Origin of the sequence: Micromonospora sp. NPDC049662, assembly GCF_040675055.1 — a bacterium.
In the GTDB taxonomy this organism is placed as follows: domain Bacteria; phylum Actinomycetota; class Actinomycetes; order Mycobacteriales; family Micromonosporaceae; genus Micromonospora.
Genome location: NZ_JBFAOC010000009.1, coordinates 57,672 through 113,792, shown reverse-complemented (window position 1 = coordinate 113,792; position 56,121 = coordinate 57,672). Strand labels below are relative to the sequence as shown.

Annotated in this window: 55 protein-coding genes, 1 tRNA gene and 1 pseudogene (1 of these 57 cut by a window edge); 21 read left to right on the top strand and 36 right to left on the bottom strand. The window is 68.2% G+C overall.

The genetic code is table 11. The features are described 5' to 3' along the window. The 4 genes in view from AB0J36_RS10000 to AB0J36_RS09985 are tightly spaced (at most 46 nt apart) and all read right to left on the bottom strand, a layout consistent with a single transcriptional unit that may run on beyond the window. Positions 1-227, bottom strand: the 5' end (the start) of a protein-coding gene (locus tag AB0J36_RS10000) for a ParA family protein (protein WP_357131996.1). Its footprint begins 574 nt before the window's first position; the window shows 227 of its 801 coding nt (coding positions 1-227); the start codon lies at positions 225-227; its stop codon lies beyond the left edge, outside the window. Positions 228-229: 2 nt separating this feature from the next. Then, positions 230-889 (bottom strand): SAF domain-containing protein, encoded by a 660-nt coding sequence (locus AB0J36_RS09995; protein ID WP_355048367.1) that lies wholly within the window; start codon positions 887-889, stop codon positions 230-232. Between the two features lie 46 nt (positions 890-935). Further along, positions 936-1,814: a hypothetical protein gene (locus AB0J36_RS09990; protein ID WP_357171823.1), complete on the bottom strand. Its 879-nt coding sequence runs from the start codon at positions 1,812-1,814 to the stop codon at positions 936-938. 32 nt (positions 1,815-1,846) lie between these two features. Then, a complete protein-coding gene (locus AB0J36_RS09985) occupies positions 1,847-2,413 on the bottom strand; it encodes a hypothetical protein (protein WP_363660402.1) in 567 nt (188 codons plus the stop codon). A 632-nt stretch (positions 2,414-3,045) separates the two neighbouring features. Between AB0J36_RS09985 and AB0J36_RS09980 the strand changes: the two genes are divergently transcribed. After that, positions 3,046-3,795 carry an A24 family peptidase gene (locus AB0J36_RS09980; protein ID WP_357132249.1) on the top strand — a complete coding sequence of 250 codons (750 nt, stop codon included), beginning with the start codon at positions 3,046-3,048 and terminating at the stop codon, positions 3,793-3,795. 3 nt (positions 3,796-3,798) lie between these two features. On the opposite strand, the gene AB0J36_RS09975 is transcribed toward AB0J36_RS09980, so the two are convergent. Both AB0J36_RS09975 and AB0J36_RS09970 read right to left on the bottom strand, forming a co-directional pair. Further along, positions 3,799-4,425, bottom strand: coding sequence for a phosphatase PAP2 family protein (locus AB0J36_RS09975; protein ID WP_357131993.1), 627 nt, complete (start codon positions 4,423-4,425; stop codon positions 3,799-3,801). Positions 4,426-4,526: 101 nt separating this feature from the next. Continuing rightward, complete coding sequence (locus AB0J36_RS09970) at positions 4,527-5,021, bottom strand: hypothetical protein (protein WP_357392551.1); 495 nt, start codon at positions 5,019-5,021, stop codon at positions 4,527-4,529. 143 nt (positions 5,022-5,164) lie between these two features. On the opposite strand from AB0J36_RS09970, the gene AB0J36_RS09965 reads away from it, so the two are divergent. Together AB0J36_RS09965 and AB0J36_RS09960 are read left to right on the top strand one after the other, a co-directional pair. Continuing rightward, complete coding sequence (locus AB0J36_RS09965; protein WP_363660401.1) at positions 5,165-5,962, top strand: SAM-dependent methyltransferase; 798 nt, start codon at positions 5,165-5,167, stop codon at positions 5,960-5,962. A gap of 191 nt (positions 5,963-6,153) precedes the next feature. Beyond that, positions 6,154-7,053, top strand: a complete 900-nt coding sequence (locus tag AB0J36_RS09960) for a CDP-diacylglycerol diphosphatase (RefSeq protein WP_363660400.1) — start codon at positions 6,154-6,156, stop codon at positions 7,051-7,053. Positions 7,054-7,063: 10 nt separating this feature from the next. Here the strand turns inward: AB0J36_RS09960 and AB0J36_RS09955 are convergent, their stop codons facing one another. The 5 genes from AB0J36_RS09955 to AB0J36_RS09935 form a co-directional block, all read right to left on the bottom strand. Further along, positions 7,064-8,980 (bottom strand): ABC transporter permease subunit, encoded by a 1,917-nt coding sequence (locus AB0J36_RS09955; protein ID WP_357131981.1) that lies wholly within the window; start codon positions 8,978-8,980, stop codon positions 7,064-7,066. 101 nt (positions 8,981-9,081) lie between these two features. Next, the gene (locus AB0J36_RS09950) at positions 9,082-10,512 is read right to left on the bottom strand and encodes an extracellular solute-binding protein (protein WP_357171639.1); all 1,431 of its coding nucleotides are present in this window, start codon (positions 10,510-10,512) and stop codon (positions 9,082-9,084) included. A 441-nt stretch (positions 10,513-10,953) separates the two neighbouring features. After that, positions 10,954-11,724, bottom strand: a complete 771-nt coding sequence (locus tag AB0J36_RS09945) for an IclR family transcriptional regulator (RefSeq protein ID WP_357131975.1) — start codon at positions 11,722-11,724, stop codon at positions 10,954-10,956. Between the two features lie 176 nt (positions 11,725-11,900). Next, complete coding sequence (locus AB0J36_RS09940) at positions 11,901-12,203, bottom strand: hypothetical protein (protein WP_357171637.1); 303 nt, start codon at positions 12,201-12,203, stop codon at positions 11,901-11,903. Positions 12,204-12,227: 24 nt separating this feature from the next. Further along, the gene (locus AB0J36_RS09935; RefSeq protein ID WP_357131969.1) at positions 12,228-12,965 is read right to left on the bottom strand and encodes an SDR family oxidoreductase; all 738 of its coding nucleotides are present in this window, start codon (positions 12,963-12,965) and stop codon (positions 12,228-12,230) included. A gap of 240 nt (positions 12,966-13,205) precedes the next feature. Here AB0J36_RS09935 and AB0J36_RS09930 point away from each other — a divergent pair, with 240 nt between their 5' ends. Genes AB0J36_RS09930 through AB0J36_RS09905 form a run of 6 tightly spaced genes read left to right on the top strand, consistent with a single transcriptional unit; the run spans position 13,206 to position 18,137 of the window. Continuing rightward, positions 13,206-14,030 (top strand): helix-turn-helix transcriptional regulator, encoded by an 825-nt coding sequence (locus AB0J36_RS09930; RefSeq protein ID WP_363660399.1) that lies wholly within the window; start codon positions 13,206-13,208, stop codon positions 14,028-14,030. A gap of 55 nt (positions 14,031-14,085) precedes the next feature. Further along, a complete protein-coding gene (locus AB0J36_RS09925) occupies positions 14,086-14,637 on the top strand; it encodes a sigma-70 family RNA polymerase sigma factor (RefSeq protein ID WP_363660398.1) in 552 nt (183 codons plus the stop codon). Next, a complete protein-coding gene (locus AB0J36_RS09920) occupies positions 14,634-15,440 on the top strand; it encodes a zf-HC2 domain-containing protein (protein WP_357131960.1) in 807 nt (268 codons plus the stop codon). The genes AB0J36_RS09925 and AB0J36_RS09920 overlap by 4 nt, the downstream gene beginning before the upstream one ends. Positions 15,441-15,451: 11 nt before the next feature. Then, positions 15,452-16,249 (top strand): ATP-binding cassette domain-containing protein, encoded by a 798-nt coding sequence (locus AB0J36_RS09915; RefSeq protein WP_357131957.1) that lies wholly within the window; start codon positions 15,452-15,454, stop codon positions 16,247-16,249. Then, positions 16,246-17,568 carry a hypothetical protein gene (locus tag AB0J36_RS09910; RefSeq protein WP_357131954.1) on the top strand — a complete coding sequence of 441 codons (1,323 nt, stop codon included), beginning with the start codon at positions 16,246-16,248 and terminating at the stop codon, positions 17,566-17,568. The genes AB0J36_RS09915 and AB0J36_RS09910 overlap by 4 nt, the downstream gene beginning before the upstream one ends. Next, positions 17,568-18,137: a hypothetical protein gene (locus AB0J36_RS09905; protein WP_363660397.1), complete on the top strand. Its 570-nt coding sequence runs from the start codon at positions 17,568-17,570 to the stop codon at positions 18,135-18,137. Before AB0J36_RS09910 ends, AB0J36_RS09905 begins: the two co-directional genes overlap by 1 nt. Before the next feature lie 39 nt (positions 18,138-18,176). On the opposite strand, the gene AB0J36_RS09900 is transcribed toward AB0J36_RS09905, so the two are convergent. Next, positions 18,177-18,341 carry a hypothetical protein gene (locus AB0J36_RS09900; RefSeq protein WP_357171633.1) on the bottom strand — a complete coding sequence of 55 codons (165 nt, stop codon included), beginning with the start codon at positions 18,339-18,341 and terminating at the stop codon, positions 18,177-18,179. Positions 18,342-18,563: 222 nt separating this feature from the next. On the opposite strand from AB0J36_RS09900, the gene AB0J36_RS09895 reads away from it, so the two are divergent. Further along, positions 18,564-19,070 (top strand): DUF4760 domain-containing protein, encoded by a 507-nt coding sequence (locus tag AB0J36_RS09895; protein WP_357131945.1) that lies wholly within the window; start codon positions 18,564-18,566, stop codon positions 19,068-19,070. A gap of 187 nt (positions 19,071-19,257) precedes the next feature. Here the strand turns inward: AB0J36_RS09895 and AB0J36_RS09890 are convergent, their stop codons facing one another. Continuing rightward, positions 19,258-19,725: a hypothetical protein gene (locus tag AB0J36_RS09890; RefSeq protein ID WP_357131942.1), complete on the bottom strand. Its 468-nt coding sequence runs from the start codon at positions 19,723-19,725 to the stop codon at positions 19,258-19,260. 671 nt (positions 19,726-20,396) lie between these two features. Between AB0J36_RS09890 and AB0J36_RS09885 the strand changes: the two genes are divergently transcribed. Beyond that, complete coding sequence (locus AB0J36_RS09885) at positions 20,397-20,861, top strand: DIP1984 family protein (RefSeq protein ID WP_357392545.1); 465 nt, start codon at positions 20,397-20,399, stop codon at positions 20,859-20,861. A gap of 344 nt (positions 20,862-21,205) precedes the next feature. On the opposite strand, the gene AB0J36_RS09880 is transcribed toward AB0J36_RS09885, so the two are convergent. The 10 genes and pseudogenes from AB0J36_RS09880 to AB0J36_RS09835 form a co-directional block, all read right to left on the bottom strand. Further along, a complete protein-coding gene (locus AB0J36_RS09880) occupies positions 21,206-22,321 on the bottom strand; it encodes a hypothetical protein (protein ID WP_357392544.1) in 1,116 nt (371 codons plus the stop codon). A 176-nt stretch (positions 22,322-22,497) separates the two neighbouring features. Further along, positions 22,498-22,664, bottom strand: a pseudogene (locus tag AB0J36_RS09875) (tryptophan--tRNA ligase); the annotation flags it as partial. Positions 22,665-22,675: 11 nt separating this feature from the next. After that, a complete protein-coding gene (locus tag AB0J36_RS09870) occupies positions 22,676-23,734 on the bottom strand; it encodes a UvrD-helicase domain-containing protein (protein WP_357392543.1) in 1,059 nt (352 codons plus the stop codon). Continuing rightward, on the bottom strand, positions 23,718-25,310 hold the full coding sequence (locus tag AB0J36_RS09865; RefSeq protein ID WP_357392542.1) for an AAA family ATPase: 1,593 nt from the start codon (positions 25,308-25,310) through the stop codon (positions 23,718-23,720). Before AB0J36_RS09865 ends, AB0J36_RS09870 begins: the two co-directional genes overlap by 17 nt. Before the next feature lie 245 nt (positions 25,311-25,555). Further along, on the bottom strand, positions 25,556-26,299 hold the full coding sequence (locus AB0J36_RS09860) for a serine/threonine-protein kinase (protein ID WP_357392541.1): 744 nt from the start codon (positions 26,297-26,299) through the stop codon (positions 25,556-25,558). A gap of 10 nt (positions 26,300-26,309) precedes the next feature. After that, on the bottom strand, positions 26,310-27,569 hold the full coding sequence (locus tag AB0J36_RS09855) for an NUDIX domain-containing protein (protein ID WP_357392540.1): 1,260 nt from the start codon (positions 27,567-27,569) through the stop codon (positions 26,310-26,312). 144 nt (positions 27,570-27,713) lie between these two features. Then, the gene (locus AB0J36_RS09850; protein WP_357392539.1) at positions 27,714-28,163 is read right to left on the bottom strand and encodes a SitI3 family protein; all 450 of its coding nucleotides are present in this window, start codon (positions 28,161-28,163) and stop codon (positions 27,714-27,716) included. Positions 28,164-28,178: 15 nt separating this feature from the next. Next, positions 28,179-28,577, bottom strand: coding sequence for a hypothetical protein (locus tag AB0J36_RS09845; protein ID WP_357392538.1), 399 nt, complete (start codon positions 28,575-28,577; stop codon positions 28,179-28,181). A 194-nt stretch (positions 28,578-28,771) separates the two neighbouring features. After that, positions 28,772-29,299 (bottom strand): DUF6244 family protein, encoded by a 528-nt coding sequence (locus tag AB0J36_RS09840; protein WP_357392537.1) that lies wholly within the window; start codon positions 29,297-29,299, stop codon positions 28,772-28,774. Between the two features lie 210 nt (positions 29,300-29,509). Continuing rightward, complete coding sequence (locus tag AB0J36_RS09835; RefSeq protein ID WP_357392536.1) at positions 29,510-30,313, bottom strand: class I SAM-dependent methyltransferase; 804 nt, start codon at positions 30,311-30,313, stop codon at positions 29,510-29,512. Positions 30,314-30,456: 143 nt separating this feature from the next. Here AB0J36_RS09835 and AB0J36_RS09830 point away from each other — a divergent pair, with 143 nt between their 5' ends. Beyond that, a complete protein-coding gene (locus AB0J36_RS09830; protein ID WP_357392535.1) occupies positions 30,457-31,446 on the top strand; it encodes an aminoglycoside phosphotransferase family protein in 990 nt (329 codons plus the stop codon). On the opposite strand, the gene AB0J36_RS09825 is transcribed toward AB0J36_RS09830, so the two are convergent. From AB0J36_RS09825 to AB0J36_RS09785, 9 genes are all read right to left on the bottom strand, one after another. Further along, positions 31,439-32,266: a methyltransferase domain-containing protein gene (locus tag AB0J36_RS09825; RefSeq protein ID WP_363660396.1), complete on the bottom strand. Its 828-nt coding sequence runs from the start codon at positions 32,264-32,266 to the stop codon at positions 31,439-31,441. The genes AB0J36_RS09830 and AB0J36_RS09825 overlap by 8 nt on opposite strands. Before the next feature lie 2 nt (positions 32,267-32,268). Beyond that, the gene (locus AB0J36_RS09820; RefSeq protein ID WP_357392533.1) at positions 32,269-33,576 is read right to left on the bottom strand and encodes an ATP-grasp domain-containing protein; all 1,308 of its coding nucleotides are present in this window, start codon (positions 33,574-33,576) and stop codon (positions 32,269-32,271) included. Beyond that, positions 33,573-34,718 carry a glycine amidinotransferase gene (locus tag AB0J36_RS09815; RefSeq protein ID WP_363660395.1) on the bottom strand — a complete coding sequence of 382 codons (1,146 nt, stop codon included), beginning with the start codon at positions 34,716-34,718 and terminating at the stop codon, positions 33,573-33,575. Before AB0J36_RS09815 ends, AB0J36_RS09820 begins: the two co-directional genes overlap by 4 nt. Positions 34,719-34,774: 56 nt before the next feature. Then, the gene (locus tag AB0J36_RS09810) at positions 34,775-35,737 is read right to left on the bottom strand and encodes an aspartyl/asparaginyl beta-hydroxylase domain-containing protein (RefSeq protein ID WP_357392531.1); all 963 of its coding nucleotides are present in this window, start codon (positions 35,735-35,737) and stop codon (positions 34,775-34,777) included. Positions 35,738-35,813: 76 nt separating this feature from the next. Next, on the bottom strand, positions 35,814-37,157 hold the full coding sequence (locus AB0J36_RS09805) for a hypothetical protein (protein ID WP_357392530.1): 1,344 nt from the start codon (positions 37,155-37,157) through the stop codon (positions 35,814-35,816). Between the two features lie 91 nt (positions 37,158-37,248). Next, positions 37,249-38,412, bottom strand: coding sequence for a cytochrome P450 (locus AB0J36_RS09800; protein ID WP_357392529.1), 1,164 nt, complete (start codon positions 38,410-38,412; stop codon positions 37,249-37,251). A 278-nt stretch (positions 38,413-38,690) separates the two neighbouring features. Further along, positions 38,691-39,125 carry an NUDIX domain-containing protein gene (locus AB0J36_RS09795; RefSeq protein WP_357392528.1) on the bottom strand — a complete coding sequence of 145 codons (435 nt, stop codon included), beginning with the start codon at positions 39,123-39,125 and terminating at the stop codon, positions 38,691-38,693. 275 nt (positions 39,126-39,400) lie between these two features. Then, complete coding sequence (locus tag AB0J36_RS09790) at positions 39,401-40,117, bottom strand: creatininase family protein (RefSeq protein ID WP_357392527.1); 717 nt, start codon at positions 40,115-40,117, stop codon at positions 39,401-39,403. Positions 40,118-40,120: 3 nt separating this feature from the next. Continuing rightward, entirely contained in the window at positions 40,121-41,353 is a 1,233-nt protein-coding gene (locus AB0J36_RS09785) for a helix-turn-helix transcriptional regulator (RefSeq protein ID WP_357392526.1), read from the bottom strand. A gap of 279 nt (positions 41,354-41,632) precedes the next feature. On the opposite strand from AB0J36_RS09785, the gene AB0J36_RS09780 reads away from it, so the two are divergent. From AB0J36_RS09780 to AB0J36_RS09740, 9 genes are all read left to right on the top strand, one after another. Continuing rightward, positions 41,633-43,039, top strand: coding sequence for an APC family permease (locus tag AB0J36_RS09780; RefSeq protein ID WP_357392525.1), 1,407 nt, complete (start codon positions 41,633-41,635; stop codon positions 43,037-43,039). Beyond that, positions 43,036-44,049 carry an acetamidase/formamidase family protein gene (locus AB0J36_RS09775; protein WP_357392524.1) on the top strand — a complete coding sequence of 338 codons (1,014 nt, stop codon included), beginning with the start codon at positions 43,036-43,038 and terminating at the stop codon, positions 44,047-44,049. The genes AB0J36_RS09780 and AB0J36_RS09775 overlap by 4 nt, the downstream gene beginning before the upstream one ends. Positions 44,050-44,059: 10 nt before the next feature. Next, the gene (locus tag AB0J36_RS09770; RefSeq protein WP_357392523.1) at positions 44,060-44,737 is read left to right on the top strand and encodes a GPP34 family phosphoprotein; all 678 of its coding nucleotides are present in this window, start codon (positions 44,060-44,062) and stop codon (positions 44,735-44,737) included. Positions 44,738-45,088: 351 nt separating this feature from the next. Beyond that, the gene (locus tag AB0J36_RS09765; RefSeq protein WP_357392522.1) at positions 45,089-45,736 is read left to right on the top strand and encodes a hypothetical protein; all 648 of its coding nucleotides are present in this window, start codon (positions 45,089-45,091) and stop codon (positions 45,734-45,736) included. A 36-nt stretch (positions 45,737-45,772) separates the two neighbouring features. Continuing rightward, positions 45,773-46,399, top strand: a complete 627-nt coding sequence (locus AB0J36_RS09760) for an N-acetyltransferase (RefSeq protein WP_357392521.1) — start codon at positions 45,773-45,775, stop codon at positions 46,397-46,399. Positions 46,400-46,472: 73 nt separating this feature from the next. Beyond that, positions 46,473-46,547, top strand: a tRNA-Lys gene (locus tag AB0J36_RS09755). 816 nt (positions 46,548-47,363) lie between these two features. Continuing rightward, positions 47,364-47,576 (top strand): hypothetical protein, encoded by a 213-nt coding sequence (locus AB0J36_RS09750; RefSeq protein WP_357392520.1) that lies wholly within the window; start codon positions 47,364-47,366, stop codon positions 47,574-47,576. A gap of 133 nt (positions 47,577-47,709) precedes the next feature. Next, positions 47,710-49,290: an N-6 DNA methylase gene (locus tag AB0J36_RS09745; RefSeq protein ID WP_363660394.1), complete on the top strand. Its 1,581-nt coding sequence runs from the start codon at positions 47,710-47,712 to the stop codon at positions 49,288-49,290. Then, positions 49,278-49,922 carry a restriction endonuclease subunit S gene (locus tag AB0J36_RS09740; RefSeq protein WP_357392518.1) on the top strand — a complete coding sequence of 215 codons (645 nt, stop codon included), beginning with the start codon at positions 49,278-49,280 and terminating at the stop codon, positions 49,920-49,922. The genes AB0J36_RS09745 and AB0J36_RS09740 overlap by 13 nt, the downstream gene beginning before the upstream one ends. Before the next feature lie 116 nt (positions 49,923-50,038). Here AB0J36_RS09740 and AB0J36_RS09735 read toward each other — a convergent pair whose 3' ends face one another. The 4 genes from AB0J36_RS09735 to AB0J36_RS09720 form a co-directional block, all read right to left on the bottom strand. After that, complete coding sequence (locus AB0J36_RS09735; RefSeq protein ID WP_357392517.1) at positions 50,039-51,355, bottom strand: hypothetical protein; 1,317 nt, start codon at positions 51,353-51,355, stop codon at positions 50,039-50,041. A gap of 572 nt (positions 51,356-51,927) precedes the next feature. Then, complete coding sequence (locus AB0J36_RS09730) at positions 51,928-52,773, bottom strand: hypothetical protein (protein WP_357392516.1); 846 nt, start codon at positions 52,771-52,773, stop codon at positions 51,928-51,930. A 195-nt stretch (positions 52,774-52,968) separates the two neighbouring features. Continuing rightward, complete coding sequence (locus AB0J36_RS09725) at positions 52,969-54,447, bottom strand: site-specific integrase (protein WP_357392515.1); 1,479 nt, start codon at positions 54,445-54,447, stop codon at positions 52,969-52,971. Positions 54,448-54,449: 2 nt separating this feature from the next. After that, positions 54,450-54,845: a DNA-binding protein gene (locus AB0J36_RS09720; protein WP_357392514.1), complete on the bottom strand. Its 396-nt coding sequence runs from the start codon at positions 54,843-54,845 to the stop codon at positions 54,450-54,452. Positions 54,846-56,121 lie beyond the last annotated feature (1,276 nt).

The window sequence follows — 56,121 nt, the reverse complement described above, 5'->3', positions numbered from 1 at the left end:
GACCAGAACGCGGTCTCCAGGTTGCCGTCGCGCAGCTCGCCGACGGCCAGCTCCCCGATGCCGCGCGGACCGTCCAACTGGCCGCCCAGATAGCCGGCGAGGATCGACCCGCCCGCCGGGTCGCACTCGGCGAGGACCAGCCGGCGGTGCCAGGTCAGGGCGCAGGCCAACGCCGAGGTGGTCACGCCGGGCGAACCCTTCGCGGACACCAACGCGATGATCGCCATGGTCAGGCCGCCTCGATCAGCACGACGGCGACCCGCTCCTGGGCGGCGAGCGCCACCACGGCGGGTACGTCCCGGATGAGGAGCGCCAGGTACAGCACCTTCTCGTCGTCCGTCGGGCTGACCATGTCGATGACGGTGGCCGTGAACCGGGTGCCCGCCGTGGCGGCCGCCCCGGTGGCGTCGTCGTCCGGGGTGCTGACCAGCAGCACCTTGTCGCCGGGGTGCAGCGCGCGGGCGGGCACCTGGGCGGTCTTCAGGCCGAGCGCGATCTGCTGCTGCCCCGGGCCGAGCAGCGGGTCGTCGGTCACCTGCCCGAGGGTGAGCAGGGTGCCTGGCACCAGCGCCACGGCGGCCCGCTTGCCGACCACCTCGTCCAGCCGGCCCGCCGGCACGGGGCGTAGCCCCTGGCCGCCGGCGACCTGCACGGTGATCAGGTCGGCGGCGGTGACCTCCCGGCCCACCTCCACCGGTCGGGCCACCGCGAGGTAGCTGCCGGTGGCCCGGACCGAGGTGACCGCGAACGCGGCCCCCAGCCCACCGAGGGCGATCAGGAGTACGGCGAGACCCAGCAAGCCTGGACGGACGCGGCGCTGCCGGACCACCTTGGGCGGGCTGACCGGCGCGTCCACCGGTCCGGTCGCGTTACGCGTCGCCACACTCACCGTTCGATCTCCATTCGTGGCTGGGGTGCTCGCAGAACCGGGTCGCTCACCTGGTCACCACCTGGAGCTCCCTGATCTGTACCGGCACGGTGCCGCTGGTCCGGGTCTGCGCGATCGGGTCGCCCTCCACGCCGTTGTCGGTCCACCAGCGGACCGTCCAGTACGTGGTGGCACCCACCCGGTAGGTGCCCGCCTTCGGGTAGCCGTGGTCGTAGCCGCAGTCCGGCGAGGTGCGGCCGGCGCGCTTGCCCTTCGGGTCGTACGGGGTGCCCGGCTTGGTGCAGGTGACCGTGTCGCCGTTGCCCATGCTCCAGACGATCCGGTTGACCTTCGCCTCGATCGAGACGGTCAGCCCACGGTCGGTCGCGGAGGCGTTCAGCGGCCCGAAGTAGCTGGCGCTCGGGGTGGCCCACATCCAGACCGGCAGGCCGACCAGGCCGGGGCCGATGTCCTTGCGGGGGGCGACCTTGAGCCGCGCCGGCAGCAGCTTGATCGACGCGAGCGCCCGGCGGGCCAGCTCCTCCGGGTCCGGCGGAGCGCCGAAGCCGGCCGGCGGCCCGTCGAGCGGCAAGGTCCGCTGCGCGCCGAGGTCGCCGCCGTTGCAGGTCTGGACGTACCACTGCTGGCCCTCGGGTGCCGACGGTTGCGGCACGGCGAGCTTGTAGTAGCAGCCGTCGCCGTTGTTGAACCAACCCAGCAGGTCGTCGTAGCAGGGGATCGTCCGGCCGCCCCACTGGCAGACGCCGCCACCCCCGCCGCCGCCGGAGTCTCCGCCGCCGTTGTCCCCGCCGCCCCCCGGGTCGCCGGGGTGGCCCGGCTCGTCGTCCCAGACGTTGCAGTCCGGTTGGCCGGGCGGGCACTCCACCCCCGGGCCCGCACGGCGGGCGGCGGAGGCCGGCAGGGTCGTGCCGACCACCAGCAGCATCGCCACACCGACCCCGGCGAGGAGCCGGCGGCTCAGCACGGCTGGTCCTGGTGCGCGACGCCGGAGCTGATCAGCCAGCGGCCGTCCGGATAGCGGGTGGCGGTGGCGGTCGCCAGGTGCTTGCCGCCGCCGCTGCCCGGCACCACCCGTTGGTCCTTCGTGTAGACGAGCCGGTAGCCGGTCGCGTCCAGGCAGTCCTGGATCTCCACGGTGGCCGGGTCCGAGTCGAGGTCGACGGCGATCACGGTGGGATCGGATCGCAAGGTCCCGGTACGCATCGCGCCGTGCTCCTTAGCGTCGCGAATGGACAATTGCACCCGGGTCAGCAGTGGATCAGCGAGAAATCTGGACAGTTCCGGCGCGTGCGGATCGCCGCGCCCACTCGCCGTGCGCGAGGCCGCGAGATATCCGGAGTACGCCTCGAGCGCCGCCTTTTCGGCGGCCCCGCGTTCGACATCCGAATCTGCCCGTACCCCGTCGGCACGCTCCGACGTCGGGTCGTCGACCGCCTCCGGCCCGCTGCCGCAGGCGGTGGCCGCCGCCGTCGCCACGATCGCCAGCAGGCAGGTTGTCGCTCGCCTGAACTGCCGTCCGACCACCGCCGAACCCTCCTCGTGACAGCCCGACGTGGCGACGAAGCGCCGGTGTCGAGCATGCGAAAGCGCGCCCGGATCACTTCATCCGGCCGTTCATTGGCGCTTCTGCATTCACCGTTGCGGATCTTCTACAAATGCGAGGTCCTGTGTTGTCCGATCATCGATGTGAGGCTTGCGTCACACTCAAGGGGCGAGCATAAGCTCACGCTCGCCGATGCAACAGAGGCAATTCATGCGAACACTCTGAGTGATGATGGGTGGTGGTGGCAGGTGTCCGTGCGGCGCTTCGGATGGCTGTCGGTCGAGGGGTCGCCAATGGCCCGGCCTCGTTGGCGCGGGCCGATCCGTCCTGACCCCTACGCCCCTTACGAGAATGGGACATCGCAACCGGAAGCCGGCATGTGGCCAGCGTCGCGGCTCGGCGGCGACCGCACATCGTGCGGGCCGATCCGGGGCGGACGGAGTCGGTGGGGGACGTCGCTTTCCGCGCCATCCGCTACACCCGAGCGAACGTTCAGTCACGATCCGTGTTCACCTTTCGGGGTGGTCGCGCGACGTTCGGCGGGGTCGACGTGGCGCTGACGGCCGAACCGACCGACCAACCGTCCGCCTCCGGCGGTCCTACGGTCACCGAGGTGGGGCCGGTGCCGGGTACCCGTCGTCTCCGGCTCGCACCCGTGCTGGCAGCCCTGCTCGTCACCCCGCTGGCGCGGTTGGCCGTCGTGCGTCACGCCGTACCCTCGGACGCCGCCAGCCGGACCGGGTGCGACGCCTGCGGGGCCGCGATCAGCCTGACCGGGCCGTGGCCCGCGCTCGGTCCGGCGGCCCGGTGTGGTCGGTGCCGCGCCCGGGTCGGGCCGCCGCCCGGCACGATCGAGGTGGCGGCCCTGGCCGCCGTGGCGCTGCTCGTGCTCGTCGGCCCGCCGCTGGGCGCGTTGCCGGCCGTGGCCTGGTGGCTGGGCTGGACGCTACCGGCGGTCTTCGTCGACCTGGCCGTGCACCGGCTACCCGACCGGCTCACCCTGCCCGCCGCTGGCGGAACCTGGCTGCTGCTCGGCGTGGCGGCGCTGGCCGACGCCGGGGCGGGTCCGTGGGTGCGGGCCGTCGCCGCCGGTACGGGTCTGGCCCTGTTCTTCGCCGCCAGCACGTTGCTGCTCGGTCGCCGCGGCTTCGGGCTGGGCGACGCCAAGTTGGCGCTCGGCGTGGGCGCGCTGCTCGGCTGGTACGGGTGGCCCGTCCTCGTGCTCGGGCTGCTGCTCACGTTCGGGCTGTCCGCGCTGGTGAGCCTGGGGCTGCTGGTGGCCCGACGGGTCCGCTGGACCACCCACCTGCCGTTCGGCCCGTTCCTGCTCCTCGGCACGGCGGGCGCCCTCCTGGCGACCTGAGGGTTACGGGCGGGGTCGGCCGGCCAGGTCGGGTATTCGACGGCGGGCGTCGGTGCGGCGACGTAGCGCCTCGGCGGCCGGGCGGGCCAGCAGCGGGGTCGCGACGAGGGCGACCAGGGCGCCGAGCAGCAGGCCCGCGGCCACGTCGTGCGGGTAGTGCACGCCCACGAAGACCCGGGAGAACGCGGCCAGCAGGGCCAGTGGCAGGGCGAGCAGCCCGAGCCGCCGGGAGAGCAGCAGCGTGGTGACCGCCAGCGCGCCGGCGAGGGTGGCGTGGTTGCTCGGGAACGAGTAGTCACCCGGCGGTGGGCAGGTGCCGGCGATGATGGCCCGGCCCACCGTCCGGCACGGCCGGTCCTCGTCCACCACGGTCTTGAGCAATTCGCTGCCCGCGTACGCCAGGAGAGTTGGCAGCGGCGCGACGAGGGCGAGTGCCCGGTCGTGCGGGCCACCGGCCAGGCGGCGCAGCGCGGCCACCACCAGGAGCGCGCCGAGGAGCAGGATCACCCCCTCGGTGGCGTGCCCGACGAACCACTGCACCGGGTGCGGGGTGCCGGCGGCGGCATCGACGATGTCGCGGTACCACTCGGCGCTGATCTCTGGGACGTCCGTACTGCCGTTGTCGGCCATGAATCACCTCTCCACACGTTCATACCGCGTTCACCTTGGAGACATCTTGGAAACGCGAACGTGGGGCAGGTCGGTCCAGCACGCGATGGGCTGGCCGGGGCTCAGGTCGACGCGGCTCCCTCGGCCGCGCGCTGGGTCGGGCCGGGGCCGCCGGCCATGCGCTCCCGGACGGCCTCCAGCGCCTCGAAGGCGTACGCCCAGTTGTGGCACTTGAAGCTGCGCAGGCCCTCGATGACGGTGTGGCAGTCGGCGCAGTGCACCCCCGCGATGGCGTCCGGGACCTCGGTGTTGACGTACTTGTGGTCGCCGAGGATGACCTCGGCGATCATGCCCTTGTCGTGCAGTCCGGTGACCGCCGAGGAGACGATGTCGTACCAGGTGATCCGCCGGCCACACTTCGGGCAGTCCGGCTCGTCGCCGCTGACCCAGAGCGGCGCGCCGATGGTGCGCGTCGGCATACCCAGCAGCTTCTCCAGACGCCGGACATCCGACTCCGGCGTGGTCCACCGGTGTCGGCCGGGCAGTGACGCGGGCGAGTCGTACACGGCGCGGAACAGGTCTTTCTCGACCCGTACGGTCTCCCGTTGACTGGTCATCGGCGTCCCTCCTCGTGAGTGGGTGCCCCCACCGTGGTCGGCGCTGACCAGGGGTGCAGCCGGATCAACGACACGAGGGGGCGGCGGGTCGTCGGCTCAGCTGCTACACATCGAGATCCGACCGTGCGTCGAAGGGATCCCTCGTGACCGAGCAGCCGGCACCCGACACCACCGACGTCACCGCCCGCCCCAACGTCGCCCGGATGTACGACTACTTCCTGGGTGGCAGCAACAACTTCGCCGCCGATCGGGCCGCCGCCCAGCGGGTGCTGGAGATCTTCCCGGACACCGCGGCGGCCGCCCAGATGAACAGGCAGTTCCTGCGCCGGGCCGTCCGGTACGCCGTCGGGCAGGGCGTACACCAGTTCCTGGACATCGGCGCGGGGCTCCCCACCCAGGGCACGGTGCACGAGGTGGTGCGTGCGGTGACGCCGGACGCCCGGGTGGTCTACGTGGACTACGACGAGGTGGCCGTCGCGTACGCCAGGCGGTTGTTGACGGACGTGCCCGGCACCGCCGTCGTGCAGGGTGACCTGCGACGGCCCGACGACCTGCTGGCCGACCCGGGCGTGCGGGGCACGCTCGACCTGGACCGCCCGGTGGCCGTGCTGCTGCTCGCGGTGCTGCACTTCGTTCCGGACGGGGACAACCCGTGGGGGGCCGTCGCCCGGCTGCGCGACGCGACCGTGCCCGGCAGCCACCTGGCGTTGTCGCACCTGACGCTGGACGGCATCCCGGCAGAGTTGGCCGAGCGCGGTCAGGCCGTTTACCGCAACAGCAGCGCGCCGCTGGTGCCGCGCACGCACGCCGAGACGCTGCGCTTCTTCGCCGGGTACGACCTGGTGGAGCCCGGTCTGGTGGAGACCACCCGGTGGCGGCCGGACGGGGAGTCCGAGGTCGTGGAATCGCACGGGTACGCCGGGGTCGGCGTCCGCCGCTGACCCGCTCTCGCCTTCGGCGGCCGGCCCCGGGGGGAGTGGTCAGGACACGATCAGGGGACTCCGCCGTCGGCGACCCTCTGAGGTGTGAATGTTTGTCCTAATCTCGGCACGTTCCAACCTTCCCGTCCGAACCCTGACCAGGGACTTCGGGTCGGGCAGCGTCCTCGGACCGGCCTGGGTGGAGAGTGGCGATGAGCGGCAGCAGACGGATCGATCAGATGGCCCGACGGCAGTTCGTCAAGTTGTCCGGGGCCGTCAGCGCGGGCGGGCTTCTCACCCTGGCCGGGGCGGACGGCGGAATGGCCGACGGTGGTGACGGCACACCCCAACCCCCGCCACCGCCGGACCCGGGCGGCACCGCCTGCCCGACACCGTCGGCCCTGTGCGGCTATCCCACCGACACCGGCGGCCGGTTCGACCTCTGGGACCGGGTCCAGGTCTGCCTGGGTACACGGACCTCACCGCCGACCAACTGCCTGCGCACCACGTCCACCTACGTGGTGCTCAACGGCGCGCCGCCGAACACCCACAACTATCTGCTCGTGCCGACCTGCCGCGTGAAGGGCATCGAGTGCCCGTTCATCGCCACCGCCGCCGCGCCGAACTACTGGTTGGACGCCTGGATCAACGCGCAGCCCGGGCAGCCCTCGCACGTGGTGTACCCGCACATCGGGCTCGGGATCAACTCGGCCGACGCCCGCCAGCAGGACCAACTGCACATCCACCTGGCCGGCATCCACAGTGGAATTCAAACTCAGCTCAACTCGTACGACAACGTGATCAGCAACAACCCGGCGAACTGGCGGAACCAGATCGTCCCGATCTGGGGCCTGACGAGCGGGGGCGCCCCGGCCCCCCGCTCCTACCGCGTGCTGCACGTGTCGAATCTGAACGACAACCTGTTCACGCTGCTGCGCGACTTCGTCGTACGCCCGACCGGGGCGAACATGGCCAACCAGGCGATGGCGGTCACCCCTCGCCTGGTCGGCAACGGCGGGTTCTACGTCATCAACAGCGAGCCCGCACTCCAGACCCCGCAGGGCCAGCCCGGCGGTACGGGCACCGTCGACTTCCTGCTCGCGTACACCTGATTTCCGCCGGTCAGCCCTTCACCGCCCCGGCGGTGAGCCCTTCGGTCAGGAAGCGCTGCCCGAGCGCGTACATGATCACCACGGGGATGCTGACGAGCAGCGAGGCCGCGGCGAGCTGTCCCTGCGGTACGACATCTCCGGCGATCATCGACTGCATCCCCACCGGCAACGTCTTGTACTCGTCCTTCGTGATGAACACGAAGGCGAAGAGGAACTCGTTCCAGGCGTTGGTCAGGGTGAAGAGGGCGACCGCCAGCAGTCCGGGCTTGGCCAGCGGCAACACCACCCGGCCGAACGCCTGTAGGCGGGTGCAGCCGTCGACGAGCGCGGCCTCCTCCAGCTCCACGGGGATCGAGGAGAAGTAGCCGACCAGCAGCCACGTGGCGAACGGAAGTGTGAACGTCGGGTACGTCACGACCAGCGACCACAACGAGTCGGTGAGTCGCACGCCGATGAGCATCTGGTAGAGCGGGATGAACAGCAGCGCGCCCGGCATCACGTAGGTGAGCAGCACGGTGACGGTGAACCCCTGCGCGCCACGGAACCGCAGCCGGGCCAGCGCGTAACCCGCGAGAGCGGCGCAGACCAGCGCCACCGCCGTGGACGCCGCGGACACCAGCAGGGTGTTGAGGTACCAGCGACCGAACGGCTGGTTGGCGAAGAGCCCGGTGAACTGCTCCGTGGTCCACGGCGTCGGCCACAGGTCGTCCGTACGCATGACGACCTGGCCCTCGGACTTGAAGGCCGTGACGCCGATCCAGTACAGCGGACCGAGCACGAAGAAGAGCAGCCCGGCGAGCGCGACCCAGGAGCCGAAGCCCGACACCGCCGAGGATGCCCGGCGACCGCCGCGCGACTGGAGGGTCGACACCACCCGGCCCACCGCCGCCGCGATCAGCAGGATCACCCCGAGGATCACCGCCGCCTTCCAGAAGATCTCCGGCGACGCCCAGATCAGCAGCCCGGTGACCACCGCGGTGATCACCCACGGCAGGGCCTTGCGCGCCCGCGTACCGACCCGCAGCGTCGCGCGTCGTGCCCGGGGCAGTTTCGCCCCCGAATCCTGGCGCAGCAGCCGGACCAGGAAGAACACCAGCCCGCCGATGACCGGCAGCATGACGAGCGTGACCGCCGCGCCCGCGCCGTACTGCAACTGCAGGATCGCCTTCGAGTACGCGACGAGCACGTACGGCGCGGTCACGTCACCCGGACCACCTTGGGTGAGCAGCCAGACCAGGTCGAAGTTGTTGAACGTCCAGATCGACGACAGGGTCACCGTCACGGTGATCACGTGGCGCAGGCCGGGCAGCGTCACGTTGGCGAACCGCTGCCACGCCGACGCGCCGTCGATGGTCGCCGCCTCGTACAGGTCGGCCGGGATGGCCTTCAGGCCGGCGAGGAAGCACACGGTGAAGAAGGGCACCCCCTTCCAGACGTTCACCATGATGACCGACGGCATCGCCAGCGACGGGTCGGACAGCCAGCCCGCCGGCCAGCTGTCCACCAGGTGCAGGTCGACCAGCAGCGGCCCGATTCCGGTGGCGGTGAGCAGGTTGTTGACGCTGCCGAAGATCGGGTCGAGCAGCGCGCGCCAGCTGAACGCGGTCACCACGGTCGGCACCACCCACGGCACCAGGAGCAACCCCGCCAGCACCGCCCGCCCGCGGCGTCGGTGGTGCAGCAGCAGGGCCGCGGCCAGCCCGAGCACGACCTTGAAGATCTCGGCGTACGCGGTGAAGACGAACGAGTTCACCACGCCCGTGTGGAACTGGTCGTCGCCGACGAGGTGCAGATAGTTGTCCAGGCCGACGAACACGGACTCCTGCCCGTGCCGTTCGGTGGTGCTGGTGACGATCGATCGGGCGATCGGTACGAGCACAAGGCCGCCGACCAGCACGGCCATCGGCGTCAGGAATAGCGCCGCCATTCGCCAGTCACGACCCAGCCGGCGCTGGGTCGGCGTGAGGGAGCCGGATCCCGGCGGCGAGGAAGCCCTCGCCGCCGGGACCCGCGCGGGACGGAGCGTCCTCACTGCGGCAGCCCCTGCTGGTTGAAGATCTGCACCATCTTCGTGTGGGCCGCCTTGACGGCCTGCGCGGGCGCGGTGCCCTGCACGACCTGCTGCATCATGTCGGTGAGAACGTAGGCCGAGCCGACGGCCTGCTGGCCGGCGCTGGCCTTCTGCGGGAAGGTCAGGCCGTTCTTCGTGTTCAACGGCAGCTGCAACTGGGTGATCTTGCGCAGCATGGGGAACGCCGGGTCGCCGCTGGTGAAGAACGGGTCCGCGTCCCAGACCTTCTCCCAGGCGGGCATCACCAGACCGGGTGCCTCCTTCGCCACTCCGAGCAGCGCGGGCGCGCTGACCAGGTACTGCGCCAGGAGCTTGGCGAGCGCGGGGTTCTTGGCGCCCTTGAAGATGACGAAGCCCTGTGACTGGCCGAGCAGCAGGGGGTTGTTGGTGGCCGGTCCGATGCAGTCGGAGAACACGTGGGTGTTGGCGTGCACCGGGTTCTTCTTGGTCCGCGAGTCCGCGTAGACGCTGAACTGGTTGCGGGTGTAGCCGAGGATGCCGGCGAGCCAGTTCTCGTTGTTGCTGGTGTCGGTCCAGCTCGCGATTCCCGGCGGCAGCATCGGCTTGTACTTGGAGTTCGTGTAGATGTCGCCGAGGAAGGTCACCGCCTGCACCGTCTCCGGCGACTCGAATGTGACCTTGCGGCCGTCGTTGGAGGCGATCGACCCGCCGTACGCGTTGATCAGCGCCTCGATCATGCCGTTGGCGTCGCCGGACCGGTTGATCGTCATGCCCCAGCCGAACCTGCGCTTGCCGGGATCGGAGATCTCCAGGCAGACGTCCCGCAGCTCCTCCCAGCTGTAGATGTCCTTGGGCGTGATGCCCTTGTCCTGCATCCAGTCCTTGCGCAGGAACGACCCGATCCCGATGAAGTGGTACGGGATCGCGAACCACTTGCCGTCGAAGACGCAGTAGTTCTTGGCCTCCGCGCACGGCTCGCCGTACTTGGCGGTCAGCGCCTGGACGACGTCCGTGACGTCCTCCAGGTCGCCCAGCGCCTGGAACTGCGCGACGAACCGGGAGTCGGTCATGAACGCCAGGTCACGAGCCACCCCGCCCTTGACCTCGGCATCGATCTTGGCGACCACGTCGCCCGCGTCGGCCTGCACAAGGCTGTTCTCGATCTTGGTGCCGGTGGTGTCGGCGAACTTCTTGATCGAGCTGTCGAGGGCGTCGTTCGCCGCCGTCGAGTACAGCTTCTGCGACAACATCCCCATCGAGGAGCCCTTCATCGACGCGGCGGCGTCGATCAGCTCCTGCGGAACCTCGGCCTGCACCTTGGTCGGCGATTCGGAGGTGCCCCCACACGCGGCCAGACCCGCCGCGCCGAGCACTCCCACCCCCATCCCCAGCACGCCGCGTCGAGACCAACCCGATTTGTCCTCCATGGACACCCGCCTCCTTCATCTCGCCGCGCACGGCCGCACGCCGAAGGCGTACCCGGCGAACGCCGCGATCGTCGTGTTTCCAGTTGGGCTTCTGTGGTGGCGACCACGGAGGGTCGCCTGTCGAGATCAGTTCGCTCGTCGGTCGCCGTCACGGCGAGCGGGCCAGCCGGCCGCCGCGGGACGTCCGCTCACGCGTGCTCCGTCCGAGCCACCCGAGATCTGTCGGGTGCCGCACCTCGGATGGCGCGACGTGGTCGAGGCGGTCGGCGACAGGGTCGAGACAGGGGCGCTGACGTTCCGGTTCGGTCGTGTCACGAGACCACCGCCGTTCGAGATTTCGAACTAGGTTCGATATACCGCATCGAGTGGTGCGACGCTAGAGCAGCCCGGTCACCGATGTCAATGTTTCGATGCTGTTTCGAACCGAAAGCGGGAGGTTTGCTACCGGGACTGGGCCCGATAGCCCATGCGCGTCGACAGCGCTGCCGCGCCCTCGCGAACCAACCCGGTCCACTCCACCTGCACCTGCGGCGTCCACCGGATGATCGGCGCGGACAGGCTCATCGCGGCGATGACGGCCCCGGAGTGATCCCGGATCGCCGCCGCGACGCAGCGCATCGCGCTGTCCGACTCGCCGACGTCGACCGCGACGCCCTCCGCCCGGACCTGGTCGAGATGCGCCCGCAGGAGGTCCGGGTCGGTGATGCTGTCCGACGTCATGCCCGGCAGGGGATCCTTCAACAGGACCGCGTCCAAGTCCTCCGGATCGAGGGCCGACAGCAGCACCTTGCCGACCGCCGTGCAGTGGGCGGGCAGCCGCAACCCGACTCCGGACACCATCCGAACGGGGTGGATGCTGTCGAACTTGACGAGGTAGACGACATCCGCGCCGTCCAGCACCGCCACGTGAACCGCCTCGTCACAGGCGGCGGCCACGTCCCGCGCGACACCCTGCGCCTCGCGTACCAGATCGAGCCGACCCGCGAACGCCGCGCCCAGCTGGAACAGCGGCATCCCGAGCCGATACTGCACCGGTTGACCCGGCACGGAGATCAGGTACGAGCGAGCCTCGAGCGTCACGAGCAGCTCGTGGACGGTCGTGCGCGGCAGGTCGAGCCGCTCCATCACCTGGCGGGCCGACAGTTGGGGGCAGTCCAGGAACAGTTCGAGGACGTCGAGTGCGCGGATAACTGCCGGTACCACACGGGCCATGTCGCTAGTCCCTTCGAAATGCCGGACCCGCGTCAACGATCTCCACACGGACCAGCACCTGAAGAGGATAGCCACGTGAGCCGTCCGCGCCAGGCTCCGGACCAGGCGGGGACGGCAGGCACCACCTTCCGGGCGCGCCGCGGCGCACTTCCGGAAGGTGGCGTCAGGTGTCGATGTCAGCTGGTGTGTTGCAGCACCGGGACGATCCGGAAGTCGACCGTGGCCTGGTCGATGGTGGCGTGCACCGGGGAGCCGGCCATCTCGGTCATGATCTCCGAGGCGCTGCGCCGGCCGTCGGCGGCCGAGTCCCACGCGACGATGTCGGTGATGGTGCCGTCGTCGGCCTGCATGATCCGACGCCACCGGAAGCCGGGCTGCCGTCGCAGGTACTCGTTGATGTCCTCGTTGGCGTCGACGAAGTCGGCGCCGGTGAGGCCGGCGACGAGCCGGAACGTGGTCATCTCGAGCGCTTCGCTCATGGGTGCCCTCCTCGTGGTGTGCGCTCAGCCCTGCACGGTGGATCGCATGGTGATGTCGTTGACGTCGACGCTGTCCGGCTGGGCGATCGCGTAGGCGATGGCGTCGGCGACCGCCGAGGCCGGCATCCCCAGTTCCTGGGCCGCCGCGTGGACGGCGGCGCGCACCTCGGGGGAGCCGCCGTGCTCGGTGAGCTCCGAGTGGGTGTAGCCGGGGCTCACCAGCGTCACCCGGACGTCCCGGCTCTCCTGGCGTAGCCCCTCGGTGAGGGCCCGGACCGCGTACTTGGTGGCGCAGTAGACGGCCGCCGTCGCGTCGACGCGGTACGCCGCTGTCGAACCGATGTTGATGATGTGTCCCGTACCGCGCGCCCGCATCAGTGGCAACGCGGCGGCGATGCCGTAGAGGGTGCCGAGCAGGTTCACCTCGACCATCTGCTCCCACTCGTGCACCCGCAGCGCGTCGAGGGTGGAGAGGGCCATCACGCCGGCGTTGTTGATCAGTACGTCGACGCGGCCGTGCCGATCGTGAGCGGCCTTGACGAAGGAGAGCATGCTGTCCCGGCTCGTCACGTCCAGCTCGTGGTGGTCGGCTGCGCCACCGGCAGCGCGCAGCTCGTCGACGAGCGCGGCGAGCCGGTCCACCCGCCGGGCGCCCAGCACGACGTGATGGCCGTCGGCGGCCAGTCGGCGAGCCGTCGCCGCGCCGATGCCGCTGCTGGCCCCGGTGATGAGAATGATCTTCGAGTCGGTGCTGTCTGCCATTGCTTCCCCCGTCGTCCTTCGGACCTGCGGCCGAGCGCCGCTGCTCAACGATGCGGCCCGTGCACGACCCCCGGAAGGGTGTGGCTTCCTGGGTGCGCGACACCTCGGCGGCGCATACGTCCTCGTCCAACTTCGGTCCGCTCGGTCCCGTACGCCCTCGGCCGGAAGCTGTACAGCGCGGCGACCGGCCCCGCGAAGCCGGCGGCTGGCCCGGTGTCGCCGGGTTCTAGGCTGGTCGACATGTCCGATTCAAACCGGCTTGGGGAATTCCTTCGGGCCAACCGCGCCCGAGTGGACCCGAAAGGGGTCGGGCTGCTCGGGAGTAGCGACCGCCGGGTACCGGGACTGCGCCGCGAGGAGATCGCGGTCCTGGCCGGGGTGAGCGCCGACTACTACGCCCGCCTGGAGCAGGGCCGGGAGCGCAATCCCTCCGCACAGGTGCTCGACGCGATCGGCCGGGCCCTACGCCTCGACCAGGAGGCGCGCGGTCACCTCTTCCGGCTCGCCGGGCTCCATCCGCGCCCCGGCCCGGAAAATGCTCGGGCGTCCGTCCACCCCGCCCTACTGCGGCTGTTGGACGCCTTCCCCACCTCCGCCGCGTACGTGCTCAGTCCCGCGTTCGACGTGCTGGCCACCAACGGCGTGGCGGCGGCCCTGCTGTCCCCGTTCACCGGCCCGACCAACATGGTCCGGGTGCTGTTCCGGCATCCGCAGGCCCGTACCGTCTTTCCCGACTGGCCGACCCTAACCGAGAACGTCGTACACGCCCTGCGACTCAACGCCGGTCTCTTCCCGAGCGACCCCCGGATCGAGGCGCTCGTCACCGACCTGCGACGGGACTCGCCAGAGTTTCGCGCCCTCTGGGCGGACCAGACAGCGCAGGGCCTGACCCGCATGTTCAAGGTCATCCAACACCCCGAGGTGGGGCGGATCGAGCTGACCTACCAGACCTTCGACGTCCGGGACGCTCCCGGTCAGCAACTGCTGGTCGGCACGCCCGAACCGGGCAGCCGCAGCGCCAAGGCGCTGGCCACACTGCCGGCATCAGATAGCCGAGCAGAGTGACGACGGTCACAGGAGTGGGGGACCCGATCGCGCGGGGACGGTCGTCTTACCTCACGTGAGACGAAGCCTGGACGCGACGGACGAGCAGGAGCTCGTCCGTCGCGTGGCCCGCGGTGACCGGCGGGCCTTCGACGAGCTGTACCGGCGTACCGCGCCCTGGTTGGAGGTGCGCCTGCGCCGCCGGTGCGCGGACCCGGACGTGGTCGCCGACGTCCTCCAGGAGACCTACCTGACGGTGTGGCGGGCAGCCGGCAGCTTCGCCGGCGACCAGGTCAGCGGCAGCGCCGTCGGTTGGCTGTGGACCATCGCCGCGCACCGCCTGGTGGACGCGTTCCGGCGTCGTTCGCGGCAGGCCCGGGTGCCGCAGGTGCATCCGGTCGAGACGGTCGTGCCCGCCGCCGAGGACGAGGCGCTCGCCGGCCGGGTCGGGCAGGAACTCGAACAGGCCCTCGCCGTGCTGCCGCCCGAGGTCCGCGCGGTGCTCCGCGCCACTGTCCTGGACGGCTTCACCGTCCGCGAAACGTCCGTGCTGCTGGGCGTACCCGAGAACACCGTCAAGTCCCGGATCCGCCGCGCCCGGATCGTCCTGCGGGAGGCCCTGTCGTGACCACGCATCCCACCCTGAACGACATCGACCGCTACGCCGACGGCGATCCCGGTCTCGACGAGGCGACCGTCTGGTCGATCGAAGTGCACCTGGAGAGCTGCGCCGACTGCCGCGCCCGCCTCGCCGGCAGCACCACCATCGAGTCGCGCGCCCTGGTCGCCGAGGTCGCGGCAGCCGTCGACCGCGCGATCGCCGCCGGCCCCACCCCACGATCAAGGGCCTTCCTCCGTACGCCGCTGCGGCAGCGCTGGTTCGTGGCGGCGCTGCTGCCCTGGGTCGCCATGACCGCCGGCGTGCTCGGCACCGCGGCCGTGCTCACGTACTTCCTGTCCGAGCTGCCGTCGATCGTGCTGCTGCTCGCGCCCCTCGCGCCGCTGCCCGGGGTCGCCGCGGCCTGGAGCAGACGCGGCGACCCGGCCTGGGAACTCGTCGTCGGCACCCCCTCGGCCGGTCTGACGATGCTCCTGCGCCGTACCGCCGGGGTGCTCGTCCTCGTCATCCCGGTGCTCGCCGTGCTCGCCGCCTACGGGGCCAGCCGGGTGAACCCCGCGCTGATGCTGCTGCCGTGCCTCGCCTTCACCGCCGCCACGCTGCTGCTCGGCTCCCTCGTCGGGGTCCGCCGCGCCGCAGTCGGGCTGATGGCCGCCTGGGCCGCCGCCGTGATCGCACCCAGCCTCGCCACCGCCGAGTTGCCGGTGCTCCTGGAACCGGCGGCCATCGGTGGGTGGGCCGTCGTCACGGTCGTGCTGGCCGCCCTGACCCTCCTGCGCGCCAACAGCTTCCGGCGCCTCACCTCGTTCTGAAGGGAACCACCATGCGAGCGGTGAGCCTGGCCGAGACGGCCACCACCATCCACCCCTGGGCCATCCACGCCGAGGCGCTGAAGGTGCGGGCCGGCCGACACCTGGCCGTCGACGGGCTCGACCTGAGCCTCGGCACCGGCGTCCACGGCCTGCTGGGGCGCAACGGCGCGGGCAAGACGACGTTGATGCGTGCCCTGGCCACCGTGCTCAAGCCGTCCGGCGGCCGGCTCACCCTGCTCGGCAGTTCGGTGGACGGCCGCGCCGACCTGCGCCAGGCCCGGCGTTCGCTGGGTTACCTGCCGCAGCACTTCGGCTACTACCCGCGCTTCACTGTGCGCGAGTTCGTGTCGTACCTGGCCTGGTTGAAGGAGATGCCGAAGTCCGACATCCCAGCGGCCACGCAGCGCGCGATCGACCGCGTCGGGCTCAGCGCCAAAGCCGACGCCCGGCTCCGCACACTCTCCGGCGGGATGCTCCGCCGGGCCGGCGTCGCCCAGGCCATCGTCAACGATCCGCGGGTGCTGCTGCTGGACGAGCCGACCGTCGGCCTCGACCCCGAGCAGCGCCTCGACCTGCGCGAGCTGCTGCGCGACCTGGGTACGGACGCCTGCGTGCTGGTCTCCACCCACCTCGTCGAGGACGTGGTCGCCGCCTGTACCGAGGTGGTGCTGATCAACGAGGGTCGGTTGGTGTGGCAGGGCACGCCCGCCGGTCTGGCCGCCGAGGGCGACGAGCGCCATCCGGGTGACAGCCCCGCCGAGCGCGGCTACTCGGCGCTGCTCCGTCGCCACGAGGCGGCCAGCCGATGAGCGTCCTGCGGATCGAACTCCGGCGCTCCGCCGCAGCCGGCGCCGCGCTCCTCGTGGTGGCGGTCGGCGTCGCCGCCCTCTACCTCGCCCCGGGCCGCTGGTCGGAGGGGTGGATGTCCCTCACGCTCGCCGTCAAGGAGTACCTGCTCCTGCTCTGGCCGATCGCCCTCGCCGCCGGAGCGTGGCAGGGCCGCCGCGAACACCGGGCCAAGGTCGGGGAACTGTTCGCCACCACACCCCGATCCCGCGCCCGCCGGATGCTTCCGGTCCTCGTCGCGATGGGGGCCGCGCTCGGGCTCGCCTTCCTGCTGGTGGTCGGCGCGGGCGGCATGCGGATCGCGTCCACCGCCGCGTACTTCCCGCCGGACGTCGTCGCCATCACGCTGGTCGGCGCGTTCTCCCTGGTCGCGGCGGCCTGGCTCGGCCTGGGCATCGGGCGGCTGCTACCCGCCCTGGTGACCGCGCCCGTGCTCGCCGTGGCCGGTGTGCTGCTGGTCTTCTTCACCGCGATCATGCGGCCGGACTGGATGGGCGCGATCCTGTCTCCCGCGTACGGCAGCAGCACGTTCTACCCGTTCCAGACCATCGACCCCCGGGTCACCGCCGTGCTCGCCATCTTCCTGGGCGGGCTGGCGCTGACCGGCGTACTCCTGCTGGTCGCGCAAGGTCCCCGTACGTCGGTGGCCGCCGTGCTGCCGGTGTTGCTCGGCTTCGGTGTCGCGGCGGCGCTCGTCCCCCGTGACGAGGCAACCCTCGTCGCGCCGATCGATCCCGTGGCCCGCGAACTCGTCTGCACCGACGACGCCCCGAAGGTCTGCGTCACCCGGGTCAACGCCAACGTGCTGGACACGCTGACCCCGCTCGCCCGCCAGGGCCTGGCCGCCCTCGCCAAGATGCCGGACGCCCCCACCCAGGCGCACGAGGACACGCGGGCCTACCTCATCGGGGACGTGCCCCTCCGCGACGCCGACACCGTCACGATCGACGTTCGGATCGACGACCACGGCGGCCTGGCTCATCCCGACGCCGTGGTCCCCGAGATGGTGTTCGGCCTGGGCACCGGATACGGCGGCCCGGACTGCGAGCGCAACGGCGCGGTCGAACGAGCCGCCGCATACCACCTGCTCGGCCGCGAGCCGGTCTCCGACGTCGGCGTCATCCCCGAAATGATCGAGGAGGATCCGCAGCTCAACGCCGAGGCGGTCACCCTGTGGCGGGACCTCCAGAAGCTGCCCGCACCGGAGGCGCTCTCCCGCGTGACGGCGGTACGCGACGCCATCCTGGCCTGCCAGGACCCCACCGGACTGCTGTCGCGATGATGCTGCACCTACGCGCACGACGCGTACCCGTGGCACTGGCCGCGTCCGTCAGCGCCGCCGCCCTGATCTGGGCGCTGTGGCTGACGCTGTCCACCGAGCGCGACGTCATCCTCCTGCTCGTCGTCCTGACGGTCACGCTGATGGTGGCGACCCTGTCGACCACCCTGGCCGCCCCCGACGAGGACCTGGAACGCACCGCCGCACTGCGCTGGCCGTGGCGGCGAGCCGTGCACCTGCTGGCCGCGCTGGCGCTCGTACTCGTCGTGCTGCTCGCCACCCAACCCACCGGCGCCCGTTTCGGCCCCACCGCGCTGCTGGTCCGCGACTCCGCCGGCCTGCTGGGCCTGACCGCGCTCTGCGCGACGGTCGCGGGCGCGGCCCGCGCCTGGTTCCTCCCCGTGGGCTGGGCGATCGCCGCCGCCATGTTCCCCCAACCGGGCACGTGGGGCGCGCTCGCCACCTGGCCGGGCCAACCCCTTGACAGCCGGCCGGCGGCCGTGGTCGCGGCCGTCCTGGCGGTCGCGGGCGTGGTGGCGTACGCGCTGCACGGAGCCGCCCGACGCGAGTGACGGAAGCGCCGACCCGCGCCGCAGTGGTCTCGCGGTCACTCAGCGATCGGCGATGCGTCGCCACCACCACTGGCCGTCTTGTGGCCAGCTCGGATCGTGCAGGGTGCGGGCGCGGTACCGCTCAGCAAGGGGATCCACGATCGCCTGGATCTCGCGCCTGCCGGTCGGAGGGACCGCCCTGGCGATCGTGTGCAGGGTGTCCATCGCCTGACGCGGGTCACAGCAGGGGCAGTCGGCGTCCTGATCGAGCGTCAACACCGCGCCGGATCGCCGGAGAAACCGGGCTCGTTGATCCGTCAGGTTATGCGTGACGGGGTTCGGCGCTCGGGTGGCGGCTCGGGCGGCGGCTCGGGCGGCGGCTCAGCGGCCTGCATGTCGAGTTGAGCGCACTCGATCTATTGCCGGGTATGAGCAATGATCGGCGGCGTGAACACTGTCATCGCCATCTCCCAGGTCGTCTCCACTTTGATCGTCGCCCTGGCGTTGCTGGTCGGAGCTCGCCAGGCCCGGCACGCTGGGCGGCAGGTCGAGGCGGCATACCGTTCACAAGAGGTCCAAGGCACGATGGAAGTGGTCAAATTGATCACCTCGCCCGAAATGCGGTCCGCCGCCCGGGTGCTGCCGTCGGTCCTCGAAGTTCCTTACAGTCAGTGGACCGAGGAGCAGAAGACAGCAGTCATGGTCCGTTGTAACGGCTTCGATGTGGCGGGCATGTTCGTTCGTGCCAATATGGCCGACGAGAACTTCATCGTCGACAACTGGGGAGCGTCCATCCTGGAGATCCGCGAGATAGCGAGCCCGCTTATCGCCGAGCTGCGGCACAGATACCGGGTCGAAAGCTACTGGGGGAACCTGGTGTGGCTGGCAGGTCGTTGGGAGTCCCGGCGGGCAGTACGGTCAACGCGTGAGCCGGCCGCCGCCGATGCAGCTTGATCTTCCTTTCGAGTTTTAGCGAGCATCATTTCGGCCAGCCGGACCTGTCATCCACGGATGTGGCTGTCACCCTTGCTGTCGACAGTCGTCGTCGGCGGCGGCTCGATTCCGTGGATGGCTGTCCCGAGGCGTCGGCAGCCGGGTACGTCCCCGATGAGGAGCCCGAGGTTCGTCGTGGCCTAACCGCTTAGTCCACGGCCGTCCGAGCGGCGTCGAGGAAGGCTAGCCGATGATCTTCCAAATAGTCCCTTACGCTTTGCCCGTCGGGTAGCACTTCCCATACAGCCCGGTTGAGGTCAAGGAAGTAGGCCCGAGCCGCGGTATGAACCGGAAGTGGAAACGTCAGGCGGATCATCCGCTCAGCCACCCATACACGGTTCATGATCGCTTGCGTTTGGACTTGCCACTCATCGCCGTCCTGCCAGCTGAATGGACGCGTGAATGCGCATCGCTCAGCCTCGGCCGTGACCTCGATGAAACTCTGCAACTGGGCCAGCCGCTCCGTTCGGCGGCTCTCGCCAAGAGCCATGGCCTGCCGTCGTTCCTCTGCTCGCTCAGCCGACCGTTGAGTCATGCGTTGGACCCAGAACGACAAGCCCCCGCCCAGTGCCACCCCGCCCAGCGAGGTCAACGACACCCAGACGTCGCTCGGCATGGCCCCATCATGGCACCGACCCTCGTGGGCTGTCGATCAAGCGTGACCTCGACAAACGTCGTCGCCAAGGGTCGTCCCTGGTCGCTGCTGTTCGGCGCCCGACGGCCTGGCGCACATCGGGCCGTTGAAAGAGCGGTTGGGCGGACCGCATGACCAAGGGTGAAGCGACACGGCAGCTCGCGGCCAGGACCGCCATCGAAGTCGGCACGGTTGGCATCTGCCGTACCGGCCCGACGCACGGCAACAGCGGCCTCTAAGTGTCGCTGACCTGCGCGAGAGTGGGCCGCCAGGGACTCGAACCCTGAACCTATGGATTAAAAGTGGCCAGGAAACGACAAAACGCTATGAAGTCTTTTTGCCGTCGTGACCTTGGCTTGCCGTCCGAGTAACGGCAGTGCTGTCCCGTTGTGTCCGCGCTGGTCCAGGGCCTGGTTGCGGTGCACGACGCGGCGGTGTGCGGCCCGCCTCGTGGTGATGTCCGGGGTTGCGTCATGGGTCCGTCCTCGGTTGGGGACGTCCGAGCACCCGGGGAGCGGCCCATCGGTGGTACGACACGGTTCCCGCCGTCTCCTTGAGCCGATCGTCTGCACCTGTGGCGAGCCCAAGGGGGCCGACAGGACTGGGATGAAATTGGGGCGCGGCTTTGATCTTCGCTGGCCATACTGGTGCCCATGAAGCTTGCTGAGGCCCTGGCGCTGCGCGCGGACGCGGCGCGCCGCGCCGAACAACTCCGTGCCCGCATTACGGCCAGTGCCCGCTACCAGGAGGGCGAGGCACCCGCGGAAGACGCCTCGGCTCTCCTGACCGAGGTGGGCGAGGCCCTCGGTGAGCTGGAGTCGCTGATCCGGCGAATCAATCGCACCAACGCCGCAACCACCGTCGATGGCGCCACGCTTACTGACGCGCTGGCGCGTCGCGACGTTCTCCGTCTGCGGCACAGCGTGGTCAACTGGGCGGCGGACGCCGCCGCAGGTGAGGGCCAGCGCGGATATCGGCAGCTGCGGTCGGAGTTGAAGATGATCCCGGCGTTGCCGGTGGCCGAGCTGCGCCGGCAGGCCGACGACTTCGCCCGGCAGTTGCGCGAGGTCGACACGCTGATCCAGCGGACGAACTGGGAGGTCGAGCTGCTGGACTGAGGGGGTTGCGGAGCAGGTAGCCGACGTGGAGGCGTGCACGAACCCGCGAGCCGGCGGGTATTCCGGCTCACTCCTGGCGCGCCGAGGGCAGGCGTTGGGGTTCGATTCCCCGGCACACATCGCATGCCCAGCACAGCACACAGGTGACGGCGCACAGGGCACGGCACACTACCGGGTGCAGATCCACGACGGTGAGGGTGGGACAGGGGACTTCCGCAACCTCTTGCAGCAGGCTCAAAGGTGGCACCTGACGGCTATCGATCGCGTCGCCGCCACCCCTGCCGTCCGAGGAGCGCGTTCAGGCGCTGCTCGCCTACAGCAGCAGTCGTGCGCTCCCGGCGGCGTCAGGCTCGACGACAACGGTCATGAAGCTCGGCAATGACTTCTTTCTCAGGCGCGGTGATGTCGCCATCGACCGTGGCCACCCGGCTGGCGACGTCAAGGAGCTCGGTCAGGTCTCCGGGCTCGGCGTCCAGACGCCTCCACACCTCGTTAGGGTCAATTTCGACAACGTCAGCTAGTTGATCATCGACTACCCCGTGCAGTTCGCGGACGGTGCGCGCCAGGTGCTTCATCAGCAGCGCTTCATCGTGGCCGATCTTGTTGTCCGCTGTGATGACGAGCCACGCGACCCACAGCAGCAGCCTCGGGTGCTGACTCCGGCTGCTCAGCCTCTCGGCGAGCTCAGTCACCCGCGCCTCGTTACGGAAGACGGTTCGCGCGTGCCGGCCCGCGAACAGCGTCGTGTAGCGGTTCAGCACGACGGTGAGGGGAATGCCGACCAAGGGGATGCCGACCTTGATGACGTTGCGCTGCAGGAGGTGCTTCCCGACGACGGGAAGCCCTTTCGCCGCGGTCAGGACGCTCTTGGAGTAGAACCGCTTGACCAACGGGCGCACCACGAGCGGGACCGACTTGGTCAGGCTCTCCCGCGCGAGCTCCCCGCCTTTGATCGTGAAGGCCACACGGATGAGCTTCCACATGTCGTCTGGGTCGTCTAGGTCGAGCGGGACCCGATAAAGCACGGAGATGTCGTAGGCCAGGCGCAGCTGAAGCTGGGTGATGTAGGTGAGGTCGACCATGAGGGTCACCGCGGCGGCCGGCAGAGTCAGCGACGAGGCTCCGCCGGCACTGCCGATAGTGGCAGCGACGGCCGCTGAGTATGCCCCGGCCGAGAGTCCACCTTCAAGCGCGGCATATCGTGATGCCATCGTGATCCGCTGTTCAACGATGCCATCCGCCGGCACGCCCTTGTATTTCTCCTGGAAGTACAGCCAGTCGACCTTGTTAGTGTAAGAAGTTAGGGCCTGCGCGACCAATTTCGTGAACCAGTTGCCTGATTTGACGTCGTCCGGGTTCAAGCCCCTAATGAACTCCCGCAGCTCGGTCCGCTCCCGCTCGACAGCCTCCCGGGCAGCACCGTCGTCGGAGTCGCCGGCGTCGTTCGGAGCTTCGGTCATAACTATTTCTCCCAGGATGTTCAGCGTTGATCTTCTCGGTGGCCGACAGATGGGTTTTCAATCGGCGATGACCCTGCTCGGCTGCGACTGTCGGGTCGCGTCATTGTGCCGGCGAGTGGCACGACTGGGTAGTCGGTCGTGGTCTACGTCGTGGTGGCAGCGGGCTCTCGCACCACTCAGCCCGGCGGCGGAGCTGTGTAGACGCCCGTGAGGCCCGTATCCTTGCGTGCTTCGTGCACGGTCTGCTGGACCTCGCGCCGGGTGCGTTCCGCGCCCTTTATGATCAGTTGGTCGACAGGCCGGTATCGGCTTCGTAGCGGTCGCGTCGTTCGAGTATGGGATCGCGGATCGCGGCTAGATCCAGTAGTCGGCTTCGTCTGCCTTGACCACAAAGGCGACGCTGTGCCTGGCTCGCGTGACGGCAACGTAGAGCCGGTCGGGTGCTTTGAGAGCTGAGTGGTCGGCCGTCCGTAGATAGCTGAGCATCGGCTTGGTGGGGAAGATCAACACGCGGTCGTAGGTGCTGCCCTTGGAGACACCGATATTGAGGGCTGCTAGTCCGAGCGTTGGCGTCCTGACCGAGTCACGCAGCACCTGGGGAGAATATTTCGCCACATAGGCGGGCACGCCCTCTCCGGTGATCTTGAAGATGCCGTCGTGTCCCGTCTCAGCAAGGTTCCGGGACGTCGTGGTTGGCATCTGGGGGTAGAGCCGGTCGGACCAGTCGCAGATGAGCTGGTGGCAACGCCAGCTTTCGGTACGCATCTCCACCGGGCAGGCCGCTCGTCGGCGCTGGAACCAGTCCAGGATCCCGGCTCCGCGGTACTTCTTGTTACGTGGTCCGTTGTTCGTGGCGAGGGTGTGCTGACGGGGATCGCCCACGACGGTGACGCCCATGCTCGACCCGAAGAGCTTGTCGACGAAGTCGAGGTCGTAACCTACGAGGTCTTGGAACTCGTCGATGTAAATGTGGTCGTACATCGCTTCCAGTCGGTGCATCACGGCACCGTCGGAGGCGCTGTCGGCGCAGCAGACAAAGTCGGAGACTCCGTCGCGGTACATGTCGCCATTGCGGTCGAAGTAGTACGCGAGAGGTTTGTCGCGGGGGGCGAACCGTGGCCGCCGGCCGTTGAAGTTGAGCGACCGGATGTGGTCAATCCTGCCGGTGACGCAGGCCTGGAACGGCTTCGCGCCCTGACGAATGAGGAATTGAAACCAGGTGATGGTGGTGATATGGGCGGGAATCACTCCCGTGACCTCGACCAGGCGCCGACGGATCTGGGCGAGGTTCTCTTGGGTGTAGGTGGTGATGAGCACGCGCTGCGATGGGTCGGCGAGCGCGGCGTCGATGATCAGCTGAGTTTTGCGTGACCCGGCGGCAGCGATCACCGCGCGGTTACCGGCGGACGGCATGGCGAATGTACTCCGGCATGGTGATGGTCTGCTCGGACTCGAAGACCGCGAGCGCCCAGCCAGTCTTGTTGGCCGTCATGTGGGTGAGCAGCTCTTCGTCGGTCGCGAAGTTCTTGCCGAGGATCTCGTTCAGGCGCGCGAGACCGTTGGCGGCTAGTACCTGGGGTTCCAAGGTCTTGGCGTCCCCGGTGCCCACGTGAATGGAGATGAAGTCGTATTCGGCGAACTCCGCGTAGCGCTGATGCATCTTGGCGGCGTCGCCGTCGTTGTCGTTGACGACGGCGACGGGCTTGGCCAGTGGCACGGCCAGGTCCAGGAAGCGGGCGGCCGACAGGCCACGGACGTTGATGATGTCGACGCCGTCGGCGATGGGTTCGCGTCCATGTTCATCGAGGTAGGCGCGCGTCAGGATTAGTTCATCCGAGGGCCCTTCCACCAGGATTGCGCGTTTGGCCAAGACCAGGCGCAGGGTGTCGTAGCCGGAGAGCTTCTTGAAGTAGTCGACGGTGTCCCTGCGCAGGTCGGTGATGCGCTGCCCACCCGCGTTGGTCAGCAGGATCAGCTCGTCGAGGCCGAGCTTGTTGAGGATGAAGGCGCTGTGAGTGGTCGCTAGGACCTGCTTGCCGGCGCACTTCTCGTTGATCTTGTGGACGAGCTGATTCAGTGACGAGAACGAGAGGTGGTTTTCCGGCTCCTCGATGAGCACGACGTGTGTGTCGGCGATTTTTTCGGTCAACGCCAGGAGGATCTTGAGTGAACTCTGTTCGCCCTTGCCGACGTAGGGGAAAGGCAGTTCGTCGAGATGCGGTACGAGGCTGCGCTCCCAGCCTGCCCGTTGGGAGATGTCGATGGACAGTGTCAGCTCTCGATCGCTGATCTCGCCGCGTTCCCCGGCAAGCCTGGTGTTGATCTCCTTGACCGCTGCGATGTCGCCGAAGGTCTCCCGCAGACTGCGATAGGCCAGCGACAGCTCGACCCGCTGACGGGGCCCCAGGGAGTCAGCAATGATCGACTGCAGGTAGGCATCTGCCCCGTTCGGAAGTCGGATCGCGGTCGCGTCAATCAGCGTTGCGGCCGCCGGAACCCCGCGCGCCGTGATGGCCTCACCAGCGAAGTTGGTCCAATGGACCTGGTAGTACTCCGTCGGCACCCAGGCGATGCGGCCCGGTTCGGCAATGTACGTGGCGTACTCGTCGATGAAATCGAGGTTGAAGGCTATCCGGATCTTGACGCCGGGCGTGAACTCCCGCAGCGAGTTGTTCGCGCCTCTGAGCGTGGCCAGGTTGTCGGCGTCGTCGAAATAGAGCTCGATCAGAATTTCCGGTGGCTCCGCCGGGCCGCGTGCGCGCAGCGCTGCTACGTACTCACGGGTGGCTTGCAGATTCATCAGGAACGGCGACAGCTCCGCGGCCGCCGGATTGCCGCGTAGCCTGCCGGTCAACGCAAGGTTGATGGCCTCTAGCAGGTTCGACTTGCCTGCGTCGTTGTCGCCGACGATCACGTTCACGCCGGGGTTGAGGTCCAGCGCGAAGTTCCGGAACACTTTGTAGTTTTTGATCGTGATCTTCTTCAGCATGCGTGGCCGTAGAAGTCGCGTGGCTGTTCCGCCTGGTACGGATTGGTCAAGGCCGTCTCCTCACGTCACGGTACGTGTCGATGATGGTTGGCGGCGTACCGATATCCATTCCGCTGTCGCGTAGTTGACCATGGTTGTAGCCGGTCAGAGAGTGCGGACCGACCGGAACGTGGCGACGAAGGCGGCGGTGTCGCGGTGCGTACCAGGACGGACGTGTAACGGTCGTCGTCTGGCAGGAGCCCGTTTCACTCCGTGAGGGTGACTTGCCACGCTGTGGCTAGTCGTGCTACCTCGGGGTGTCGATCTACGGGCGCCGCGCGGGTGGCGTGGGTGGCAAGCCGAGCCTGGGACGGGGTGCCTCGCCAGCCGTGTGGGGAGTCGAGCAGGTGCCAGATGGTGCGGCCGAGGGTGTACACGGTGGTCCGTTGGTCGATGACGGCACCGCGGACGAATTCTTCTGGGGCCATGTAGCGGCGGGATCCGGGCAGGCGGTCGGCGTCGAGGACGAAGGGGCCGGGCCGGTACTCGTCTAGGTCGATCAGCCGCATCTGTCGAGTGTCGAAGTCGTAGAGGAAGCAGCCGTCGTACAGGTCGACCGCGACGTGGCCAGCCGCTGCGACGGCCTCGTGCGCGTCGAGGATCGTGGTGATCGCTGCCTCGACGTCGGGGAGGGGCAGCTGTTGGAACCGGGTAAGCGCGGCTCGGTCCGAGCCGTGCGTGGTGGCGTGGTTGAGTACTGACCCGTCGTGCCAGGGGTAGACCAGCACTGGCCCGTCTGGGCTGTTGAGGATCTGCTCGGGGCGGACGATCGCTGGGTGCTGAACCGCGGCATGGAATCGTTTGGCCCGGATCAGTGAGAGGCGGGCCGGCACGGTGGTGGCCTTCTTGACAAACCAGCGGCGCCCGGCATTCTCGACGCCGTAGGACAGGCATCCCGAGTCTTGGTCGTTGAAGACCGTGAACGCGGACGCGAGCGGCAGGTCGGACATGTTGGCGAACCTACGCCCCCACGTGGCCGTCGGGTCCTTCGCTTGTGCCGGTCCGCCGGCAGATGCCCGTCTGCTCCGGGGACCAGGCGGGTTCGCGGTGGTTGCCGGCGGCTTCCACGAGTGCTGCCGGTACACGTGCAGCGAGTTGTTCCGCCTGGTTCAGGGTGAGCATCCCGCTCTGGCGGAACGCGTCGTAGTCGCACAGCAGATCCGTGAGCTGCTTGCCCGGCCAGTGACGGAGAGCTTCCGCCACCTCGGGGAGCCGCAGGGGTGCCTTCGGCTGCCGCTGAACGACTAGAAGCCGAGCTGCGCATGAGAGCACGGACAGAACGTGGCGGGCGGCGTCCTCGCGCCGGGTACTGCTGTCGTATCTGGCGCTGAGGCCACTCACGGCGATGTCGTGAAGCACGCCGATGTCCTCGGCAAGATTGGTTGCTGCTGGAGTTGTGGTGTGCGTCGGGCCCGCGCCTGCGATCACGGCGGTGTCGAGGCCGACGCGGTCCAGCGCCACCCGCATCGTCATGTCGTGCAGAGCGCCGAGGCTGCGGACGTCGTCAGCGTGTTCGCCGGTGAGATGTAGCGAGGCTCGTATGCCGTGAAGCTTGGAGGCTTCGGCGACGATCTCGTTGATCTTGGCTGCTGTCCGTGAGGACGCGGGGAGATTCCAGGCGACAAAGCCGACGTCGCTCCAGCCGTCGATGAAGTCGCCGCGGGCGGCCGAGCCGCACAGCCCTATGCCCGCTTCAGGGTGCCCGGCGATGGCGGCCTGAACGTCCGTTGCGACTTCGGTTATGAGTTGGCTGAGGCTTCGGCTGAATGGGAGTGGCCCTGCCGAACGCCAGGCGATGATGGCGAGGGCGCGGTCCAGGATCGGCTGGAACTCAACGTGGGTGGCCGCTCGTCGGGCGGCGGGGGCGTCAAGCCAACGAGCTTGGACGAAGCCCTCGTCTCGGGCTGGCGTTGTAGCGGTGGTCGCGGTGGTGAAGAGGAACCAGTCAACGGTCTTCGCCGCAGGCGAGCCGTCGCTGTCGGTGAAGACGTACTTCTCCTGTCCGAGGTACGCGCCGTACTGAGTACCGGTCAGACCGGTCTCCTCGGCCACCTCCCGCACGGCTGCCTGCAGGGGTGCCTCGCTCGGATCGAGGCGACCCTTCGGGGCTACGGTCTGTCGTTCGCCGTTCCCCCGGACCTGATCGAGAAGCAGGATCGAAGGAGCGCCCAGATCGTTGGTCGTGACGACCGCGCCGGCGGAGGAGTATCGACGAATCACGGCTGGCTTCCTCCGGAGGGCTGCCTGGATGGATTCAAGCGCGTCGCGGGAACGAGCTGAACGGTCCTGCGGGGCAGGCACGTTCGTTGGTACCTGGCATTCCACTACGCCCTGGGGTGGGCATCCCAACTCGCGGGCTTCTACTCAGGCGGGACGATGGTCGAGGCCATAGTTGTTCCACCACGACGGTCGGTGCCTTCGAAGGGTTCCTGCGACTCGGGTCAGTAGCAGCCAGTTACCGTTCAGTGTCAGTGCCGCGTCCTCCGGCCTGCTGGCGAGCAGCCGGTCGACGGCCGCGACCATGTCGGGGACCGCCCTGCCGGACGTGTCGTCCTTGAGTATGTGGAAGACGATGTTGACGTACGGGTCGGGTTCCCATTCCCATTGGGAGCCGTCGTCGTCCTCGGCGTCGTAGTAACCGTTTCTGCCGGCATAGACGCTGACGGTGTAGCCGGACTCGTCACCGAGGTCGGCGCCGAGTAGTCGGGGGTATCCGGGCAGAGTTGACTCCTCGACGTTCCCAGGAGCCGCGATTTCGGCCACTTGTTCCAGCGGGATGTCGCCCGCCAGCGTCAGTCGGTACTCGATACCCACGTGCTGCCTGCCTTCTCAGTCTCGTCGGACGATTTGAATGATCTCACCGCTGCGGGTCAGCGCTGTGAGTTCTTTGAGGTGGTGGATGGGCCAGTCGTCGAACTGCTTCTGCAGGGTGCCGAGGTCGCCACGCCAGTCCTGCAGGTTGAGCATGATCCGTTGGGTCTGCTGGCTGGCCACCTTCCCCGACACTTCCGTCCAGACGCCGCGCGTGGCTTTCGCGGGGGTCGGCGAGTAGCAGTCGAAGACATGGCCTTCGATCAGGTAGTCCGGGTCCTTGTCCGGCTTCCCGCCGTCGCCCGTGTTCCTCCGCGCCTCGGCGATCTCCTGTCTGGTCGGGTTCTGGTGCAAGCGGTAACCCTTGCCGGCGACGGTGTCGGCACACGCGTTTTCCAACTCCAACGCACGCTGCACCCTCTGATCCGCCCGTGGCGGAATTTTGGTTCGGGGCCCGGTGGGTGATCCGCCGAGGACGCCGGTCGGGTGCCGGCTCCACGGCGTGGGGTTGCGGTCACCGGAGGCATCGCCGCCGGAGGCGGGAGGCGGCGGGTTCGGATTGGTGGTGGCAAGAGGGGGCGGGCTGGCCGGTCTGGGACTGCCAGCCCCGATCAGTTTCCCGAGGACCCGATCTGCCGTGCTTCAGTGATCGCGGCTTCGATGAGTTGCCGAGTGGTGCTGGTGCGCTGGACTACCAGTACCAGGACCTGCTTGATGCTTTCCAGCGCCTGTAGCAGGGGTCCGGGCTGCCCGCCCTGAAGGATCATGGTGACGAGCCGCTGTGCCTCACCAACCTGAGCGATCGTCGCTGCCGTCGCGTCTCGGGTGCTGTCTACCGCGGCGTGGACGGGTGTCAGCCCGGCGATCGTCTCCTGCGGAGTCGCCCCGTGTGGAACGGCCGCGGTTGCCTTCGTCGCCTCACCGATCGAACCGCCGAGGCTACCCAGGCCGCCTTGAATATCGGTGATCGCACTGCGCACTCGCGTTACGCCCACCGCCACCACCGCGAAGCCAGCGCCCGCAGCTCGCAGGGCCACCTCCTGTGCCTGACTGTCTGCCGCGGCTGCCAACCCCTGCGCGCGCTCGACGCCTGCCGCCAGGGCTCGGAGTTCAGCGGTGACCTTCTCGATGTGCGACACGTAGCCGACTCCCCAATCGAAGACCGTGATGATGTCCGGCAGCCGAAACTACCGGGGTATCCGGGAGGCCCGCCAGACATCGGCAGTCGACCTGGGTCCCGGGCATGACGTAGATCGGCGGTGGAACCTCGACATAGCTGGTGGTGGAAGTTGATCTCGTTTCAAAGTTCTCGCGCAACAAGCGGTCGACCCTCGCTCCGTAGCCTCGGGCTACCCCTGGGTCCTGGCGCCGATGATGACCTCGGTGCGGACGAGTTCATCGAACAAGCCGGTGGGGCTGTACTTGATGAGGGCGTCTCGAAGGTCGGCTTCGAATCCCGCCTTGTCTGGTCCTAGTTGCGCTTGGCTGCTGTATGAGTAGGAGAACTGCAGCCCAATGACCTCGTCGAGGGTCCGCGTAATGGTGCGATCCCAGGTGTGGATCTCGAGATGGCGGAACGTTGACTGGGCGAGGACATCTTGGTGGCGTTCTGTGGGGTGCTGGTAAGTACCGCTGCTGGCACGCCGGCTGGGACCGAGGTAGCGGGTTCGTACCTCGGCGATGACGTCGGTCCAGGGGGCCGGTTCGATGTCGCCCGGTGCGCCACCGGAGGCGAGGACGACGGCACCGGCGGGCTCGATGATCTTTTCGATGTCGCGCAGGGTCTGGTGCCGGTCGGTCCAGTGAAACGACGCCCCCATGACGGTGAGCAGGACTGGGCCGATGTTCATCGCGGGTAGGGTCGTGGAGTCGCCGAGCCGCCAGGTGATGTTGCCTGTGCGCTGTGCTTCGGCGAGTGCGCGGCCCTCTTGCAGCATGCCGGGTTCCGGGTCGACGGCAATGACTTCACCGACAAGCGCCGCGAGCGGCAGCGCGATCGTGCCCGTGCCGGTCCCCAGGTCCACGACGCGCTGAGTGCCGTCGAGGCTGAAGCGCAGGCGAAGATGCTCGTACATGGCGGGGTCGTAGCCGGGCCGATATTTGGCGTAGTACGGGGCAGTGGAAATGAACAGTTGGTTGGGCTGCTTGGGCATAGGCACGTTCTCCTTGTCGGTCCGCATGCTGGGCTTTAGAGGCTGGTCGTGGGCGTTGAGCGGAGAGGCCCGAAGGGCTCGATTTCGGCCTGTCAGACTGATGGCTGTCCGTCCATGCTCACCATGAGCGCGAGGATGCCGTCATGGAATTCCGACCGATCGAGCGCAACTCCGAGTCATTTCAGCAGTCGGTGACCGCCGACGAGATCGAGGCGGTCTGCCGGCGGGTTTTCGGTGCCGACGCACACGTCGTGTCGGCCATCGAGCTGGGCTCGGGGATGTACAACAACACCTATCGGGTCGTCGTAGCGGGGCGGGGGCGGCCGGTAGTGCTGCGGGTCGCCCCGGAGCCGGACAAGCAGTTCCGTAGCGAGCGACAGCTGATGCGAAACGAGTTCGCCAGTGTGCCTTGGCTGACCGTGCTCGCGCCGCTGATGCCGCAGGTCATCGCCGCGGACTGGTCTCACGAGGTGATCCCCCGAGACTATCTGGTGCAAACGTTCCTTGATGGCGTTCCCGCGCCGGATCGTCTCGGCGCCTACCCCCGATCGTCCTGGCCTGGCTTTTTCCGACAGTTGGGCACGATCGCTTCCCGAGTTCATGGGGTGCGGGGACCATCCTTCGGTCCCGTCGCAGGTCCGGCGTTTGCGACGTGGAGCCAGGCAGTGGTGGCCTCGTTGTACGACATTGCCGCCGATCTCGACGGCGTCGGCTTGGACGCTGCCGACGTGCGTGAGGTTGCTGCGGTGGCAGGCCAGCACTGCGCCGTCCTCGACGAGATCACCGAGCCGCGAATGCTTGCGGGCGACCTGTGGACCGTCAACGTGATGCTCGACCCCGTCGCCGACGAGCCGACCATTACCGGAGTGCTCGACCTGGACCGCACATGGTGGGGTGACCCGGCTGCGGACTGGACGATCCGCATGGCCGCGGCGAAGCCAGGCACCGAACGTGACGCGTTCTGGGACAGCTACGGGCACCCGGATCGCTCCGCGTCTGCGGTGTTGCGCTCGTTGATCTACGAGGCGCGGCACATCGGCGCCATCCGCTTGGAGCGTCATCGACTCGGCAAGGCCGACGGTGTCCAAGGCACCTTCGAAGCCATGGCCGCCGTGTTGGCCGAGCTCACCTGAGAGCGCCGCCCCGAGGAGGCCAACCGGCGGTTGCGGTGACAAGTACCCGGTGCAGCAGGTGGGCGGTCGGGAGGCGGCTTCGGGCCTCCGCCTGGAGACCCGCCAGCGCGCGATCCCCGTCCGGGTCGCCCAAATCCAGCGCTGTTCGGTAGCTCCGCAGGTAGACCTCGGTCCAGTCAGGCCGTTCGGTGCACTCCACATCGACGAAGCCGGCATGGGTAAGAACTCGGGGCCAGTTGCTGAACCGGTGCCGCTCGGGTAATCGACTGTCACCCGGATGCCGTGGATGCCAGCCGGTGAGGATAAGGCGTCCTCCGGGACGGAGGATGCGCCGCGTTTCGACAGCGGCCGCGGTCCGATCGGAGGCGTACTGTAGCGCATCAACGGAGATCGCCGAGGTTACGGCGTGGTCGGCAAGTCCCGTGGCACTCAGGTCGGCCACCACGAAGTGGGCGTTCGCCTTCATACCAGAGGTTGCGGCACGTTGCCTTGCCAAGGTTGTCGCGACCGGGGAGAAGTCGATGCCGATCAGGATGGCACCTGTGGTGCGGGCCAGCCACAGGCCAGGGCCACCGCGCCCACATCCTAGATCGGCAAGAATCGCGCCCTCGTCGATTGCGAGCTGCTGTCGGATGTGGAAGAGGAGGTTGGCCGAGAGGAAAGAGAACGGTTCGATCTCCGACGGCATCGCCGGGTCGACCATCCGTACCACTCTGGCGAAGCCCTTGCCGTTATGGGCCTCGCTCCGGAACAGTTCGTCGAACTCATCCGCTAGGGGCGGTGCGGAGTGCCCCCGCTCGGGTGCCGGTTTGCTGGGCATGGTCATCGCGCCTTTCGGCCGGCCAAGTTACGGGAGCGCTGGTGATGTGGTGACTCGCCGTCAGCGTCCTCCGGGTCGATCGTGATGGTGATTCCGGCGAGCAGTTGCTCCGCGCGGGTATCGACGCTCTCTCGGTCTGCGCCCGTGACGAGGAAGTAGCCGAGACGTCCGCGATTTGCCTGAGCCGGTCCTACGACATCGCCAACCGCGACGCGCAGCCGTACGTCCGGAATCCCGGCGCCGGCTTCGGGGAGGCCGGTGACCGAACGGAGACGCCCGGCTGTCGGACTGGTCAGGAACCGTACGGTGGCATGGCGGCGACGGGTGGCGGTGAGCTTGACGGGGCGGCCGAGCGCGACGTCCAGCAGCGCCGACCACGGATCCACGCCGAGGGCATGGTGGATGAGGAAACCGATCTGGCCGGCCCCGACGCGGGCACCGATCTCGATCACAGAGCACCTGCCGTCCGAGCCGAGGATCATCTCGGTGTGTGAGGCGCCGTTGCGGATACCGACGGCGTCGATGGCGCGCTCCACCTGCTGATGGACGGCCTGCATTACCGCAGGTGGAAGGGTTGCAGGCAGGCTGTGGCCCACCTCCACTCGGTGCGCTCCGGCAGTGACGTTCTTACGGGTGACGCAGAGGTGCGCCGTCGTTCCGTCCTGCGTCAGCGACTCGACGCTGTACTCGGCGCCCTCGACGTGTTCCTGGACGAGGACTCGCGGGTCGAGCGACATGCCGTACATGCCGCTCAGGGTGCGGGCGGCCCGCCAGGCACCGGTGGCGGCGGCCGCCTCGCAGACGACCGTGACGCCGACGGCACCAGCGGCCTCGCTGGGCTTAATGACACAGGGGAAGCCGACCTGACCCATGTTGCATCGGCTGCGGAGCTGTTCCTCGTCGTTGACGACGAGGGTGTGCGGGGCGCTCACGCCGTGGCGGGCGAAGGCCTTACTCATCGCGATCTTGTTGCGGGCGGCGTCGGCTCGGGCCGGATCGTTGCCGGGCAGGCCGAGTGCGGCACTCGCCTGAGCGAGCAGCGGGGTCAGGTATTCGTTGGTCGTCAGTACCGCGTTCGCGCCAATCCGGCTTGCGTAGTCAACGACGTCGCACAGGGCCTGCTCGGCGTGGGAGAAGTCGGTCTGCAGAATGCCGGACCAGCGTCGGCGCAGATCGGGACCGTAGGCGGCGTGCTGGTCAGGCATGATGGCGGCGTGAATCCCGTAGCCGCGGGTTGCCGCAGCATCGATAAGAGCACCGGACTCGGGCCCGCCCGGCTCTAGCAGCAGGATGCGCGGGGTGCTGCTCACAGGTAGTCCTCAAGCCGGCCGTTGCGGTGGGTGTCGAGGGTGAAGCAGTGGAACCCGCCGCCAAACAGCCGTCGGTGTCGGTGCCGTACTGGAATGGCGATGAAGCCGTTGGCATCGAGGGTCTTGAGCAGACCTGGGCAGTCTTCGTTGACCAGAACGGTGTCCGGGTCGACGGACAGGACGTTGAGATCGATGTAGGGGCTGGTGAGGACCAGGTCGGCGTCGTCGTAGGCGGGGAATGCGCCGCGGTCGGGTTGCGGCGGGACGATGAACTTCCATGACCTCAGCGGCGCGGGCAGTTGGTCACGGATCCCGTCGTGGCGGGCGAGGAACACACCGGGTTTCAGCGCCAGGAGCATGCTGTCGATGTGGTTGTCGGCCAAGCGGTAGACCCGGTGAATTCGGTAGCGGCCGTCGAGGTGCCGCTCGAGCCAGTCGACTGCCATCCGGTGGTTGTCCTGCGCGATGTTGACGACCAGGTCACGGCCGAGGCGCAGGACTTGGGCGCCGTCCAGCATCATCTCGAGCCCGACGTCGTACGGGCTTGGTCGGGCGTCGGCGATCGGTTCGGTTGGGCCGCCCAGGGTCGTAGCGCTGTCCCGGGCGTAGGAGAGGTCGAAGGATTGATCGGTGAGAGTAGGCCGGGGCATCGTCGTCCACCTGGCTCCAGCCTCGTAGTAGCGGCGGAAGACAGGGGCCAGCAGACGGGTCTCCAGGTGACGAGAGCGGATGGCGGGTGGCGTCTCGATGATCTCGTCACCGAGGATGAGAGTGTTGTCGCGGATGTTCAGAGCCGGCGTGGGTGCGGCCTGCCAACCCAGACCCGCGATGGGTTCGCTGTCCGGTGGCAGAGGCAGCGGCCGGTGCACCGTGACGCCGAGACCGACGAGGGTAGTGGCCAGGTCCTCGACGTCCTCGTGGAGTTCCTCGGTGTAGCGCTGGCTGATCGCCCACCTTCGCCCCGTGCCGGCGCTGCCAGCCACGGTCAGGCGGGGATAGGCCCAGTCCGATCGGAAACCCCCCAGAATGTCGTGGTGGAAGAGCTCAAAGGTGACGTCGCGGTCGTGACTGAGGTAGTTGGCTGCGGATCCCACGATGATCTCGCGCAGCGGTGTGAAGTCGTCGTGGCTGTTCAGCTTCATGATGAACCTCCTTTGTGTGCGTGGATCGGGCGCTGTTCGGGAAGGCACCGTGCCCGTCATCGGAGGTTGGCTGGGAAGGGCAGGCGGTGCTGCTCTCGCGACCGACCACGACGCGCATAGAGCACCGTCTCGCCGGGGGTGAGTTGCAGGCTGCGCTGTTCGCTCCAACCGACGAAGCGGTACTCGTCCGGGCCGACCGGTGTCAGGGCGAAGACGCGACCGGCGGCGGTGAGCGTCAGCCGTCCGTCGGGCTCGCCGACCCGTGCGAGCTGTGGTGGACCGTCCAGCGGCTGGTCGTTTTCGAAGTCAGTGAAGCCACGGGGAACATGCACTGTGTGCGGCAGAGTGACCGGGCAAGGTGCCGGCGGCGGCGTCGGCCGGTTGAACAGGATGTCTGTATCGGCGAAGGCGACCTGCCAGGCCGTGGGAAACAGGGCGGCCAGCTTGGCGGTGAACAGGGCGTCGATTACTGCATGTATCCGGGTGACTGGGCCGGTGTTGCGCACCAGGTGCTGCCGAGAGAAGTCCCCGTACCAGAACTGCCCGGGCTGCCAGCAGTGCTCAACGCCATCGAGGACGAGCACCGCATCCTCGTGGGTCACCAGCGGGATGTGCAGCCGTACGAGGCCCCGGGAAAGGGCGTACTTCGGATCTCGGTGTGGCCGCGAAGTGGCGCCAGGGCCAAGTGCCATCAACCGTACGGCGTTGAGTGGGGCCGGGACCGCAGCGAGGATCTCGCGTAGATACGGCAGCTGCCGTAGCCACACGGTGGGGGCAAAGTCGACCGGACCGGGGCCGCCGGGATCGGTGCGTTCTGCGTCGCCACCGGGGCTTCGGAGCGGCAGGACCCGCCAATCGATCGTGGCGGCCGCGCCGATGTCGCCGCCGACCGCGTGGATGCGTTGGTGCTGCCACCGGTGGCCGGTGACATCGGCCAGTTCGCAGGCGAGCCGGTCGGCGTCGAAGGACGGAGTGAGCCTCGCAGCCTCGGCAAGCGCGGGGCGCTCGGATGGGAGCATTGATGACCTCCTCGAATTCGAATGTCAGGCGAGGTACCGGCGGGACGCGTCGACGCTGTCACTGCCGCGGTTAGCCTCAGGTGTGTCCGCGAAAGCGGGAATCGAGCCCGTCCCAGATCGCCTGGTGCTCGGCTTCCTCGCCGTAGGCGACGCAGAAGAGGAAGTGGGCGCTCTCGGCCCCGACCGGGATGATCGGCATCGAGACGATGACACCGGTGCGGGTGACAGGGTCATAGCCGTACCCGAGTTCGTCGACTGCCTTCAAGAAGGTGTCGGCGTCGGAAACGGCCCAGGTCGGAGCGGTGTGGTACTCCACCACCGACCGCCGTGGGGCTGCCGCGGTGTCGACGATGCGATGAGCGATGACCTGATAGATGTGCAGTGAGCCGGACACCTGTGCGTTGACCTCGGTGAACAGCACTCGCCCATCGGCGGTGACGATCGCGTCCGCGCTCAGGTGGCCGCGGTAGCCCAACGCGCGGTAGGTGTCGGCCAGCCGTCCCCCGCCCCGCAAGAGCTGTGAACGGACGCCGTCGTCCACGCCGCGCAGCGGCACGATCTGGTGGCTCAGGCGCCGCCCGACGTACAGCAGCTCCCCGGACTCGGTGGGCCGTGTCCCCGGATCGTCGGCGTGGTGCTCGGAGTAGATGGACCTGGCCTCCGGGACGAACTCCTCGACGACGACGGGGAAGCGCTCGTCCGCGGAGGCCCAGTCCCAGCGTTGACGCCAGTAAGCCTCGACCGCTTCCCTGCGGCCGTCGGCAAGGTGGTAGAGGTGGCGGGCGCCGACGTGGTCGGAGGCGAGCAGTGGATCACGAAGTAGTAGCTGGTTGCCGACACCAGCGCCGTTGTGCGCTTGTTTCACCACGACGGCGCCCGCCCCACCCAACAGGGATACGGTCGCGTCGACCGCTTCGCCGTCGCTACGACAGACCGCTCCCGCAGGAGTCGGCACTCCGGCGCCGGCAGCGAGAGCCCGGAAGGTCGCTTTGTTGTTGACTAGTTCCCCGCCTCCCTGGGCGAAGAAGTCGCTGCCAGCGAAGCGGTCGCGGATGCCCAAGGCCGAGGCGAAGCGGGCCACGGACGCCGACGGCCACAGCGCGAAGACCTCGTCTACACGCTCCGGGCCGTCGTCGCCGAGCGCGCGGCGGATGGTCTGGAGGAAGTCGTCTCTGATCAGGCTCTCGGGGTCGAGTAGCAGTCCGGCGTGGCTACCCGCTGGCGGGATCAGGATGCGCAGTGCCTGCGGGTCCACACCAGTGAAGGAGGTCGCGTAGTGCAGAAACTGCGGATCGGGATCGTCGCTGAGCACGATCAGGTCGCCGTCGCGGGCGAACCATAGGACGCGCTGCGTCCATGCGCGCAGGTCCTTGCGGTCTCGGATGGCGGGGTCGATGTGGTTGCCGATGAGAATCCTCATGCTCGCTCCCAGGTAGCGCGGCGCTGTAGGTGGTCGCTCCGTCCGGCGAGTGGGCCGTTGTCGGCGAGTGCGGGCCGTCAGGGGTGGATCGTCAGAGGTGGGAGGTGGCCGGCAGCGACTCGAAGACGCGCATGGTCGCGGTGCGACGACGAAGCGGTTCTCCAGCGAGCCGGAGCCGCATCGGGTGCTGCAGCAGTCCGTTGACCAGTACGCGCAGAGCCATCTGGGCGGGCACCGTGCCGATGCACGCGTGGGCGCCCCATCCGTAGCCGAGATGTCGTCCCTGCCTGCGGTCGAGCAGGAGACGTTCCGGCTCCGGAAACTGCGCCGGGTCGTGGTTGGCGGCGGCGAAGAGGAGCAGGACTTTTGCGCCCGCGCGTACGGTGACATCGCCGATCTTGGTGGTCGAGGTCGTGATTCGGCTCGTGCCCTGCACCGGCCCGTCGTAGCGGACTAGCTCGTCCACACCGGTACGTAGGACGGCCGGATCGCGCATCTGATCCAGTACTTGCGGATACCGCATCAAGGTGTGCACGGCGTTGCCGACAGCGGCGACCATCGTGCTGTATCCGCCCTGGAACATCACCCGGGCGGTGTTGCGCACATATTGACTGAGATCAGCGTTGGACAATGGACTAGCATGCCCCCGGACGTGGGACAGAACGCCGGGCCGACCAGAGGCGGCAAACCAGGTCTCGACCATCGCACTCAACTGCTGGCGGGCGATCCTGCCTGGTTCGGCAGTCGTTGGATCCAGGTCGGCGTCCATGCTCCGCATGATCGCGTCCGACGTCTGGGCGAAGGAGTGCACGTCGGGTTGGTCGACGCCGAGAAGGTCCGAGATGACTGCTACCGCCAACGGTGCAGCGAATTCGGTCATCACGTCGAACTCCACGCGACCGTTGATCTCGTCGAGACAAGCGGCCATGACCCGTCCGGCTCGCCGCTCGACAGCGACCAGGTCCTGGGCATGCAGCGCGTTCATGAACAGGCTGCGTACCTGCGACTGCTCCGGCGGATCCAAGGACTGCACGCTCAGGCTTGGCTGCGGCACGGTGCCCCCGGTGCGGCGTGGGTCGCGGGCGAAGAGTGCATGGTCGCGCAGCACGGTCACGCAGTCGCCGTACCGGGTCAGCGCCCATGAGCGCATGCCCTCGTGCCAGAAGACCGGAGTGGACCGTCGCAGAGTGGCGAGAACCGGATACGGATCGGTCAGCGTCGACGGATCCAACGGGTCGTAGGTGGTCAGGGACACGGGCAACCCTCCTGACAGTCCGGATCGGTTGGAGATCGGGCCGGGGCTGGCGCAGGCCGGCCCCGGCCTCGCCTATCCGGATCAGTGGTCGTAGGACATGGTCGACCTCCTCTCGCAAACCTTCTGGTTGGCCGGCACAATCGACTCACCGCAGTGCACCTGGGCCGAGGCCTCGCTCGGAGGAAGGTGCACGGGGCGTGCGGTCGCGCCGCGGAATTCGTGAGGCAGATCAGTGCGTAGGTCTTGATCGTGTGGCTTCGAGCGCCGAGGCGGATCTGTCAGTCGTAGAGTCGGCCCAGGAGCGCACCCTGGCCGGATTGCAGGATGTGCCCCGCCGTCAACGGCACCCAGAAGCATTCGAACTGGGTGGGCTGATGGGTGCCGTCGTGGTCTTCCTGGCTCGACCACCGCGGTGGCGTGGGCTCGGTGAGCTCCAAGTGGAAGATGTGCCGCTGCTGGACCTCAAACCGGAGAGGGCTGATGTCGTACTCGGACTCACCCAGCTTGCGGACAACCTTGAAGTCCGTGAGCCCGGTCTCCTCGCGGGCTTCGCGCAGCGCCGCATCCTCCGGAATCTCACCAGGGCGAATGCTGCCACCCGGTACCTGGATGCCCACCTCTTCGTAGCTGTAGTCGGTATGACGTAAAACGAGCAGCCGCCTGTCCCGCACGATGTAGCAGAGCGCCTTGTGTGTGACGACTTTTTCGGGCATGACGACCCTCCACTCGACGTCGGGGGCTCGATACCAGGCCGCGCCCCTACAGCGCTGAAGCGAGGCATCATCTGCCCGCTCGAACGACGATGGAGCTGTCGTCAGCGCCCCAGGTCAACCATTAGACATCCACTGGCGCCATGATCGATGCGGACCGGATGCGGACAACAGCACTTGTCCGCATGGGGCGGCTTCGACCGAGGCGACGATGGCAGACGACGCCCGGTCAGTCGATGCGGAAATGCGGTGCCCGAACCGCCAGCATCAATTCCTGCTCATGCCTTGGGCCCCGGCAGGAGGCCGTAATGATTGGCGAAAGAGCGGACAAGGTCCTCGAGCGCCGCCTTGCCCTTGGCTTCAGTGCCGTGGGACGGCAAGCCGATGACGCCGCTGGTGGTGTATCCACCCATGCCCCGCGTGAGGAGGTGACGTCGGTCGTCCGCTACGTGGTCTGCATGCTGGAAGCCGTCACGCACCACCTCCGGCGCAACGTGCAGGAGCAGCGAAACCTCGAGTTCGCCAGCGTGCATGTCCTGGTGGGCGGTGCTGTGCAGGCCGGCGGCCAGTCGAGCGTCGTCCCAGTCGGCCCGAGCGGGGAACAGAGTCATCCGAGGTCCGGCGACGTTGGCTTCCTGAACGACGTTGGCAAGCGCGTAGTTCCCGCCGTGTCCGTTGATCACGGCGAGCTGATCGATGCCCGATTCATGCAGGGAGGCGGCGATGTCAACGACCACGGCGGTGAGGGTGGTGGCGCTGATACTGACTGTTCCACGCCACGAGGCGTGCTCGTGTGAGCAGGAGATCGTCACGGGCGGAAGTAGGAAGAGGTCGTAGCGCTCAGCGACTGCCTTCGCAATCGCGCATGCCACGATGGTGTCCGTCAGCAGCGGCAGGTGGGCGCCGTGCTGTTCGAAGCTCCCGACTGGGAGGACCGCGACGGACGCTGCTCGCTCGGACTCGTCGGTGCTCGTTGCTGTGGTGATCAGGTCCACGGGCTAATGGTTACACGCTTCGAGAGTCGCCTGCCGATATGCGAGCACGAAGGCCGCCGCCTCGGGAACGGCTGGCTGCTGTCGAAGGGCCACCGCCGTGGGGTTCAACCAGCGCAGAGCCCGGGCGGAGGAGGTACCGGAGGCCAGCGTCAGGGCTTTGCTGGCCTCGGTCGCAGCGCGTTCGACGTCGCCGCTGTTGACGTAGGCGGTAGACAGGACCGATCGCCACAGGGCCTCGTCGACGCGCCACTGAGCTGGCCAGTGCTGAAGGAGTTGCTCGTAGAGATCAGCTGCCGCCGCCGGCTGGCCGAGCAGCAGACGGCACTGCGCCTCGTGGGCAGCCACGTACACCGGGTTGCAGTGGGCACCAACATCGACCGGCAGCTCTGAGTCCCCGTCGGCGCTGCCGGCGACCCTGTGCGCCTTGTCGATGCTGGCTACACAGGCGCTCTGGTCACCTCCCATCGCGTAAGCCTGGGCTTGACGGACCAGCAGAAGAGCGCGAATGCGGCCTGGTAGCCGGACCTCGTCCAGCGCCTGCCGCGCCAGGACAGCAGCCCTACGCGGGTCGAATCGTTCGAGGGCGCGTTGGCTCTGCCTCATCAGGACGTAGCTTGCCAGTGCCGGCGCGTTGGCCTCGACGGCGTGTTGCTGGGCGCGTCGCAGCCATGCGTCCGCCTCGGCGGCATCGCTCTGCTCGTCGATCCAGCTGAGGAACTCGGCCCACAGTGCCTGGGCGATGAGTACGTCTCGACGGTCGGTCGCGCTGCTCCGCCGCCCGATGGTGGCAGCGGCGCTGATCTGCGCATGGGCGGTGGACGCCATCCCCGCATAACCGATGCGATTTCCGGCAGTGGCAAGGCGGACGAGTTGCTCGTGCCAGGGTGGGAGCAGGTCAAAATCCTCGGGATGATCCATGACGCCCCCGAGCAGGCCATCCCCACCGTCGGCCGAGCGCTGGTCGAGGCCAGTCAGTCGACGCTCGCGTTCGAGGTCTGGCAGGAAGCGGAGCAGCTCACCACCCGCCTGCAGTGCGGCCTCACACGACTCGACGAGGCGGGCGGACGGCCAACGTTCAGCCTTCTCCACCTTGCCGACGAGGTCCCCACTGACGTGCACCAGCCTGCCTAGAGCGCGCTGAGACAGCCCGCGGCACTCGCGCCACTCTCGCAGCACGGCACCGAACCCATGCAGCACTGATCGATGCGGGGTCAGCCGTCGTGGAACCTGAGCCACCGGTACTCCTGGATGCCGTTTCCCGTCGCCGCCGCAGTCAGACGGGCCTGACCATACGTGATCGAACGTTACGCGGACAGTTGCATGCGGACAACGCCCTATGTCCGCATCACCGCTATCGACTCGTCTGGCCCGGTGCGCAATTCTCGTTGTTGAGATACCCGTCCGGGCGCCAGGCGAACTGTTGGCGGCGATTCGGGTCGACGGGCAGATGCCCTTCCTGACGGGCCAGCTGCGAAGTCGTGAGATCAGCCAGGCGTCGACTATTTGAGGAGTCTAATGAGTCTCCAGAATGAGCTGTCACGATATGGATATCGACAGGAGCTGAGCCGCCAACTGCGGTTCCGGGATCTCCTTGCCTACGGCTTGGTGTACATGGTGCCGATCGCGCCGATGGCGATCTTCGGCAGCGTCTACGCCGGCTCGGGCGGGATGGTGGCCTTGGCGTACGCGATCGGCGTGGTGGCGTTGGTGTTCACCGCGTTCTCCTACGCGCAGATGGTCAAGGCGTTCCCGATGTCGGGCAGCGTCTACAACTACGCCGGCCGAGGCATCAGCCCGCCGGTCGGTTTCCTCGCCGGCTGGGTGATCCTGCTCGACTACGTCCTCGTGCCGGGTCTGCTGTACCTGGTGGCGTCGGTAGCGATGCACGCCACCGTCCCGGCGGTGCCGGTTTGGTTGTGGCTGCTCGGGTTCGTCGCGGTCAACACGGTCGTCAACTCGGTGGGGATCCGGATGACCGCAGTGGTTACCCGGGTGATGCTGGTCGGCGAGTTGATCGTCTTGGCGGTCTTCTTGGCCGTCGCGGGCTGGGCTCTCGCGACCGGGAAGGGCCGGTTCAGTTGGGAGGCGTTCTACAACTCCGACACGTTCACCTGGTCTCTGGTGGCGGGGGCGGTGTCGCTCGCGGTCTTGTCCTTTCTTGGCTTCGACGGGATCAGCATGCTGGCCGAGGAGACCAAGGGTGGTTCCCGTCAAATCGGCCGCGCGATGGCGGCCGTCTTGGTCCTGGCCGGGGTGCTGTTCATCGCGCAGACGTGGCTGGCCGCGATGCTCGTCCCCGACCCCGGCAGTCTTCTTGGGGAGGGCGATCCAAACGGCACTGCCTTCTACGACGCCGCCGCAGCGGCTGGTGGGGGTTGGTTGGCGACGGTGTGCGCGGTGGCCACGGCGATTGCGTGGGGATTGCCGAACTCGATGGTCGCGCAAGTCGCGACCTCTCGGCTGCTGTACGCGATGGCCCGGGACCGGCAGCTGCCGGCGTTCCTGGCGAAGGTGTCGATCCGGCGCAACGTGCCGATCAACGCGACGCTGCTCACCGGCGCGGTGTCCCTGGCATTGGGTCTGTACATGGCCACCCGCTCGGATGGGATCACGCTGCTGTCGTCGCTGATCAACTTCGGGGCGATGGTCGCGTTCCTGGTCCTGCACGTCTCCGTGGTGGTGCATCACCTCGTCCGGGAGCGCAGCGGGAACTGGTGGGCGCACCTGGTCATGCCCGCCATTGGCTTCGCGATTTTGGTGTGGGTGGTGGTCAACGCCAACATCGCCGCGCAGCGTCTTGGCCTGGCGTGGCTCGCCCTCGGGATGGTCGTTCTGGCTGGCCTGTACCTGTCCGGCCGCCGCCCTGCCCTCTCGGGGTTGGCGCCCGCGCAGCCGCAGGCGCGTCATGTGGAGCGGGTGTGACCGGCATGGACAGGTTCACCTACCGGCCGGCTCGGGACGAGCTGGCGTACACCTTCGGCGGTCGGATGCCGGTGGCGCACGTGCGCGGCGGTGACGTGTTCACCGTCGTGACGGAGGACTGCTTTGGTGGTCTCGTTCGGGGGCCGGCGGACCTGCCGTCGCAGGTGTGTCGCATGCCGTACCTCAATCCGGCGTCGGGGCCGTTCTTCGTCGAGGACGCTGAGCCCGGCGACACCCTCGCCGTCCACCTCGCCGCCATCACCCCGACCCGGGACTGGGGTGTGTCCTCGACGTTTCCACACTTCGGGGCGCTGACATCCACCGCCCACACCGCCACCCTGCAGCCTCCGCTGGAGGAGCGGGTGTGGGTGTACGGCATCGACCGGCAGGCCGGGACCGTCCGGTTCGAGGCCACCCGCAGCGACCACAGCGTTGACCTGCCGCTGGACCCGATGATCGGCACGATCGGTGTCGCCCCCGGCGGTTTCGAAGCCCGCTCCACACTCGTGCCCGACACACACGGCGGGAACCTCGACACCCCGCACCTGCGCGCCGGCACCACCCTCTACCTGGGGGTGAACGTCCACGGGGCGATGCTGGCCCTCGGCGACGGGCACGCCCGCCAGGGCGAGGGTGAGGCTTGCGGCGTCGGCGTGGAGATCGCCATGAGCACCACCCTCGCCATCGACGTCATCAAGGGCGTGAGCACACAGTGGCCGCGGTTGGAGACCGACCGGGACATCCTGGCGATCGGTTGCGCGAGGCCCCTGGAGGACGCCTACCGCATCGCCCAGCACGATCTCGTCGGCTGGGCCAGTGCCCTGACCGGCCTGGAAACCCTGGACGCCTACCAGCTCGTGTCGCAGGCGGGGCGGGCGCCGATCGGCAATGTGTGCGACGCCAACTACACCGTCCTCGCCGCCATCGACAAAACCCTGCTCCCCGCCCCCGGCCCCGCGTATGGCGGGGCGCACGAGCGGCTGCGGCGGCTCACCGCTGGGCTGCGGTAGGAGCCTTCGAATGACTGCGTCGATCCCGCGCCTGCCGCTGCGCGACGAGCTGTTCCTCCTCGGCCACGACGACGACACCGGACACCCCCACGTGCACCGGCAAACCCTCGCCCTCGGCCTCGCGGGCGCGGTCCTGATCGACCTGTACCTGGCCGGGCGGGTGACCCTCGACCCGAACGACGACACCCGCCCGGCCAGCCACCAACGGATACACCCGCACGTCGACCGGCCAGTCGGGGACCTGATCGCCGACGCCGCGACCGCCACCATCCGCCACACCCACCCGCCCCTGCGGGGGTGGCTGCGCGGGTTCTCCGACGACCTCTACGACCGCACCCGCGCCGGACTCGTCGCCGGCGGAATCCTGCGCCACCACACCCGACGGCGCCTCGGCGGCCTCATACGCGCCGACACCTACCTCGCCACCGACAGCAAATGGGCCGTCATCGCCCGTTCCCGCCTGCGCTACCTCGCGGCTGGCCGCGAACAACCCGACAACCACACCGCCGCTCTCGCCGGCCTCGTCGCCGATCTCGGCCTAACCAGCCACCTCTACCTCGACGACGACATCACCACCCTGACGGCTCGCTTGAAGGCCATCGCGGGGCAGCACTACGAGCCGGTACGCGACATCACCGCCGCCGTGGACGCCGCCGTGGGTGACCTCGCTACGGCCGCCTACCGCTAGCCCCAATTCACCCCCTCGAGAAAGCTGACCGTGAACAACCTGCCCCACGTGCGACCCGCGACCGAGACGCCCCACCCGCTGGGTCGGCGAGCCGCGAAGGTCACTGCCGCCGCCTGCGCGCTCGGCCTCCTCGCCACCGCCACAGCTATCCCGAACTGGACGGGCGCCGCCGGGCCAGCCCAATCCACACCCTCGCCCTCCACCACTGCCGCGTCCCGGTCAGCTGTGTCGCCGTGTCTGTCACCTGCCGCCCTGACCGCGGCACAGCTCGAGGCACGCGCACAGCAGAAACTCGACCCATCACCGACGCATCTGCCGGAGTCGACCCCTGCGCGGCAGGCACTGGAAGCGGTGACGGTTGGGCCGTCCGGCTGCGATGCGATTCCGGGCCGGTTCGCCTACGTCCACCTGCAGCAATGGGCCACGGACACCACGATCGCCGGCAACAGCACCACCACGCGGATCGTGCTGTTCGAGGAGCAGCGCTGGCGTGCCGACGATGCCTCCGGACGCGTCATCCGCAGCCGCTACCCCGGCGGCAACCAGCCCACCGACGACAGCACCTACAAGCCCGGCGAGCTGGACGGACCCATCGGCCCGATCGCTGTCGACCCGGCGGCGCTCAACGCGCACATCGACGCCGTCCAGCCCCGATTCCTCGGACCCACCGCCGTCATTCGCGGCCTCGTCAGCCTGCTCGGCTGGCGTACTCCCAACCAAGCAGCCCGCAGGGCGGTCTTCACCGTCCTGCGCGACACCCCCGGCATCGCGTACCACGGCTCGGTGACCGACCGGGCGGGCCGAACCGGCGTCGGCGTCAGCGCCACCTCCGACGACATCCGCTTCCTGCTGATCCTCAACCCCACCACCGGCGAACTACTCGCCTACGAAAGAACCGCGCTCACACCGCCACCTGGCAGCGACCGGACCGGCCCCCTGGTCGACGACTACCACCTGTTCCTCGTCCACACCCGTGCCAGCAGCAGCGGCAACTCCTGACCTGCGCGACCGACAAGATCGAGGGGATTTCTCGCCATGGACGCTGTAACGCGTGTCCGCGCCGCCCGGTGGGCGGACAAAGACCACGTCGCTGCGCTGATCGCCGACGCACTGCATCCAAGCCCTCTCGCCACATGGCTGATCCCCGACCCAGGCCCACGCCGCCGGATCCTTACCGACGTCCTCGGCATCTGGGTCGAACACGCCATGTTCTACGGCGACATCCACCTCACCGACGACGCCGCCACTGTCGGCTTCCACCGTTACCGCAGCATCCCGCCACCAGCGCACTATCAGATGCGGCTGGCCGACGCGGCCGGCCCGCACACCAGCCGTTTCGACATTCTCGATCGGCTGCTCGCAGCGGAGCGACCCACCGAGCCCCACTACGAGCTGGCGTTTCTCGCGGTAAGGCCCAACAGCACAGGTGCCGGCTACGGCACCGCCATGCTCGCCCACCACCGCAGCCGCCTCGACCACGTAGGCCTGCCGTCCTGGACCAGCACCACCTCGACCAGTGACCTCTACAGCCGGCACGGCTACACACCCCGTCCCCCGATCATCCTGCCGGACGGTCCAACCCTGCACCCGATGCGCCGCAACCCCGAGGCAGACGGCGATCGGCGGGAGGGTATCGCCGCTCACTCGTCACGGCGGGCGTAGATCAGCATCGTTCGTCTGGACCGGGGGCGGACATCAACCCGGCGCCAGGTGGTCGGGTAGCCTGAAGCGCAGCGGGCCGTTAGCTCAATGGCAGAGCTGAGGACTTTTAATCCTTAGGTTCTGGGTTCGAGTCCCAGGCGGCCCACCAGGTTTGGCATTGCGCGAACGGGATCCGATTCGCTGCCGTCGCCGGTGGAGGTAGCGGGTGTCGCCGCGTCCACCGCGACGGGCTCGTCGCGCGGCAGCGAGATCGCTTAGGCCATCGGTTTCCATCGAGCGCAACCACTGACCCTGCCCCATGGAGTTCAACTGCCGCGTGGAGCGTGTCCGCGTGGGCAGGCTCGCCTGATCTACACGAGTGCCGGTAAGCGTGCCGCAGCAAATTGGAATCAAGCCGACCCGTACCGCAGCCGCGCAGCGCGAGGAGGGGGAAGCAGCGCGGCAGAGCCTTTCTGGGCGACGCGCACTGCGTGTGCCGCATCGCATCCTCGATCTTGAACAGCGACCTTTGTAAGATCAGCCGTACGCAGCTCTGCGCTCCAACGAGTACCCCGAAACCACCCCGCGGAACTCACCCGCCGAGTGGCTCAGCGTGCAAGCGTGGCAAACACTTGTCGGTGGTTTACCCAGGCGGCACCGTCATTCTGCGCGCCGACGACCACGACCTGCGCTGGTGACCTGGGCCGTTTCCGCGCCAACGTCACCCTCGCTGCGACCCTGAGCGAGGTCGTGGATCCCGCCGAGCGATACGACGACTGGTGCTTTCGCCTGCGCGAAGACCTCACTGCGGCAACCCAACGTGAACTCACCGCCGACGCGTCGAAGCGCCTCCTGCTGCCCGAGGGGCAGGAAGCACTCGGCCGGCTCAAACGCGTCGACAGCTACGTGCCGTCGAGTAACGAAACAAGTCGTATGCTCGCTACGCGTGTGACTCGCGCGTGGTGTGCGGCTTACCGTCGACGTCATGAGAGCCGCATCAGGGGAGAAAACGGGCGTGGTTGCCGGGCTGGCGGACATGGCAGGACTAATCGATCCGGGGATCGCCGTCCCGGTGATCGTGGTGCTGGCCGTCGGGTTTCTCGGTTGGGTGATCGTGAGTGACGGTCGGACGGTTCGGCTAGAACGGCTGATTCGTGCCTTCAGGGAAGGGTGCAAGGGGGCGGACGATGACACTTGATCATGCTGCCGACGGCGCCGGCGAACGGCGGCTGGTGACCAGGCTGGAGATCGCCCAGGCGGCCGGTGTGCATGGGGCGGCGGTGAGCAACTGGATGCGGCGGCACCCGGACTTCCCCGACCCGGTCAGGACCGTGCCCGCTGACCTCTTCGCCGCCGAGGAAGTGGCCGAGTGGCTCGACAGCCGCAAGATCCAGCGCGATGAGCGGCGAGAGGGCGAGACGGCCGGTGTCACCTACGGCCGGCGCTTTCGTCTCACCGTCGGCTTGGCCGATGTCCACTCCGACGTAAAGGTGGCACCCGACATGTTCGCCGAGGCCATCAAGGCCGACCTGTGGAAAAGCCTCGAGCCTGGCTTCACGGAGAGCCAGGACCGCACGATGTTCCAGGAATTGATCATGGCGCTCGTCTGCGTCCAAGCGATCGCCCCGAAGCAGTGGGCCCGCATCGCGGACACCTACAGTCCAGACCTCTTTGCCCGCGTGTGGTCCGCCCTGCCGACAGCCGACGGCATCCGTCCGGAACTGTTGGACAGGATCGTCCGAGACGGGTGGTGGCAGGCTCGCTTCCGTGCCGGCGTCAAGGTTCTGCAACGCTGGGTCCAACCTGGTACGAGTGCGCCACAGGAAAGGGCCGGCCGCCGGTTGACGGCCGCCGCGGCCTTCGACCACCTGCTCGATCGGTTCGCGCAAGCCCGTAAGTCCAGCGACGACGAATACCTCACCCCGCACGGCGTGGCTCGCCTCATGGTGCTGCTCGCTGATCCAGGACCAGAAGACCGGGTGTACAACCCGTGCTGCGGCTCCGGCGAAATCGTCGCCGCCGTACTGGACCACCAACGCGACAACGGAGCAGACCGGTCGCTGGTACACAACGTCAGCGGTCATGCCCTGGCCTCCCGGGCATGGCGCCTGGCTGTCATGAACACCGCCGTTCACGGCTACCCACTCGACCTCGGCGGGCAGCCGCCCGACGACCTCAAGGTCGTCGACGTCAGCGGCGGCCCCTATGACGTCGTCCTGACGAACCCCCCGTTCACGATGGCCGACTGGCGGTCCGCAACGGAGATTGCGTCTTCCGGTTGGCCGTACGGTGAGCCGCCCCGCCACAACGCACACTTCGCCTGGCTGCAACTGATCGCGGCCTCACTGGCACCGGCAGGACGAGCCGTCGCGGTGATGCCCAGCAGCACCACCTCCGTCGCCACCAGCAAGAACCGGCAGATCCGCGCCGCGATGGTCGAACAAGGCGTGGTCCGGTGCATCATCGAACTCCCGAAACAGATGTTCCGGGAGACGGCCAGCCCGCTCAGCCTCTGGGTCCTCGGCCGCCCCCAGCAGCGTCCGGACTACGAGGTCCTGCTCATCGACGCGAAGAAGGCCACCGAACCCGCGGGCAGGACCCACCGGATCCTGTCCAACGCCGGTAGCCGGCACATCGTCGATCTCTACCGCGCATGGTCCGAGGCCGGAGGGGGTCCGATTCAACCGATCGGCAACCTCGCCGCGGTCTCCGTCACCCTCGAACGTCTCCGCGAGCACAACCACGACCTCACACCATCGACCCATCTCCGCCCCCCGGCCCCGGACGTGACGAGCCGGTCGTCGAGCCTCAGCGCGCTCCGTGCCGAACTCCGCCAGCTCGACGACGCTGCCGTTGCCGCCGACCTCGACCTGGATCACCTACTCGATCGGTTGCAGCCATGGAACCCCTGATCAGTCCCACCCCCGACAACTGGACGCACCGTCGCCTCGGCGACCTCTGCCTCATCCACGGCGGCCCCAGCGGCTCCGACCTCAACGCCGGCGACCGCGACGCCGAAGGCATCGCGGTCATCAACACCGTCGACATCAGCGACGGCCGGGTGTCCGACACTCCGAAAACCAGGATCAGCCCGGAGGCGGTGCGGAGGCTGAGCCGCCGCTACGAACTCGCCGTCGGCGACGTTCTGCTGGCCCGGCTCAGTGGAAGGGTCAATCACGTCATCATCGGGGAACGGGAAGCCGGGATGCTCATGGGCGGATCCACGATCCGGATCCAGGTCACGGAGCGCGCGAGAGGGGTCCTCCTACCGTTCTATCTCCACTGCTACCTGATGCACCCGACGGTCCTGGAATTCCTTGGTCAGCAGGTCAAACAGGGAGTCCAGCCCAGCCTGACCCAGAGCAGTCTCAGAAACCTGCCCACCGCCCTGCCCCCGATGGACATCCAGCGGGAGATCGCCGAGGTGGCGCAGGCGTTCCGGAACAAGATCGAAGCCCACGAAAGGGTCGCGGGGTTGACCCGGCAGTTGTACAAACAGGTGGTCCCGCAGATGGTCGCGAACGAGATGACGTTTCGGGTGTAGCTCAGGGATCACTCACGATTGATCACGTTGTGCAGGCGCCGGTCGTCGCGGTCGACCCGGATGATCCCGCGGCAGGAGGGTGACTCCGGGCGGGATCAAGGGCTGCGGGGCCTGGACTACTGCTGCTTCAGGCGGGCGATCTCCGCTTCGAGGTCGGCTAAGCGCTTCTCCAGCTGTACACGGGTCCGCCGCGGAGCGACCGCTGCGTCCGCTCCTGATCTGCCCTTGACGGTAGTCGGTGGCACCAGCCAACCCACTCGCTGGAAGGCGACGATGGGTCGCTCGTATTGGCAGGTCCAGCATGTCGTCATCGGGTCCGGCTCGAGGTGACCCTGCTCGATCCGGCGGATGGCCTGCGTGTACTCGGCTACGCCGAGATGCTCTTTGATCTGCTCCATCCGAGCCTTGCGCTGCGCGACAGCGTCGGGATCGTTCGGTTCCGTCTGCCGATGGCCGTCCGCTGGCTTCCAATTCAGCGGCGTGATCTGGTGGTCGAGGTGTCCGCATTCCAGCTCCACGGCCCAGTAGCCGACCGTCTCAGGTTCGCGCCGCAGGACCTTGTCGCCTTTGAGATCTAGCGTTGACCGTGTCAGATAGCGGCTCACCGCCTGGTACGGCGTCTCGGGGGTCCGGTGAGTGGTGCAGGTGTAAGCCCCTTTACGCAGCGGGCTACCGCCCCACGACCATGTCATGTCCGTCAGTGGCCGCTCGTCTCCAAGCGTCAGGATCTCGACGATGTCGCCGCAGCCGAGCTGCATCCGCCACCGGAACATCAGCTCCGCATCCGGAAACGACGACCGTATCAATGTCCGGTCTTCTCTCTTCACGGCTGCCAGGGACTCGGCGCGGCGTTCGTTGTATTCGCGTAGCACCACAGCGACGGGCCGGGCTCGGCCAGGCAGCCGCCGCTCCGACTCGTGGTGCTCGTACGTTGTGCCTTCGCGCCGCGCCTTTCGTACCCGTTCCTCCGCACTGCCCTGAAGGATCTCCGAGATTCGGCGGATCTGGTCGGGGCTCATCGGAGGCGGTGGGCAGCATCGTCCGCAATGGCTGACCGCGCTACCCGCCATACTCCATAGCCCGGCGTGGCAGTAGGGGTGCCGCTGCTTGAAGGCTTCCTCCGCAGCCGTACGGGCGGCCTGCTCCTCGACGCTCAGATACATCGTGCCCTTGCCGATCCACGAGGGCGACTCACCGAGCGAGATGAGTTCCTCGCCGCAACCGGGACACGGTTCGCCGGCCATCATCTGTTCGTGAGTCAGCCGGTCCGACTCCGTGTATGTCGGCACGGACCACGCTTCGCACTGGAGATACTTCGTGACGCCGCTGGCGACCATCCGATGGAGCTCACCGTACCTGCGACAGTGCATGCAGTACGGAGTTCCGTCGTCTGCCTTGGCCGGCAACTTGCGCAATGCGGCCTTGGTGATCAACGCCCGTCCTGTCACCGCCAGCGGCCTTCCGTGCGACATTGATGACTCAGGCTATTCCCCTCTCGATCAAGATCGCGTGAGACACCCCGTGTGGCTATCGACATCCCACGAACGAGTGCCTCGCGGCGCATCGCCGCGAGGCACCCGATCGTGCTGGCACTCCTCGGAGTTCGCGTCTCAGCGTGCCCACTGGCGCCGAACCGCTACCTCGGGCGGAGATCGATCATGGCCTTCCCGTCTGCCGCGGGTGGCTTTTCCGAGCGCACCGACTGGGTTGCCGTGGATGGACGCCAAGGGCGAGCAGGCCGGCCGTGGTGGGTTGCTCTTCACTCACGTGACGCCGGCCCGTCGCAACAACTCGGCGTCGTCGGCGAAGCGACCGAGCCCGGTGGTGTCCGCTCGCGTACGGTCGCCTGGCACGAGGCGAGCAGGCCTGGATCAAGGTCTTCGAAGATCAGCGGCCTTGATCTCGACGCTGGTTGTGGCCCCGGCTCTCTCAGCCGCAAGTTCCTGCCATGCCGAGAATCGAGCCCCGATGGGCGCGGAGATCGCTTCGATACAGCCGGGCGTGGTCACGTCGTTGGAGAACGCCCCTCTTCGTCGGGTGGCGGGTTCTTGGCAGCGCGTCGGACAATGTCCTCGGCGTCGAAGGTGACATCGGCGACGATCTCGTAATCGGCGACGCGGGCGCGTAGTGCCGCGAGTCGGACAGCCGCCTGTTGTAGGCGTCCGCCTTCTACGCCAAGCGCGGCGAGTAGGTCAGCATCGTCGATCCACGTCCGGACGCCGTCGACCTCGTCTTCTTCGTCGGAGTGCGTGGTTCCTAGCGTGCTGGCCATCCAGTTCAGTAGTTCGACCTGGGCGTCGAGTGCCACGCACGGTTCACCGCTGCGGAAGGCGTCAACGGCACGTTCGTAGGCGGGTGCCGGGACGACCATCGCTGGTACGCCGGGTGCGTCGTGAGCGACGATCACCGCGGCCAGTTCAACCGCCGGGGTGACGGCTATGGACTCGCATACTTCGTCGCCGTTGTCGACCTCGACGGGCTTGTCCTGATGATCAAGGGGTATCGCTTGGGCCGTGGTGATGGTGCGCCGCTGTGTGGGGTCCGTCGGCGGGCGCGGATCCATGCGAGTGCTGTTGGCGATGGTGATCGGAGTGTCGGCGGGCAGCCGCTGCATCAGTTTCGCGAGCTGGCCGGCGGTCCGGATCTCGATGGTGTGGTCAATGAGGGCTTCGTGTACCGCTGCGAAGGCAGCGGCCTGCCGTTCTTGGAATTCCTGCCAATTGCTGGTCATGGTGTTTCTCCGGGAGTTGTCGTCGGTGTTGGTCCTTGTAGGTGCATGGGGTGACAGGCCGGCAGGGCAGCCGACCTCGATCAGGATCGCGTCGGGGCGTTCGGCGGGTAGTCGGGCCACGATGTCTACCGCCGCCTGCCGGCGAGTCGCCGCCGGTTCAGGGACGGCTGGGCGCGCGGGCCACTGAAGTGGCGGGCCGTCTGTGCTCCGTCCGCCGCTCGCGTCCACGGCGGTAGTCGTGCAGCGAACGGAGTAGTGCTCGACGGCGGGGGTGGCAACCCTCGGGCTGCCACCCGTCTGGCGAATGTTGTCCGTCTACGCGGCCCGTTTCCGCTGGCGGGGGAGCAGCTTCGCGGCGGCTTCGGCCTTGGCGCGTTCGACGTCGAGTTCGGCGATGACAGAGGTGTAGACGTCGGTCATGGCGGCGGAGGAGTGGCCGAGCAGTTCCTGGATGTCTTTGAGGTCTGCGCCGGCGGCTTTGAGGTAGGTGGCGGCGCAGTGCCGGAGGTCGTGGAGTCGGATGGGTGGTAGGTCGGCGTCGCGGACGAGGTTTTCGAAGCGGTCGGTGACGGTGTTGGGGTGCCAGGGTTGCCCGTCGGGTTGGACGAAGAACAGTCCGGTGTCGGGCCAGGCGTGGCCAGCGGCGAGTTTCCACTTGGCGCGGCGGGCGTGGTGGGCGCGCAGCACGGTGCGGGTGACGCTGGCCAGGGCCATGATCCGGTTGCCGGACTCGGACTTGACCTTCTTGATGACGGGTGTGTAGCCGTGGGTGGCCATCTGTTGGGTGACGCTGATCAGGCTGTTGTCGAGGTCGACGGCGGTGTCGGTGAGTCCGACGGCTTCGCCTCGGCGCAGGCCCCGGTGCAGGATCAGGGTGAACAGCGGGTAGAGGGCGATGTCGTGTTCTTCGGCGTGGTCGAGGAACGCGCCGGCCTGTTGCGGTGTCCAGACCATGACGGGGCTGGGTCGCTCGCCGGTGTCGCGCCACCGTTGGACGGCGTTGGCGGTCCAGACACGGGCCTTGGGCCGTACGCCGGAGGGCAGTTCGATGTGGGCGGCGGGGTTGAAGTCGATGAGCCGGTTGTTGCCGCGACGGATGGCGTCATTCAGTGCCTTACGCAGGGTGGCACGGATGCGGTGCATGCTGGCCGGCCGGGTGGTGCGCAGGCCGCGGACGCTGGCGCGGACGGCGGGGTCGTCGCTCTGGCGGGCGACCTCGATGGCGGTGCTGCGGTCGGCGATGGCGGTGAACATGGCCTCGATGTGCTCCACCCGCAGTTTGACCAGCGGGATGGCGCCGAGGTGCGGGACCAGGTGGGTGCGGATGTGCGACTCGTAAGCGAGCATCGTGTTGGGTTGGACGCTGCGCAGGTTGCGGCGCGACGCCAGCCACGACTGCAGGTATTCGCCGACGGTGGTGGTGACGGTGGCCGGTAGGCCGGCGCGGACGCGGCGGGCGATGGTGTCGCGGTCCGGTAGCGGGGCTCCGGAGGCGACGGTGAGGAGCAGGTCGGCGATCTCGGCGGCGACGGCCGGGTCGTCGCTGGCGAGGGCGAGCAGGGCTTTGGCGTGGTCGCGGTCGGCGGTGGCGGCGTCGCGGGTGTCGAAGGTGCTGCGGCGTAGTTGCCGGCGCGACTTGCCGGGGTGGGCGGGCAGTTCGAGTTGGTAGGCCCACCGGCCGTGGGCGGGGCTCCACGCCCCGCTGGGCCGGCGCAGCTGCGGGCAGCGGTTGCCGAGTTTGCGCCCGTCGCTGTCGCGGCAGGAGCAGCGTTTGAAGACGGATCCTTCCGCCATGGTCAGGTGTTCCCTTCGGTCGGGGTGTGCGGCAGCCGGGGGCTGCGGATTCGGTACGGGGTGATCGACGCGTGACTTCCGCCGGTGGTCAAGTCGTCGTCGGGCGGTCCGGTCGAGGACCCCGGGTCGTCGGCGGTGGGTAGGTGCAGGGCGGTGAGGATGGCCGCGACCGGTACGCGGTAGCGGGTGCCGAACCGCAGCACCGGGACGGGGAACCGGTCGCGTTTGGCCAGGTCGTAGGCGACGGATCGGGACAGCCCGAAGATTCGGGCGGCGGTGCCCAGGTCGGTGACCGTGCCCAGGGCGCGGATCCGCTGCGTGGTCCAGGTGTCGTGGGAGCCGTCGCCGGCTGGGCGGGTAGGAGTCGCGGGGATGGGTTGCTGGTCAGGGGTGCTCATCGTGCGGTGGTCCTTCCGGTGATCAAGACAGGAGCGTCGACGGTTTCGCCGGGCGCGGGCGGCTGGCCGATCCGGCAGTAGCCATCGGCGCGGAGATGTCGGCGGCACCCACGCCGTGGCCCGGGCGTCGGCGGATCGTTGAGCAAGCCAAGTGCTCACGACACGGACGAAGGCGGTACGGGTTAACGGGCTGGACAGGTGCCGCGTGGCCCGAGTGGTGCTCGTACACGTTGATGTCGACCGCGCCGGGCGAGTCGTGCCTGACACTTGTAAACCCGCGTTTGTGTGCTCTGGCGAACGCCTGCCTCACTCACAGCCGCTCACAGCGACTCACAGAGCCGCCGTTCAACCGCTGACTCTGGTCCGCGCCACGCACCGCACCTGGTGCCAACCCGCCCGCCCGAGGCGCACGAACAGCGATGAAAAATCGATTTCCTAGCGGGCGCCTCGCGGTCGGAAGTGACCCCTGATGTCGCGCCCGATGACATGCCGGCGGCCGCGTGAACGTGTCACACGACCGTGGCCGCGGCGGGCGCAATGACTCATGTTCATCGATGTCAACGGTTGCTGGCGGACACGTGACACCGCGAGGTGCGCGCCACTGCCGGCGGGCCTTCGGTCGTTCTGCCCGCGCCGGCGCAGTGGCGTCACACCGGTGCCGCTGGCGCAGGTGCGCCCCGTGGCCAAGCGGAAGTCAACGAAGACCCGTGTCGCGCGCACATCCCGACTGTCAATGCCCTGCTCAGCGACCGCGCCGGACAAAATGTCAACGACTGGCGTCGATGACACATGCCACCGCTCGGACATCGTCTTGCGGCACACGTTGACACGATCCACCAGTTTCGAACAACACCTACGAACGCGATGTCAATTGCCGAGTGTGGATGGATGGCGCCTGCGGTCGGCGTGCGTGTCCGGACACACGACGCGGTGTCACTGTCGGCGGCTCTGCCACTTGCCTGTGGCCGCGCCACGCCGCGGCGGACAAACTGTCAATCGAAGGACGTCGTTGACATCGTATGGCGGCGCGGCACCGGGCTGGGCGTCGGAGTTGGCCTCCCGCATCTCCCAAAGGTGCGACGGCGCCTGGCGTGAATGAGGCGCTGCATGAGGTCCCCGGGTGCCAGGCGGCGTCACCGTGGCCGAGACCCGGGTCGCTTCCACGTGGCTCATGCCGCGAAGCGCCAGCGGGTACGTCCCACCTGCCCGTTGACAGCGAAGTTGTCCGCGTTGGTCCCCGTGGCCAGGGACGGCTCATCTTCGGCGGCACGGGAGT

What these genes read in the sequence shown, in the direction of transcription:
- AB0J36_RS09890 (WP_357131942.1), bottom strand. Translation starts at nt 19,725, where the DNA reads ATGCCGAGCGACGTCTGGGTGTCGTTGACCTCGCTGGGCGGGGTGGCA.
- AB0J36_RS09880 (WP_357392544.1), bottom strand. Translation starts at nt 22,321, where the DNA reads ATGACCGAAGCTCCGAACGACGCCGGCGACTCCGACGACGGTGCTGCC.
- AB0J36_RS09860 (WP_357392541.1), bottom strand. Translation starts at nt 26,299, where the DNA reads ATGTCCGACCTGCCGCTCGCGTCCGCGTTCACGGTCTTCAACGACCAA.
- AB0J36_RS09915 (WP_357131957.1), top strand. Translation starts at nt 15,452, where the DNA reads ATGCGAGCGGTGAGCCTGGCCGAGACGGCCACCACCATCCACCCCTGG.
- AB0J36_RS09930 (WP_363660399.1), top strand. Translation starts at nt 13,206, where the DNA reads ATGTCCGATTCAAACCGGCTTGGGGAATTCCTTCGGGCCAACCGCGCC.
- AB0J36_RS09740 (WP_357392518.1), top strand. Translation starts at nt 49,278, where the DNA reads ATGGAACCCCTGATCAGTCCCACCCCCGACAACTGGACGCACCGTCGC.
- AB0J36_RS09935 (WP_357131969.1), bottom strand. Translation starts at nt 12,965, where the DNA reads ATGGCAGACAGCACCGACTCGAAGATCATTCTCATCACCGGGGCCAGC.
- AB0J36_RS09865 (WP_357392542.1), bottom strand. Translation starts at nt 25,310, where the DNA reads ATGCTGAAGAAGATCACGATCAAAAACTACAAAGTGTTCCGGAACTTC.
- AB0J36_RS09770 (WP_357392523.1), top strand. Translation starts at nt 44,060, where the DNA reads ATGACTGCGTCGATCCCGCGCCTGCCGCTGCGCGACGAGCTGTTCCTC.
- AB0J36_RS09795 (WP_357392528.1), bottom strand. Translation starts at nt 39,125, where the DNA reads ATGCCCGAAAAAGTCGTCACACACAAGGCGCTCTGCTACATCGTGCGG.
- AB0J36_RS09780 (WP_357392525.1), top strand. Translation starts at nt 41,633, where the DNA reads ATGAGTCTCCAGAATGAGCTGTCACGATATGGATATCGACAGGAGCTG.
- AB0J36_RS09720 (WP_357392514.1), bottom strand. Translation starts at nt 54,845, where the DNA reads ATGAGCACCCCTGACCAGCAACCCATCCCCGCGACTCCTACCCGCCCA.
- AB0J36_RS09870 (WP_357392543.1), bottom strand. Translation starts at nt 23,734, where the DNA reads ATGCCGTCCGCCGGTAACCGCGCGGTGATCGCTGCCGCCGGGTCACGC.
- AB0J36_RS09760 (WP_357392521.1), top strand. Translation starts at nt 45,773, where the DNA reads ATGGACGCTGTAACGCGTGTCCGCGCCGCCCGGTGGGCGGACAAAGAC.
- AB0J36_RS09725 (WP_357392515.1), bottom strand. Translation starts at nt 54,447, where the DNA reads ATGGCGGAAGGATCCGTCTTCAAACGCTGCTCCTGCCGCGACAGCGAC.
- AB0J36_RS09835 (WP_357392536.1), bottom strand. Translation starts at nt 30,313, where the DNA reads ATGCCCAAGCAGCCCAACCAACTGTTCATTTCCACTGCCCCGTACTAC.
- AB0J36_RS09960 (WP_363660400.1), top strand. Translation starts at nt 6,154, where the DNA reads ATGAGCGGCAGCAGACGGATCGATCAGATGGCCCGACGGCAGTTCGTC.
- AB0J36_RS09950 (WP_357171639.1), bottom strand. Translation starts at nt 10,512, where the DNA reads ATGGAGGACAAATCGGGTTGGTCTCGACGCGGCGTGCTGGGGATGGGG.
- AB0J36_RS09955 (WP_357131981.1), bottom strand. Translation starts at nt 8,980, where the DNA reads ATGGCGGCGCTATTCCTGACGCCGATGGCCGTGCTGGTCGGCGGCCTT.
- AB0J36_RS09815 (WP_363660395.1), bottom strand. Translation starts at nt 34,718, where the DNA reads ATGAAGCTGAACAGCCACGACGACTTCACACCGCTGCGCGAGATCATC.
- AB0J36_RS09885 (WP_357392545.1), top strand. Translation starts at nt 20,397, where the DNA reads ATGAAGCTTGCTGAGGCCCTGGCGCTGCGCGCGGACGCGGCGCGCCGC.
- AB0J36_RS09990 (WP_357171823.1), bottom strand. Translation starts at nt 1,814, where the DNA reads ATGCTGCTGGTGGTCGGCACGACCCTGCCGGCCTCCGCCGCCCGCCGT.
- AB0J36_RS09805 (WP_357392530.1), bottom strand. Translation starts at nt 37,157, where the DNA reads ATGAGGATTCTCATCGGCAACCACATCGACCCCGCCATCCGAGACCGC.
- AB0J36_RS09825 (WP_363660396.1), bottom strand. Translation starts at nt 32,266, where the DNA reads ATGCCCAGCAAACCGGCACCCGAGCGGGGGCACTCCGCACCGCCCCTA.
- AB0J36_RS09945 (WP_357131975.1), bottom strand. Translation starts at nt 11,724, where the DNA reads ATGGCCCGTGTGGTACCGGCAGTTATCCGCGCACTCGACGTCCTCGAA.
- AB0J36_RS09830 (WP_357392535.1), top strand. Translation starts at nt 30,457, where the DNA reads ATGGAATTCCGACCGATCGAGCGCAACTCCGAGTCATTTCAGCAGTCG.
- AB0J36_RS09900 (WP_357171633.1), bottom strand. Translation starts at nt 18,341, where the DNA reads ATGGACACCCTGCACACGATCGCCAGGGCGGTCCCTCCGACCGGCAGG.
- AB0J36_RS09750 (WP_357392520.1), top strand. Translation starts at nt 47,364, where the DNA reads ATGAGAGCCGCATCAGGGGAGAAAACGGGCGTGGTTGCCGGGCTGGCG.
- AB0J36_RS09905 (WP_363660397.1), top strand. Translation starts at nt 17,568, where the DNA reads ATGCTGCACCTACGCGCACGACGCGTACCCGTGGCACTGGCCGCGTCC.
- AB0J36_RS09975 (WP_357131993.1), bottom strand. Translation starts at nt 4,425, where the DNA reads ATGGCCGACAACGGCAGTACGGACGTCCCAGAGATCAGCGCCGAGTGG.
- AB0J36_RS09910 (WP_357131954.1), top strand. Translation starts at nt 16,246, where the DNA reads ATGAGCGTCCTGCGGATCGAACTCCGGCGCTCCGCCGCAGCCGGCGCC.
- AB0J36_RS09810 (WP_357392531.1), bottom strand. Translation starts at nt 35,737, where the DNA reads ATGCTCCCATCCGAGCGCCCCGCGCTTGCCGAGGCTGCGAGGCTCACT.
- AB0J36_RS09970 (WP_357392551.1), bottom strand. Translation starts at nt 5,021, where the DNA reads ATGACCAGTCAACGGGAGACCGTACGGGTCGAGAAAGACCTGTTCCGC.
- AB0J36_RS09940 (WP_357171637.1), bottom strand. Translation starts at nt 12,203, where the DNA reads ATGAGCGAAGCGCTCGAGATGACCACGTTCCGGCTCGTCGCCGGCCTC.